The sequence below is a fragment of the Aestuariibaculum sediminum genome, assembly GCF_014596945.1.
GTDB lineage: Bacteria > Bacteroidota > Bacteroidia > Flavobacteriales > Flavobacteriaceae > Aestuariibaculum > Aestuariibaculum sediminum.
Genome location: NZ_JACVXB010000001.1, coordinates 720,670 through 777,356, shown reverse-complemented (window position 1 = coordinate 777,356; position 56,687 = coordinate 720,670). Strand labels below are relative to the sequence as shown.

The following is a 56,687-nucleotide window of genomic DNA, read 5'->3' as shown; positions in this document are numbered from 1 at the left end:
TTTTAATGGGACGTCCTCTGTGTATACTCATTACCTGTCAAATTCTTTAAAAAAGAATAATACAAATGTTTTTATTTTAGGTAAGAAAAAAGATGACTTTTTAGATGTTTTCAATCAAACTAACAAATATTTAGGTATAAATATAGGTGTTAAGTTACTGGATTATATACTTAATTGGTTATGGTTAATCTTAAATTTTAAAAAGTTTGATCGAATAATAATTCAGTGGTTACAATTATTAAAGTATACTCGTTTAGAAGTTTATCTAATAAATTTTCTACAAAATCGAATACCTTTAGTTTACATTGTGCATAACGTATATCCACACAATAATAATAGTTTAAAAATCAAAAAACGTTATAATTTTCTTTACAAAACGTGTATTAATATTGCTGTTCAAACTAAAGAAATAAAAACTAAAATATTAGAAATAAATCCTTACGCTAAAATATTTGAAATACAGCATGGTCTGTTTTTTAGAGAATTACGAGATGTTCATTTTAATTGTAACTCAAATAAATGTTTACTTGTGGGATATGTATCAAAATATAAGGGGGTTGAAGATGCTATTAAAATAGCAAAAATTTTAAGTGAGCGAGGGATTGGGTTTAGTTTGGAAATAATTGGTTTTGGGGACCCATCTTATCTCAATGAATTAAATAAGATGGTAAAAGACTTAAATTTGTCGGATAAAATTAAGTTTATTTCAAAGGAAGTAAATACTAAGTTTTTAATTGATAAAATTAAAGAGGCATCGATGCTTTGGTTGCCTTATAAGAATATTAGTCAAAGTGGTGTTGCTTATACCTCTATTGGTTTAGGAATTCCTTTTGTAGCTTATAATGTAGGTAATTTTAAGGATGCTTTTGGAGGTAAAGTGGCGGTTGAAATTGTTGAAAAGGGAAATATAAATGAATTTAGTATTGCTGTTGAAAAATTATTAGTTCATAGTTTAACATATAAAAAGAACATTCGTAGAGAGTTTGATAATGATTTGTGGGATAGAAATGAATATTTAATTGAAAATTTAATAAAAAATGTTGAATAATTTTTTTCAAAATAAAAATTCATATTTTACCCTTTTAGCAGGTTTAATCTTACCTTCGCTGTTGCTTCCTATAAAGTATTCTAGTATTGTTTTAATTTTATTGGTTCTTATAACCTTCTTTAATTTAAAGAAGAAGAATTATATTAGAGGAACCTTAAAAACCTTAATGATTCCATTTATTTTATATTATATATCCATTGTTATTTGCTTTATAGTTGATATAGATTATGGGATTCTAAATTTTGATTTCTTATTAAGAAACTTAGTGGTTTTAATAGTGCCATTTTATGTTTTTACATCCAACTTTTCTAGGCAAGAAATTAATACCATATTAAAAACTTCAACGTTTTTAATTTCAATATTTGGATTAATTTTAATTTTATTTTGGAGTTTCGGATATCTAAATTATTTCAATAAGCAAGAATTTACCAGAAACGAGTGGATTAAAAGTGATATTAAGCAATTAAGTGGGAATAATGATTCAATATTTAAGTTTCAAATTTCAGATAATATGTCTTTTCGAAGAATTGGTTCTTTACCCAGTTTAGAGGAAGAAGATTCAATTGTTAGAGAATTAACCGTAAGAGTTAGTGATTATAAACATGAGATATGGGTATATTTTCGAAATTTTAATAATAGTCAAAGTCAAGGAGCTTGGTTTAATTTAAAAACTGGAGAAATTGGTAAAGTACAAAAGGGAGTTACTGTTGAATCTTTTAAGTTAAAAAATGGGTTTTTTAAATTTGTTTTAAAAGATAAACCAGATAAAAACTTGACAAGAGAGTGGTTTCATTTTTCTATTGTTGATAATAATGGAGGTAACAAATGGAAATATAAAGAATTAGAAAATAGAGGTTACGTAGAATTACTCAATCCAAAATTTTACTCATCTTCGGGAGAAGATTTTCTTAAAAAGAAACCTATAACCAATTATAAAATAACCAAATTTAGCTTTATAGAGAATTATGCTCACGGCACTTATATTGGGCTCGTTTTTACATTTTCTTTATTGTTTCTTATTTTCAGGAAAATGTTTAATAAATGGGTGAGGTTGATTTTTATATTATTAAATGTCTTTGTTATTTTAGGATTGGCATCTAAAGCTGTCATGTTATGTTGGATTATTTTACTCCCTATTTTTTCATTCAGAGTTTTATTACGTTATAAATGGCTTTCTTTATCTATTGTTATTGTCATATCACTCTATTTGTTCAATACCAAAAATTACATGATTGCCAGGTTTACGGATATGTATCAAACGCTATTGATAAATGATCAACAGAATTTAGGAGATCTAGAAAACTTAAGTACAAGTCAAAGGTTAGACATTTATAAAGAATACTTAATTTTGGTTAAACAAAAGTGGTTAAATGGTTACGGAAATATTAATGGCAAGGCCGAGGTTAAAACATTATTTAATCACGATTTTAATGCTCACAACCAATTTATTCAAAGTTTCTTTAATTCTGGGGTTTTGGGCTTTACCCTATTTATTTTCTTTTGTTTATCACCTGTTTTATTAATAAAAGAAAATTCAAAATGTAAAGATGAATTGAGTTTATTTTTAATAATGATTCTTTTTAATTTCCTATTTGAATCCTTATTATATAGACAGTGGGGCTTGATTTTGGTAAGTTTTAGTTATGCACTTTATTTTCAAATTTATAAATCTAAATTCAGATGGTATCTATAATTACTCCTGTATTCAATTGTGAAAAGTATTTACCTGAATGCATTAATTCTGTTATTAATCAAACTTTTGTAGATTGGGAATTAATTTTAATAGATGATTGTTCTACTGATAGTTCGAGGGATATTATTGAAGAATATGCCTTAAAGGATTCTAGGATTAAAACATATTTTTTTAATGAAAATGTCGGGGCGGGCATTGCTAGAAATAAAGGAATTGACATTGCAAAAAGAAGATTTATTGCATTTTTAGATAGTGACGATTATTGGCATGATCAAAAACTGGAATTACAGTTAAATTTTATGTTGAAAAATGAATATCCTTTTTCTTATACAAGATATTATCAATTGGATAAAGTAAATAACCCTACAAAAATTATTAACAGTCCAGGATCAGTAAACCATTTGCAATTAATGTTTAATAACTATATAAAGACTTTAACTGCGATTTATGATTCTAATATAGTGGGAAAAGTATTCATGCCTGATTATCGAAAAAGGCAAGATTGGGGTTTGTGGTTTAATATTTTAAATAAAACTAAAAAGGCTTATTGTCTAAAACACCCTTTAGCTTATTATAGAACCTCAAATGAAGAATCTTTAAGTAAAAATAAATTAGATTTATTAAAGCAAAATTATTTGTTTTATCGTAGGTTTCTCAATAAAAATGTTATCGTTAGTTTTGTTTTGATGGTGATGTTTTTAGCTGTTCATTTGAGTTTTAAAAAATTTGGATACAGAAATATATAATACTTTGGGTCTCTTAAAGGCAAGTTAAAAGAAAAGATTTAAATAAAGACATGGTTAAAACTGCAATTATTTTTGGTGGAGCGGGTTATATTGGAAAAAACTTGTTGAATTGTCTACTTAAAGAAAATTTATTTGATAAAATATATGTTTACGATATCCAGAAGTTGGTAGGTTTTGAGAATCAAGTTCAGGAGAATAGATTAGTACATGAGATATTAGATGTAAGAAGACCAATATTAAATGATATTGGGGATGTTGATGTAAATGCAAGTTGGATTTTTAACTTCGCTGCAATACATAGAGAGCCTGGTCATGAGTACCAGGAGTATTTTGATACTAATATTCCTGGAGCAGAAAATATTAATGAATTTGCTAGAAAAACCGGAATAAAAAACTTGTTTTTCACAAGCAGTATTGCGCCTTATGGAAAATCACTTCATGAAAGAACGGAGAACTCTACTTTATACCCTGAAACGGCGTATGGGATTTCAAAAGGTTTTGCAGAAAAAATTCATAAGCAGTGGTTAGCAGAAGATGCCTCTAGAAGATTGATTATTGTGCGTCCTAGTGTTATTTTTGGGCCTAATGATCCCGGAAATGTTTATAGAATGGTTAAAGCTTTAAAAAAAGGTACTTTTGTACTTCCAAATGGGGGGGGTATTATAAAGGGGTATGGCTATATATATGGATTAGTGGAAAGTATGATTTTCACAATAAACCAAAAGGATTCGTTGATTATATATAATTATGCTGAAAATCCTCTCTTACCGCTAAAGGACATAGTTAAGATTGCTAAAGAAGAATTAGGCTATTCAAAACCAACGATTAAACTTTCTGTTAAAATGTTGGCATTGATTGCTTTTTTTGTACAGAATGGATTTAAGTTAATAGGTAAGAAATCTGATATTCATCCCGTAAGAGTTCGAAAGGCTGGTTTTCCAACCAATATAAAGCCTCAGTACTTGATAGATAATGGTTTCGAATTCAAATATAATTTTAGAAATGCATTAAAACATTGGAAGAGTGTTTGTCCCGAAGATTTTAATTAAAAAAAAACTATGAAAATAAATAAAATTTGCTGCATCGGTGCCGGTTATGTTGGAGGACCAACAATGGCAGTAATTGCACAGAAATGTCCAGATATAAAAGTAACGGTTGTAGATGTTAATGCAACTAGAATTGCAGCCTGGAATGATACGGATTTAAATAAATTACCTGTATTTGAGCCCGGTTTAGATCAAGTGGTTGAAGAAGCTCGTGGGAGAAACTTGTTTTTCTCCACAGATGTAGAGAAAGCCATTGATGAAGCCGATATGATTTTCATATCAGTGAATACGCCAACTAAAACTTACGGAAAAGGTAAAGGTATGGCGGCCGATTTAAAATACATCGAGCTATGTGCTCGCCAGATTGCTGAAGTTTCAACAACAAATAAAATAGTAGTTGAAAAATCGACCTTACCCGTAAGGACGGCTTCAGCCATTAAAAATATATTAGATCATACAGGCAATGGTGTTGAATTTCAAATATTGTCTAATCCTGAGTTTTTGGCTGAGGGTACAGCAGTAGAAGATTTATTAGCGCCAGACCGCGTGTTGATAGGCGGCGATACATCGGAGAAAGGGCAACAAGCTATTCAGGCGTTGGTTGATGTCTATGCCAATTGGGTGCCTGAGGAGCGTATTTTAACCACTAATGTTTGGTCTTCAGAGCTTTCTAAGCTTACCGCTAACGCCTTTTTAGCGCAACGTGTATCGTCTATAAATTCTATGTCGGCGATTTGCGAGAAAACAGGAGCAGATGTGAATGAAGTAGCGAAAGCCATTGGAATGGATTCCAGAATAGGGGCTAAGTTCCTAAAATCTTCTGTAGGTTTTGGAGGCTCTTGTTTTCAAAAGGATATCTTAAACCTTGTTTATATTGCTAAAACCTATGGGCTAAATGAAGTAGCGGATTATTGGGAGCAAGTCATCGTTATGAATGATTACCAAAAAAACAGATTTTCAGACAACATTGTCAGTACACTTTACAACACGGTTTCTGGCAAGAAAATAGCATTTTTAGGCTGGGCATTTAAAAAGGATACCAACGATACACGTGAATCGGCAGCTATTCAGGTGGCTGATAATTTACTGAACGAACAGGCGCAAATAGAGGTGTATGATCCTAAGGTAACCGAAGAGCGTATCTATGCCGATTTAGATTATTTAAACACAAGATCTGAAGAAGAGAATAGAACTTTGTTAAAAGTGAAAAGCAACCCATACGACGCTTGTAAAGATGCGCATGCCATTGCGGTTTTAACCGAATGGGATGAATTTAAAACCTACGACTGGCAACGTATTTATGATAATATGCTCAAACCTGCTTTCGTTTTCGATGGTCGTGGCATTCTAGATACCAAAGCATTAAAGAAGATTGGTTTCGTGTGTTACAGCATAGGTAAAGGGTAAATATAAACATCCCCTTGAGTGAGGTTAGTAGGGTGTTTTTAATCGACATAAAGAAAATAAATTTGGAACGTGTATTAATAACAGGTGCAGCAGGTTTTTTAGGGTCACATTTATGTGATCGTTTTATAAATGAAGGGTTTTATGTTTTAGGCATGGATAACTTCATTACTGGAGATAAAAGGAATCTTGCGCATTTAGAATCCCATCCAAATTTTCAGTTTATTGAACATGATGTAACCGAATTTGTTTCCATTGAAGGCGATTTAGATTATATTCTTCATTTTGCTTCGCCGGCGAGTCCGATAGATTATCTTAAAATTCCAATTCAGACTTTAAAAGTAGGATCATTAGGAACTCATAATCTGTTAGGGTTAGCTAAAGTCAAAAAAGCACGAATTTTAATTGCTTCAACGTCAGAAGTCTATGGAGATCCTTTGGTGCATCCGCAATCGGAAGACTACTATGGCAACGTGAATACCATTGGCCCCAGAGGGGTTTACGATGAAGCCAAACGTTTTCAGGAATCGATAACCATGGCTTACCATAGGTTTCATGGATTAGAAACACGAATTGTTCGAATATTTAATACTTATGGCCCTAGAATGCGTTTAAATGACGGTCGGGTTATTCCGGCTTTTATGGGACAGGCTTTAAGAGGTGAAGATTTAACGGTGTTTGGTGATGGTTCGCAAACAAGGTCGTTTTGTTATGTGGATGATCAGGTTGAAGGTATTTTTCGTTTGTTATTTAGCGATTATGCCTACCCGGTAAATATTGGAAATCCGAATGAAATTTCTATTAGAGATTTTGCCGAAGAAATTATTAAATTAACGAAGACAAATCAGAAGGTGATATATAAGGAATTACCGGTGGATGATCCATTACAGCGTCAACCGGATATAACTTTAGCAAAAAAAATCTTAAATTGGGAGCCAAAGGTGAATAGAGCAGAAGGGATGAGGTTAACCTTTGAATATTTTAAAACCTTATCGCCTGAAGATTTGCAAAAACGAGAGCATAAAGATTTTAAAAAACATATAAAAAAATAATTTGAGTCCAACTAAAAAAGGCAGATTTTCCTGGTTATTAAAACCGTTTTCACACTTAATTGATTTAAGTATTATCTCTTTTTCAATATTTCTTTTTGAGATTAATTTAAATCATGTGTATCTTTTTGTAATTTATGCTGTTATATTTTGGGAAGCCATTTCATTTTTTAATGAATTTTACGAAGTACAACGACATACCAGGCTACTGCAAATCGTAACACTGTTGTTCAGGCAGTTTGTATTGTTGGCTTTCGCTTTATATGCCTACATTGGTTTTTTTAAACAACCGGATATTAGCAGACTGGCATTAGGTGAATATATCTTATCCGTTTTTGCACTAGTGTCATTTTTTAAAATTTTATTGTTTTTTCTTTTGAATCGGTATCGTGCGGTTTTAGGAGGAAATTTAAGGAATGTTGTTGTATTAGGAAATACTGAAAAAACAAGACAGCTTATTAAAATCTTTAATACGAAATTACATTTTGGATATAGTTTTAAGAAACAATTCGATGTTAATGATGCCGATTTTTCTCTGAAAAAATGTTTTGATTATATTATCGATAATAATATCAATGAAGTGTATTTTTCGGTGGCTTCGTTATCAAATAAACAGATTAATAAATTAATTGATTTTGCCGACAATAATTTAAGAGAATTAAAGTTTATACCCGATAATAAAGATATTTACTCCAAGCGTTTAAAATATGAGTACTACGACTATATTCCTGTGCTTTCACTTAGAAACATTCCAATTCAAACACCAATCAACAAGTTTTTAAAGCGCGCATTCGATATTGTATTTTCTTTCTTAGTCGTTGTGTTTATTTTGTCATGGTTAACACCTATTTTGGCTATCATAATTCGTTTAGAGTCTAAAGGGCCTATCTTTTTTAAACAGTCAAGAAACGGATTCAACTACAAAGAATTCGATTGTTATAAATTCAGGTCCATGACACCAAATGAAAATGCGCATATGGAACAAGCTACAAAAGGTGATATGCGCATTACAAAAGTGGGAGCTTTTATTCGAAAAACCAGTATCGATGAGTTGCCACAGTTTTTTAATGTGCTTTTCGGAGATATGTCGGTAGTTGGACCAAGGCCACACATGGTAAGTCATACCAATATGTACGCCAGAAAAGTGGATAAATTTATGGTGCGTCATTTTGTAAAACCTGGTATAACTGGGCTTGCACAAACCAGTGGCTTTAGAGGTGAAATAGAAACCAACAAGGATATTGTAAACCGTGTGAAATACGATATTTTTTATATTGAAAACTGGTCGTTGCTTCTGGATATTAAAATCGTGGTGCAAACGTTTTTAAATGCTGTGAAAGGCGAAGAAAAAGCGTATTGATGAATGGTTTGGTTTCAATAATAACGCCCGCCTATAATTCTGAAGATTATATTGTTGAAACTGTAAACTCTGTTATAAATCAAACCTATAATAACTGGGAGCTTATACTTGTAGACGATGCCTCGACAGATACTACTTTAAATCTATTAAACGACATTGTAAATTCAGATTCAAGAATACAGTTACATTGTTTAAATACCAATTCCGGGGCTGCTGTAGCAAGAAATTTTGGTATAGATAAAGCTAAAGGGGAGTATATAGCGTTTCTTGATTCCGATGATTTATGGAAGCCTAATAAACTTCAAACACAAATAGCATTCATGACATCCGAAGGTTGTGACATTTGTTTTTCTGATTATGAATTAATAAACCATAAAGGACTTCAACTGGGAAAACGGGTTATAGCGTTACCATCGGTCTCGTATAAAAAACTTTTAAGAAGTAATTATATTGGAAATTTAACTGGAATGTATAAGGCAGCTGCCATTGGAAAGGTCACAACACCAAATTTAAGAAAGCGGCAAGACTGGTTGTTTTGGTTGCTAACCTTAAAAAAGTCGGGTCAGGTTGCAAAGGGGATTAATGAGTCCTTAGCATTTTATAGGGTGCACAAAAAAGGCATTTCTTCAAATAAATCCGCGTTGTTAAAATATAATTATTTAGTGTACAAAAAGGGATTAGGATTTTCGATAGTAAAATCAATAATTTGTTTAGGGCGATTCTTATTTGAGCATTTTTTTATAAAGTCAAAACGTGTTGTTACTGTAAAGCAGACTTAAACTGCTTTAATTTGCCGCTTTTTTCACGTTGTATTGTGTTTTTTCTTTCAAACAAGACATCTAGTCCAGTTTCTAAATAATTGTCTATGCTGGTCTTAATTTTGCGCTTTATCTCCTTGGTAAGTTCGGTTTCGCTCACATAGCATATTTTAAACTGATGTAATGTTATTTGTTCTATTATGAATTCCTTCACTCGACCAGAATCTTCAATAATAGATTTTGTAACGTAATAAAACGTCAGCCCGGCAGCCTTTTTACCACTAGGCAGTCGTATCAGGTCGTTGGTACGTCCAGTAAGGTGTTTTAAAATAGGTGTTTTTAAGGTGCTATTTTCGCTTAATGCGCCTATATCGCCAATATCATATCTAATAAACGGATGGGCTTTATTATATAGCGATGTGATAACAATGCGGCCTGTTTCTCCCAGTGGAAGCGCATTATTATTGTCGTCTAATATTTCAATATATAAATCTTCATTATTTATAATCCATTGATTCGACCTGTTTTCAAAGGCAATTAAACCCAGTTCTGCTGCGCCATATTCATTAACTACGGGAATACCGAATTGTTCTTCTAAAAGTTTCCTGTCGTTTTCAAAAAGCATTTCTGAGGTTATAATACATAGTTTTAAACTCGGACAAATTTGTTTTAATATGATATTTTGTTTTCGCAAAAACTGAGCAAATTGAACAATACTGCTTGTGTATCCGTTAATGTATTCAAAAGCTTTGTTTTTAAATGTAACTATGTTTTTTTCTAATTCCGCATCACTTAAATTAAAAACAGAAAACCGATATCGATTTCCTAAGGCGTCTTTTAAACGTTCTTTGTTGTAGCCTATTTTATCTAAAGGAATTCCATAAAATCGAGCTTGTTTGGAGGTGTTTAAATTGATATTATGCCATTGGTAGCGATCCATAAAAATCGACCAGGTTAGGGCATGGCAAAACTTGTCTTTCGCAAAAATAAATGGATCTCCCGACGAACCGGAAGTTTTGTTTTTGTAAATATTTTGTTTTGAATATCCTTTAGATAGTCGTTGTGCCAAAGGTTGTTGTAAGTCCCGTTTGGTCATTACGGGAAGACGCTCCCAATTTGAAGCATTTGCAGATTTTGCAAAATTTTGATAAAAGGTATTGTGTTCTAAATGATACTTTACAATATCCTGTTTCTGGCGTTTAAGATATTCTGAGTAATCCACTTCATTCAGCTTTTGAATCGATTTCAAAAGTTTGTTGGTTTCCTTTACAGGAAAGCCTTTAAGAAGTAGTGATAGGTTAAAAAAACTCAATTGCAGACATAATTTCTGTAAAGTAAATAAAAAAAAGTCGTGAAATCGAGGCATTAATTTTATTTTTGCAGTCGAAAAAACTGGTTTAATGCCTGGCATTAAAAAATCAATAATCTGAAATTCCTTGTAAAAAGGAGATCAATAAAAACGAAACAGATGAATATATTAGTTCTTGGTTCAGGAGGAAGAGAACACGCCTTCGCTTGGAAAATAGCTCAAAGTCCGTTATGTAATGCATTGTATGTAGCACCTGGAAATTCAGGTACCGCAAACGTAGCTACTAATGTAAATATTGGGGTAACCGATTTTGAAGCCATCAAAGAACTGGTATTAGAAAAAGAAATTGAAATGGTAGTCGTAGGACCTGAAGATCCTTTGGTACAAGGGGTTCACGATTTCTTTTTGAATGACGATGCCATTAAGCATGTTTCGGTTATTGGGCCACAAAAAGTAGCCGCCGAACTGGAAGGAAGTAAGGAATTTGCTAAAGAATTTTTATACCGCCATAACATTCCAACGGCTGCATACGAGAGTTTTACTGCCGAAACGGTAGAAAATGGTTATGCTTTTTTAGAAACCCTTAAAGCACCTTACGTATTAAAAGCAGACGGTCTGGCTGCAGGTAAAGGAGTTGTGATTTTAAACGATTTAGATGAAGCTAAAGCTGAATTAAAAAGCATGTTGGTTGATGCTAAATTTGGTCAGGCGAGTACCAAAGTAGTTATTGAAGAGTTTTTAGATGGTATTGAATTAAGTTGTTTTGTTTTAACCGATGGCGAAAATTACAAGATTTTACCAACAGCAAAAGATTATAAACGTATTGGAGAAGGTGATACTGGCTTAAATACTGGTGGAATGGGAGCTGTGTCGCCCGTGCCTTTTGCAACCGATGAATTTTTAAATAAGATTGAAGAGCGTATCGTTAAACCTACTATTGAAGGATTTAAGAAAGACAAATTGCCTTACGTTGGTTTTGTGTTTATTGGCTTAATTAAAGTTGAAGGCGACGACCCTAAAGTAATTGAATACAACGTGCGTATGGGAGACCCTGAAACAGAAGTAGTTTTACCAAGACTTAAAAACGATTTTGTTACCGTGTTACAAGCTATGGCTAACGGAACGCTGAATGAGATTGAAATTGAGATTGATGAGCGCGCCGCAACAACGATTATGATGGTGTCTGGCGGGTATCCTGAAGCTTACGAAAAAGGTAAAGAAATTACAGGTTTAAATACCATAGAAGATTCCATTCCATTCCACGCCGGAGCCCAGTTAAAAGACGGGAAAGTTGTAACCTCTGGAGGGCGAGTAATGGCAATTACATCTTATGGAGAGACGTACCAGGAGGCCATAAAAAAATCTTACCAAAGTATAGATAAACTAAACTTTGATAAGATGTATTATCGTAAGGATATAGGATTCGATTTATAAAAACGAATGCGAAGAAACCGTTTTGTCTTCTTCGTTATTGTCGTTGTACTTTTTAAGTTGCATCATCCAGTATACGATAGCAACTAAACAGATAACAACAAAAATCCAAGAAACGATACTCGCTGCAAACCAGTTGGTAAGTTCTAATTCTCTTAAACCATCAAGTGGTGTAAAAAGAAAATTTACGAATAAATCCTGTATCGCATAAAAAAAGTCTTTCATGAGTGTGTTATATTTTTTTTAATGGCTCATGCCACGTTCAATATTTAATTTTCAAAACGAGAAATAAATATATCAGTTTCAGAGTTAGTATATTTACGTAGCAAAAATACAAAAACCGTTAATGATAGCAAGTCTTTTTAGTAAATCTAAGCCAATAAATTTCTTTGTGGTGCTTTTTATTACCCTTTTGGCTTTTGTAATGGCTAGAATATCTTTAGAAAATCAATCGGTGACTATTGCTTTTGTACTGAAACAGTTTGCGGTGTTTCTATTGTGTTGTATGACCATTTTGGTAGTTAATTTTATTATTTCTAAAAATAATCTCACCAAAAAAAATAATTATCACATCCTGCTTTACAGCGTATTTTTTCTAACATTTGTACAAACTACAAGCGATGTAAACATACTGTTTTCTAACTTTTTCTTTTTACTTGGTTTGCGTCGTATAATGAGCCTAAGAACCGAAAGAAATGTAAAAAAGAAGTTATTCGATGCGGCGTTTTGGATTGCTATTGCAACGTTATTTTATTTCTGGGCGATCATATTTTTTATATTAATTATTGTAAGTCTATTGTTGTATTCTGATAACGATTTGCGCCATTGGATTATACCTTATACAGGAGTTGCGACTGTGTTTATTCTTGCTGTATGCACTTCAATTATAGTAACAGGTAACTATTTCGATTTGTTTCAGTTAAAATTAGAGATAGGCCGAGATTTTACATCATATAATTCCGTGAAGTATTTAATAGGAATTACTATGTTGTTGTCCTTTGGGATTTGGTCTTCAATATTTTATTTAAAGAATTTAAAAAGCAAAAAGAAATCGTTTAGAGCCTCTTTTCAAATTGTAATTATTGCTTTTTTAGTCGCTGCTTTAGTAATTGCATTAGCGCCAATTAAAACAGGTAGTGAATTTTTATTTGGGTTTGCGCCCTTGTCTATTATTATTGCTAATTATTTAGAAACCATTGAAGAAGACTGGTTTAAAGAAGTGTTTTTGTCGGTACTAGTTGTGGTGCCTTTCGTTTTGTTACTGCTGTAGTTTTTCTCCAAAAGCCAAATCACCTGCATCACCAATACCAGGAACAATATAGCTTTTATCATTAAGCTTTTCATCAACCGTTCCAATCCACAAATGGGTGTCATAATGAAAGTGTTCTTCAACTAATTTTATGCCTTCAGGCGCACCAATAATACTCACTAAATGTACTTCTTCTGGATTGCCAAATGGTTTAAGTGCTTCGTAGGTAGCAATCATAGATTGTCCTGTCGCTAGCATTGGGTCGGCAAGAATTAGTGTTTTACCTTCTAAACTGGGGCAAGCTAAATACTCTACTATAATTTCAAAACTCTCAGGATTGTTTTTATGATGGCGGTATGCCGAGATAAAGGCGTTTTCTGCTTTGTCAAAATAATTAAGCAAGCTGTTATGCAAAGGAACCCCGGCTCTTAATATGGAGCATAAAACAATGTCGTTTGCAATTACATGCATATGGCAAGTGCCTAAAGGCGTGTTTATTTTCGAACGCGTATAGTTTAAGGATTTACTCAATTCATAACCTAGAATTTCACCAATACGTTCAATATTTCGTCTAAAACGCATGCTGTCCTTTTGGATATTTATATCTCTCATCTCGGCTATAAAGCTATTGAGTATGGAATTTTCAGTTGAGATATTGTGAATTTTCATGCGTTCTATTTTAAGAATTCAACAATAAAGTTAATTAATTAGACTTATATTTGTGCTCCTAAATATTAATTCATCATGTTTACAGATAAAGCCAATAAAATATTTCAAGAGGTTATTGAAAAATACCACATTATAGATTCAGTAGATCAACCATTCGAAAATGCCTATCCTGAAAGTGATTTAATCGAACATTTATTATATAGAAAGTGTTGGATTGATACAGTGCAATGGCATTATGAAGACATCATTCGTGATCCGCAAATTGATCCTGTAGCGGCTTTAAAACTGAAACGTCAAATTGATGCTTCAAATCAGGATAGAACCGATATGGTAGAGTATATTGATAGCTATTTTTTGGATAAATATAAAAATGTTGAGGCAAAGACCGATGCCACTATAAATACAGAAAGTCCAGCTTGGGGCGTTGATCGACTATCGATTTTAGCCTTAAAAATTTATCACATGAATGAAGAGGCAACGCGTACAGATGCTTCTGATGAGCACCGAGCGGCTTGCCAAAAGAAGTTAGATGTATTACTTGAGCAACGTGTTGATTTGAGTACGGCTATTGATACCTTGTTAAGTGATATTGAAAAAGGCGACAAGTATATGAAAGTATACAAGCAAATGAAAATGTACAACGACGACGAACTTAACCCTGTTTTAAGAAGTCAAAAATAATTGTAACCTCATTTTTTTTAGACTTTTAACGTACAAAGTTGATTAAAATACATGCCAGACGCCCAAAAACATATTCTTGTTATTCGCCTTTCGGCAATGGGAGATGTGGCAATGACAGTGCCTGTACTTAGGGCATTTACAAAACAATATCCTCTGGTAAAAATTACCGTTTTAACCAGAGGTTTTTTTATGCCTTTTTTTAATGATATTCCAAATGTAAATGTGTTTTCAGCCGATTTAAAAGGAAAACATAAAGGTGTTTTGGGGCTTTACAAATTATCAAAAGAATTAAAAGGGCTCAATATTGATGCTGTTGCCGATTTGCATAATGTACTTCGAACAAATATTCTAAAAGTCTTTTTTTTAGGCACAAAATTTCAGCAAATCGATAAAGGGCGCAGCGAGAAAAAGGCATTGATTTCCGGTGAGATATTTAAGCAGTTAAAAACCACGCATCAACGTTACGCTGAGGTATTTGGAGCGCTTGGTTTTTCAGTTGATTTATCAAAACTAGAATTTCCTAATCGAAGTAAGTTGCCCGAACAAGTTATACAGGTAATTGACCATAATACATTAAAATGGATTGGTATTGCTCCTTTTGCAGCACATGAAGGAAAAATGTACCCTTTAGATTTGATGAAAGAGGTTATTAAAGCACTTTCTAAGGAGCATCAAATTATTTTGTTTGGCGGTGGCGAGGAAGAGACTCGAGTTTTAAATGAGCTGGAACAATCGTACAATAATGTTATAAGTATAGCAGGAAAGCTTAGTTTTAAGGAAGAGTTGGATGTTATTTCGAATTTAGATGTGATGTTGTCTATGGATTCTGGTAATGGTCATTTAGCCGCCATGAAGGGTGTTAAAGTGGTAACCCTTTGGGGTGTAACCCATCCATATGCAGGTTTTGTTCCATTTAATCAACCAGAAGATTTTCAATTGGTAGCCAATCGTGAGGCATTTCCAAGGATCCCGACGTCTATTTACGGAAATAAATATCCGGAAGGTTACGAAAAGGCTTCGGCAAGTATTTCGCCTAAAACGATTATAGAAAAAATAAAGGCTATCATCTAAAGATAATAGCCCTTTTTATGTACTCGTAAATTCAAATTATACATCATCATAATCTACAACAATAGTTGCTGTAGTTGGGTGCGCCTGGCATGTTAGTATTAAACCTTCGGCAACTTCCTGTTCTGTTAAAATGCTATTTTGGCGCATGGTTGCAGCACCTTCCTTTACGCGAGCTAAACAACTGCTACAAATGCCGCCTTGGCAGGAGTAAGGTGCGTCTAAATCTTCGTCAATGGCAGCTTCTAAAATCGTTTGCTTTTGCGACATATCGATTACCGTTTCTTCATCGTCAACAATAATTGTTGCTTTTGTAGTTCCAGAGGCTACTGTGGTTTGAGTGTCGTTAATGTCTTCAGATTTTGCAGCTTTAAATAGTTCGTAATGTATACGATCTGCATCGGCATCATTTTCAGTTAAAACATCTTTAACGAGGTGTATCATCGCTTCTGGTCCACATAAATAATAAGCATCAACATCAATGTGTTTATGTTTATTTTTCATTACATAATTTACAGTACTTTTTTCGATACGACCAAAAATCGAATCATCCTCATCGGCTTGACTGAATACGAATTGTATCGAAAAACGATCTTTGTAAGTGTGTTGAAGTTCCAAAAGTTCATTTAAAAACATGGTGTCTTCAGTGGTTTTGTTGCCATAAACTAGAATAACATGACTATGAACTTCTTCTTCTAAAGCACATTTTATAATGCTTAAAACCGGAGTAATACCACTTCCTGCAGCAAAAAGTGCAATGTTTTTCGTGATTGAATCGTTAGGTACAAATGTGAATCGGCCTTTAGGCGGAGCCACCTCTAAAACATCGCCTTCCTTCAATTCTTTATTAGCATATGCCGAAAACGTACCGTCTTTAACTTTTTTGATAGCTACTTTTAATGCGCCACTTTTTGGCGAAGAACATAGCGAATAATCGCGACGAATTTCACTTCCGTTAAGGGTGGTTTTTAAAGTAATGTATTGCCCTGCTGTAAAAGCAAAGGTTGTTTTAAGATTTTCAGGAACATCAAAAGTAATACTTATAGATTTTGATGTTTCACGTGTAATAGTCTTAATAGTAAGTTTGTGAAATGATGACATGCTAAAATTTTTGACAAAAATAATGAAGTTGACTTTGAAAACTTAAAATTGTTGGAAACAATTGGATTAAAAAAATAAAAAGCTGTAAAATTGCGTAAGAATAAACTTAACAAATAAAAATTTAATAATCTAAACCATGAGAACATTTTATTTCAGTTGCTTTTTTGTTATGCTTTCAGTGTTGCAGTTAGAGGCGCAAAATCAGGCAGATTTTAAAAAAGAAACTATTGAATTTATTAAACTTACAGGATCTGGAGCAGCTTTCGAAAAAGCCATAGACCAGATTGGAGCAGGAGTTTCGGTTGATAAAAAAGGGGAATATTTAGCTGAAGCACAAGGAACTCTTGATGGGTTGTATGGTAAAATGGCCGATTTATACATGTCTGAATTTACCCGAGAAGAAATAAAAGCATTGACAGATTTTTATAAAACGGATTTAGGTAAAAAGCTGTCAGTTAAACAAGTTAGTTTAATGGAAAAGGCTATGGTGTTTGGGCAAAGTTGGGGTATGGATTTGTATAAAATTGCTCAGAAGTATCAGTAAACAGCAGTTATTTATAATCTTAAATGGAGTTTTAAAGCGCAATTTTTAGCTTAATCAAAAAAGATGTTTATTTTTACCTACTTGCATAATATAAGCGCAAGTTTGTAGTTATTAAAATAGACTAAAAATACCAAAGTTGAAAGCATATTTTAAGGTACCTTCTGTAATTGCATGTTCCATGCTTTTGGTGGTAAGTTGTTCTAGGAAAAAGGATAAATTTATCAGTCGAAATTTTCATGCCGTTACTGCAGAATTTAATACGCTTTTTAACGGGTATAATGCTTTAGAACAAGGCAGAACTAGTCTTAACGATAGTTATACCGATAATTATTGGGATATTTTACCTATTGAACGTATGGAAGTCTTCGATGAAGTGGTGCTTCCTGGACAATCGAAAAATGAATTATTCGGTACGGCTGAAGAAAAGGCTGTAAAAGCAATTCAAAAGCACAGTATGAATATTGAGGGTAAAGAGCGAAACCCTCAAATGGATGAAGCCTATTTACTGTTAGGCAAGGCGCGTTACTTCGATCAGCGTTTTGTTCCGGCTCTGGAAGCGTTCAATTATATCTTATATAAATATCCGGCCAGCGACAAAATCAATCAGGCAAAAATTTGGCGAGAAAAAACCAATATCCGATTAGATAATAATGAGCTTGCCATAAAAAACTTAAAACGATTATTAAGTCAGGAAGAATTAGAAAAACAAGATTTGGCCGACGCCACTTCTATGTTGGCACAAGCGTACTTAAACACCAAGTCTGTAGATAGTGCTATTACCCAACTTAATATAGCTTCTTACGCTACAAAAAGTAATGATGAGCGAGGTAGGTATCGTTTTATTCAAGGACAATTGTACAATCTTTTAGGCGACAAGGATAGTGCAAATATAGCTTTCGATAAGGTTATTGAACTTAATAGAAAGACCCCAAGAATTTACCTGATAAGTGCTCACATCGAAAAAATTAAAAATTTCAATTATGAAACCGGCGATAAAACGGTTTTATTAGAGTTGCTTACGGCGCTCGAAGACAATAGAGAAAACCGTCCTTATCTGGATAAAATATATTTTCAAAAAGGAGAGTATTTTAGAAATACGAACGCCGAAAGTTTAGCTGTAGAATATTATAATAAATCCTTACGGACCAACACAAACGATAAACTTTTAAAAGCAAGGAATTACGAAATATTAGGCGATATAAATTTCGATAATTCTATTTATAAAGAAGCTGGAAATTATTACGATAGTACCTTGTCTAATCTGCAATTAAATTCTAAACCTTACCGTGTAATTAAGCGTAAACGCGATAATTTAAAGGATGTGATTTACTATGAAAATATTGCGCGTACCAACGATAGTATTCTAGACTTGGTTGCTATGACGGACGATGCGCGTTTAGAGTATTTTCAAAGTTTTACAGATGAATTAAAATTAAAAGCTGAAGAAGAAGCTGAAAAGGCAAAAGCGATTGAACGCAATAAAGGATTGGCTACGGTAAATGCAGGAGCAGGACAAATGCCACCATTTCAAGGCGTTGGAGCTCCTGGCGAAGCTGAGTTTTATTTTTACAATCCTACAACGGTAGCTTATGGGAAAAATGAATTTAGGAAAATTTGGGGTAACAGACCGTTAGAAGATAATTGGCGTTGGTCCAGTTCAGGAATTTCAGCGAATACAGGCGAAGTAAATACCACTGATTTAATTGCCACAGCAAGTGAAGACGAACTATATGATCCGCAGTTTTATATTTCCAAAATTCCAACCGAGCAGAAGGTCATAGATAGTATTTCTAAAGACAGGAATTACGCTTATTATCAGCTTGGGTTAATTTATAAGGAGAAGTTTAAAGAATATCAACTTGCCAAGGATAAATTTCAGGACGTTTTAGACAGCCAGCCTGAAGAGCGATTAATACTTCCTTCAAAATATAATTTGTATAAAATTTACGAACTTTTAGGAGCGAGTGATGAAGCTGCTATAGCCAAAAATGAAATTATTGCTAATTATCCTAATACCCGTTACGCTACAATTTTAAGTCATCCGGAACAGGTTTCAGAAGAAGATGAAAACAGTCCTGAAAACCTATATGAAATGTTGTATGGTAAATACGAAAATCAAGAGTATGCCGAAGTTATTTCAAAAAGTGAAGATTACATAAATAGGTTTGAAGGTGAAGCCATTGTGCCAAAATTTGAATTGTTAAAGGCGACAGCAACCGGGCGTTTACATGGTTTCGATGCATACAGTAAAGCCATTAATTTTATTAGTGTAACCTATGCTAACAAACCAGAAGGTAAGGAGGCGCAAAACATTGAAACTAATGTTTTACCCTTGTTAGCAAATAACGAATTTGTAAAAGATAGTATTAGAGATCATTATAAAGTGGTTTATACGTTTAATGATGCTAATAAAGAGCAATTAGAAGGATTTAAAACAGAATTAGATACGGTGTTAAGTCATGTTAAGTATTACAGTTTAAAATCGTCGATAGATGTTTACAGTCCGGAAACAACATTTGTGGTTGTGCATGGATTAACCAATAAACAAGTGGCCAATACCTTTGAGCAGCTTTTAACAGAAGAAGATAAAAAGAAAATAAAAGAACCCCAATTTGTAATTTCGTCTACGAATTATCGAATAATTCAAATTCATAAGAACCTAAATGATTATTTGAACGTAGATACTAATTAAATTAATAGCAATTATGTTTTCCGAAAACAAAAAAGAAAAAAAGATGACAGAAGGAACTAACAGTCAAAATATTATTTCTCAAGGTACTAAATTAGTTGGAGATCTCATTAGCGAAGGCGATATGAGAATAGATGGTATTATTGAAGGAAATATTACTACCAAAGGTAAAGTAGTTGTTGGTAAGGGAGGTTTCGTAAAAGGAACTTTACAAGGTACCGATGCATATTTTGAAGGAAAGTTTTCTGGTAAATTAGCATTAACAGGAACGTTAACGCTAAAAAATTCAGCAGTTATTGAAGGCGAAGTATCAGTGGCTAAATTAGCCGTTGAGCCTGGAGCAGCATTTAATGTAACCTGTTTAATGAAAGGTTCTGTAAAAGAAATAAATAGTGGACAACAATCAAAATCAGCCGAAAAGACCGCTTAGTAAGTATGTCAGGTTTACCACCATGGCCATACAAATGGGCTTAACTATTTATTTAGGAAGTAAATTAGGGGAGTGGTTAGACCAAAAATTTGGCAATTCAGATCAGTTGTATTATAAAATAATAACATTGCTAGCTGTTTTTCTAGCAATGTTTTCTGTTATTAGGCAAGTCCTAAATATTTCAAACAATCAAAAGAATGATTAAAAGAATACTCATTTTCGTTTTTCTTTCGGCTTTATTATTTGCTTTGGGAATAACTATTCATGGTAATTTTATTGTTGAGTCTATGGCGTTCGAGTTATCGAGCGTTTATTTATTTCATGCGATTGCCGTTATTATTGTATATGCTGCTATAGAAGGTGTTGCTGGTATGATGCCAGATAAAGCGGGTTATGCCTATTTAACCTTAATGTTCATAAAGCTAGGATTGTTTGTACTTCTATTTAAGAATTCTATATTTGAAAGCGGTCCTTTGTCTCAGACAGAAAAGCTGGCTTTAGTTGTTCCTTTATTTTTGTTTTTAATCCTAGAAGCCGTTTGCATCGCAAAGTTGCTTAACAACAAATAGTTAAAGAATTTTTAGATAAAATTTGACAATTCTTTAATAGAAATAAAACTAACTAAAAAAATGGTTTGGGTTTTTAAATTATTGTGTACATTTGCACAAAATTTTAGAGAGCGTAATTTCATTAGTTAGAAAAATATGACGGTAGCAACAAAATCTATCAAGTTTATTGCAGTTTTAGTTTTAATGATGACTTCTGTTTTAGCCTTCGCTAACGACGGAGCCCAACACCAAGAAAATCATCACGAAGGAGGAAATAAAGTTGATACACCAGAAGAGATTAAAGAGTACATTGCGCATCACTTAAAAGATTCTCACGATTTTCATTTTTATACCAACAACGAAACAGGAACGCATGTTAGTTTTCCGTTACCTGTAATTGTATGGACAAGTGAAGGTTTAAGAGTTTTTATGTCTTCAGAATTTCACCATGATGATGCCGGTCATGTTATCGTTGAAAAGGATGGTGTACGTTTAACAAAAATTCACAGTCAAATTTACGAATTAGAAGCAGGTGCCGAAGAAGTTGTTTTCGACGATCATCACCATGCCGAAAACGCACATAAAGTTTTAGATTTTTCTATTACAAAAAGTGTCTTCGGAATGTTGTTAACTGGTCTTTTAATGTTGTTGGCTTTTGGGGCTTTAGCCAGAGGTTATAAAAAAGGCGCAATACCAACAGGTTTTGGCCGCGTATTAGAACCACTTGTAATCTACGTTCGCGACGAAATTGCTCGTCCAAATATTGGAGAGAAAAAATACAGAAAGTTTATGGGCTTCTTATTAACTGTATTTTTCTTTATCTGGATTTTAAATTTATTAGGTTTAACACCACTAGGATTTAACGTAACAGGTCAAATAGCGGTAACGGTATGTTTAGCTATTTTTACAGCCGTGATTTATTTATTTAGTGGTAGTAAAGATTTCTGGGCACACACTTTATGGATGCCAGGAGTACCATATATATTACGTCCGTTATTAGCAGTAATTGAGTTAATTGGTTTTGTAGTTATTAAACCATTCTCGCTGTTAGTACGTTTATTTGCAAACATGACAGCTGGTCACTTTGTACTTATGAGCTTAATTGCTTTAATGATTGTATTGAAAGATCTGTTTGGTCCTGTAGCATCTACAGGAATGTCATTAGTATTGGCATTATTTATCTCGGTTATCGAAATATTGGTAGCCTTTTTACAAGCGTTTATTTTTACGATGTTATCATCGTTATTTATAGGGATGGCTGTTGAAGAACACGACCACCATTAATAAGAATTTGTTTAATTAATATTTAAAATCAATTAGTATGTACAATTTAATTGGAGCAGGATTAATCGTAATCGGTGCTGGTATCGGTTTAGGTCAAATTGGTGGTAAAGCAATGGAAGGTATTGCTCGTCAGCCAGAAGCTGCTGGAAAAATCCAAACAGCAATGATCATCATCGGAGCTTTATTAGAAGGTTTAGCATTCGGTGCATTAATCTTAGGAAAATAATTCCTGGAAAAACAAAACTAGAAACAGTATTCTGCAACGGTTGGTTGCAGAACTGTTTTTAAAGAATTAAACAAATAGTAGTAAAACATATTATATAGTTACATATGGATCAGTTATTAAATGATTTTTCACCGGGGTTGTTTTTTATGCAAGCCATTATCTTATTAATCTTAATTGTATTAATGAGAAAATTTGCCTGGAAACCCATTTTAGAGTCGCTACAAACGCGCGAAGATGGTATTAAAAATGCATTAGATTCTGCTGAAAAAGCAAGATTAGAAATGCAAAACCTACAAGCTGATAATAAAAAATTATTAAACGAGGCCAGAGCAGAAAGAGATGCGATGCTTAAGGAAGCACGTGAGATGAAGGATAAAATGATTGAGGAAGCTAAATCTGAAGCAGAAACTCAAGCTAATGCGATTATTGAGCAAGCTCAAGCTGCCATTGAAGGCGAAAAGAAAGCTGCGATTGCTGAATTAAAAGGTCAGGTAGCTGGTTTATCTATAGAAATTGCTGAAAAAGTTTTAGGAAAAGAACTTTCAGATAATAGTAAACAAGAAAAGTTAGTAGATTCTTTAATAGGAGAAGCTACATTAAACTAATAGCACTATGGCAGGAGAAAGAGCAGCAGTACGTTACGCAAAAGCGGTTTTAAGTTTAGCTTCAGAAAAAAATGCAGCCGAGGCTGTAAACGCTGATATGGCTTTAATTGCTAATACCATTGCAGAAAGTAATGAATTAAACGATGTGCTTCAAAATCCTATCGTAAGATCATCTGTTAAAAAAGCGGTATTTCAAGAGGTGTTTAAAGACACAAACCCTTTAACTGCAAATTTAGTAGACACTTTAATTAGTAATAAAAGAATTGCTTTAATTGGTGAAGTTGCAAAACAATACACTATTTTGTACGACCAATTAAAAGGTTCTCAAATTGCTAAGGTAACCACAGCGGTACCGTTAACAGAAGCATTAAATGCTAAAGTATTAGCTAAGGTAAAAGAACTTACAGGAAAAGAAGTAGAAGTTCAAAACGTAATAGACGAAAGCATATTAGGTGGTTTTGTTTTACGCGTTGGCGATATGCAGTACGATGCAAGTGTCGCAAATAAATTAAACAAGTTAAAAAGAGAATTTACATTAAACTAAAATAATTCAGGATTCTGAATTCTGAATTCAAAATTGATAAAGATGGCAGAAGTTAAACCAGCTGAAATATCAGCAATCTTAAAACAACAACTTTCAGGTTTTGAAGCAGGCGCTTCACTAGACGAAGTAGGAACTGTATTAACCGTTGGTGATGGTATTGTACGTGCATACGGACTTTCAAATGCACAGTACGGTGAATTAGTAGAGTTTGAGGGCGGATTAGAAGGAATCGTATTAAACCTTGAAGAAGATAATGTAGGGATCGTATTGTTAGGCCCTTCAGTAGGAGTTAGTGAAGGTTCTACAGTAAAACGTACTGGACGTATTGCTTCTATCAACGTAGGTGAGGGTATTGTTGGTCGTGTTGTAGATACTTTAGGTAATCCAATCGACGGTAAAGGAGATATTGCTGGAGAAACATATCAAATGCCGTTAGAGCGTAAGGCGCCGGGTGTTGTATTCCGTGAGCCTGTAACTGAACCATTACAAACGGGTATCAAGTCTATCGATGCCATGATTCCTGTAGGTAGAGGACAACGTGAGTTGGTAATTGGAGACCGTCAAACAGGTAAAACAACGGTTTGTATCGATGCGATCTTAAATCAAAAAGAATTTTACGATGCTGGTAACCCAGTATACTGTATATATGTTGCTGTAGGACAAAAAGCGTCTACTGTAGCAAACATTGCAAAAACATTAGAAGAAAAAGGTGCTTTAGCTTATACAACAATCGTTGCTGCAAACGCTTCAGATCCAGCTCCAATGCAGGTATATGCTCCTATGGCTGGTGCTGCAATTGGGGAGTATTTTAGAGATACTGGTCGTCCTGCTTTAATTGTATTCGACGATTTATCTAAGCAAGCTGTTGCTTACCGTGAGGTTTCTTTATTATTACGTCGTCCTCCAGGACGTGAGGCGTACCCTGGAGACGTTTTCTACTTACACTCTCGTTTATTAGAGCGTTCTGCAAAAATCATTAACGATGATGATATTGCTAAAGGAATGAACGATTTACCAGATTCATTAAAGCCAATCGTAAAAGGTGGTGGTTCGTTAACAGCTTTACCTATTATCGAAACACAAGCAGGAGACGTATCGGCTTATATCCCAACTAACGTAATTTCGATTACCGACGGACAGATATTCTTAGATGGTGATTTATTTAACTCTGGTGTTCGCCCAGCAATTAACGTTGGTATTTCGGTATCTCGTGTTGGTGGTAATGCACAGATTAAATCAATGAAGAAAGTATCTGGTACATTAAAATTAGACCAAGCACAGTTCCGTGAGTTAGAAGCTTTCGCGAAGTTTGGTTCAGATTTAGATGCTGTTACTTTAAATGTGATTGAAAAAGGTAAGCGTAACGTAGAGATCTTAAAGCAAGCTCAAAACGATCCGTTTACTGTAGAAGATCAGGTAGCCATTATCTACGCTGGTTCTAAAAACTTATTAAAAGACGTACCAGTAGAAAAAGTGAAAGAATTCGAAAGAGATTATTTAGAGTTCTTAAAAGCGAAACACAGCGATGTTTTAGCCACTTTAAAAGCGGGTAAATTAACTGATGAAGTTACAGATACATTAGCTACTGTAGCAAAAGATTTATCAGGAAAATATAATAGCTAATTCTGAATTAGGAATTAAGAATTCAGAATGAGTTTTAAAGAAACAGGTAATATCATAGTAGACAAAAGTTTTTATTTTGCTTGTGATATTGTTCTTTATTCTGAAGAACTTAAAGAAAAACGCTTGTTTGAAATAGCTAATCAATTGGTTAAATCAGGAACTAGCATTGGTGCCAATGTGAGAGAATCTCAAAGAGGCGTAAGTACAAAAGATTTTAAAAATAAATTGGGAATTGCTCTCAAAGAGGCAGATGAAACATCTTTTTGGTTTGATGTTATAGAGGAAACAAGCATTCATGCTGTTCCTTCAAAACTTAGAGAGGATTGTGAAGTACTTATAAAACTTTTGGTTTCAATTATTAAGAATTCATAATTTATAATTCATAATTCATAATTTGAACTATGGCAAATTTAAAAGAAATACGTAGTAGAATTACATCGGTGTCTTCAACCATGCAGATTACCAGTGCCATGAAAATGGTATCGGCTGCAAAATTAAAGAAGGCTCAAGATGCAATTACAGCTATGCGTCCGTATGCAGATAAATTAACCGAGCTTTTACAAAGCTTAAGTGCTACTATGGATGAAAGTACAGGAAGTAAATTTTCTGCACAACGTGAGGTAAATAAAGTTTTAATCGTTGCTGTTACTTCAAATAGAGGGTTGTGTGGTGCATTTAATTCTAATATCATTAAAGCTGTAAATAAGTTAACTACTGAAACGTATGCAAATCAGGAAGTATCTTATTTAGTAATTGGTAAAAAGGCTAACGATGCCTTTAAAAAAACAGGGAGAGTAATTGCAAACGAAAGTGGTGTTTTTGATGACCTTACTTTCGATAACGTTTCTGAAATTGCTCAATTACTGATGGATAAATTTGTTGCAGGCGAATTCGATAAAATTGAAATCGTTTACAATAAATTTAAAAATGCAGCGACTCAAATCGTTATGACAGAACAATTTTTGCCAATTGTTCCAGTTCAATCAGATAGTTCAGTTAATTTAGATTATTTATTCGAGCCATCAAAGGTTGAAATTATTGAAGAATTAATTCCGAAATCTCTAAAAACGCAACTTTATAAAGGCATTAGAGACTCGTTTGCTTCAGAGCACGGGGCACGTATGACGGCTATGCATAAAGCAACAGATAATGCTAAAGAATTAAAAGATCAGCTTACACTTACTTATAATAAAGCACGCCAAGCGGCAATTACTAACGAAATCTTAGAAATTGTTGGTGGCGCTGAAGCTTTAAATAATTAGAATAAAGTTTTATTTGTAAGATATAAAATCAAAAATGCCTTTCATCGATATGGAAGGCATTTTTTTATTAGTTATATATAAGTATAAGTGATTAAATATTAACAAGGTGTTGGTAGTTTTGTGGTGAATCAACCTACTTATACTATGAAATATACTTTTACATTTTGTTTTACGCTTATATTTTTCAGCGTTTTATCTTTTGGTCAAAATCAGACCATGACCTTTTCATCAGGAGCTTCAGAACCCGGATTTACTTTTAGTGGTTGGACACCACTAAATAACGGAGTAATATTCATAAGTAATAATGAACAGTTTTCATCAGCCACATGTAGTTCAAGTAATTCTGAAATCTGGAACTTTATTTCATTTCATGTAGGACCCTATTTGCAAGACCGAAATTTTCAAGTAGAATCAGATAAAGGCGATCTTTATAATTTTACAGGGAATATCGAACAAGATCATACGTTAAATTGAGCTGGAGTTAAATCTGTTACTTTTACTATTTTGGATGGTAATTTAAACCATTATTCTTGTGACTTTGATAATTTTGTTTACAGTATGAATACTTTAAGTGTTAATGATCAAGAAGCAATAGTAAATTCCGTTAAGGTATTTCCAAATCCAACTACTTCAGGAGAAGTAGAATTAGTTGGGATTAAGGATATGAGTCAATTAGTTGTTGAAATTTATAATTTAAATGGACAACTTTTAAAAACTTTACAAACTACTAATTTCAATATTGAAGAATTAAGTTCTGGAATTTATATCGCCAGGATTAAAACTGAGTTTGGAACAATAAATAAGCGTATAATAAAGCAATAGTAATCTCATAAAAACCTTCTTAATTTAGGAAGGTTTTTTTAGCTTCAATATGAAATGCTAAATCTATATTAAAAAGTTTAGCCTACTTGTTGTTTTTTATACTTTCGGCTCACAAATGAAACCCAAAATAATGAAAAACAGTATTCTTTTTTTATTCTTAATAACCCTTATGGGGTGTAAATCCATTAATCAGGAAATTGTACCAACAGAGCGATTAATATATGATCATATCATATTCTATGATGGCTACGGAAAAACTGTAGATGAGCCTGTTCCGGCGGGTGTAATCCGCATCAATAACTCCAATTATATTAAGAAGCTAACTGAAGAAGATTTAAATGCGATTAGCGATAAATTAAACTTACAAGTTACACTTCATGCGCGATGTGATAATTACGATAGATTGGGACACGTTGCGATTGCTTTTGTAAAAAAAGATAAAGCATATGCTAAAGAGAACGTAGTTTTAACTCAGGAAATTGCTCGATACATAACGCCGTTTATGAATAAAAATAAATTACCTGATAGCGTCGATTATCTGTTCGAAATCAACAATGTTGCTAAACTGTTAAACAATAAAACTTTAAGAGCAAAATACGATTTTTGGTTACAGTTTAATTTGTTTGGCGTGCCATATGCGGCTCAAAAGGAAGTGCCAGGCTGTGAAGGTAGAGGTGATATCTATGGCGGAAGTATTAAACTAATTTCTTCAACTAAAAAATATCAGAATAACAATCAGAAATTCGTTAAGCTGTATTCTCAAGAAAAGTTAAATAATTATAAAGCCACTGATGTGGAAGGTGAAACCATAAAGATTAAGGATTTTACCTTAGATAAAAATATCAAACATGCGAAGTTATATGTAATCAGTTCCAATCATGGAGCCAATAGAGGAGGCGAGGAATATAAAAGAAGAGAACACATCTTGTATTTTGATACACAGGAATTGGTCAGATATACGCCTGGAGGTGAAAGCTGCGAACCTTATAGAGCCTTAAATACTCAAGGAAATGGAATTTATGGTAGAAAACCAAAAAGTGATGAAAGTTGGGCTAGTTGGAATAACTGGTGTCCTGGAAATAAAATACCTATTCGAATTTATGATTTAGGGGATTTAAAAGCTGGGTCACATCAATTTAAAATAGATGTACCAGAGGCAGAATTTAGAGATCAGAAAGGCTATATTCCTTTAACGGTTTATATTCAAGGAGAAGCATAAATTTTTAGCACATAAGGCCTCATTTATTATGAGGCTTTTTTTATGGCATTACTTTTGAAATAGTATCTTTAGGTTACCTAAATTCAATAACATGAATCTAATAAAATACATTGCAACTTATATTATGTTAATACCCGTGTCGGTTTTAACTCTATGTCAGTGCGCAACGGCAAAATCATCGGAAACAAATAAGAAGTCCATGGAAATTTCAGAAATTTATTATCAGGATTCTCAAAGTGATAATGGTGTGAATGTTTATGTGGTTATTAAGCATAAAAAAGATCATGTAATTTTAAATGACGTTTTTTTTCGCGGAAAACAAGCTGACTTGCGAGCAATAAATGATACGTTGTATGTTGGTTATTTAAAGTTAGATACTGTACATAAAGAGGATATTATAATGAGTAATAAACCGAATGCCGAATTTGGTAATACGGTACCTAAAATTCCTAAAACTTCCACCTACAATTTAAAAGAAAACGAATGTATAATTAGCTATAAAGCGCATGAAGAGGTGTTGTTTTTAAAATATGAAAATGTGATAAAACGTTAAGTTTTATTCACTAGTGATTCTTTGGTTAACATTATGTAAAACCGTATTTTTAGCGATAAATTATATTGGCGTTTGGGCGGACTTAAAACATTATTTAAACAAACCTTTATATACGGATTGGCTACAGTACTTCCCCGAATGCTTAGCTTTCTACTCGTGCCTTTGTATACCACAGAAGGGGTGCTCTCGTCTGTAGCAGAATATGGAGAGGTAAATGTTATATTCTCTTGGTTTGTTATTTTCAACGTGATTCTTGCTTATGGTATGGAAACGGCATTTTTTAGGTTTTTCCACAAAGAAGATGATAAGGATCAAGTTATTGGTACTGCAGTAATTTCATTAATAATATCTTCGGTAAGTTTTTTTGTATTAGCAATAGTTTTTCAAAATCAAATTGCTTCATTAACAGATATTGATGTTAAATATATCAATCTGGTAATTTGGATTTTACTATTGGACGCTTTGGTTATAATTCCTTTTGCCTGGTTGAGAGCAACACAACGACCAATGCGTTATGCGGTTATAAAAATTTTAAATGTAGCTATTAATTTAGGGCTCAATTTATTTTTCTTATTGGCATTAAAGCCATTGTCACTCAAACTGTCAATTTTTGAAACCATTTATAAACCTAACTTTGAAATTAGTTACATTTTTATTGCTAATCTCGTTGCTAGTGCTGTTACACTTGGGCTAATGCTTCCTTTTTACACAAAGATTTCGTTTAACTTTAATTCTAAGTTGTGGAAGCAAATGATTACCTATGGACTTCCCGTATTAGTAGCGGGTATTGCTTTTTCTATAAATGAAACTTTTGATAGAATATTACTGAAAGAATTGTTACCCGAAAATATTGCCGACACGCAAATTGGTATGTATTCTGCATGTTACAAATTGGCCTTATTTATGACGCTTTTTGCTACCGCTTATAGATTAGGAATTGAACCTTTCTTTTTCAGTCAGGCAAAAGCACATAATGCCAAAGACAATTATGCCAGAATTTTAGAGTTTTTTGTCGCTTTCGGATCAATAATTTTATTAGGTGTTGTAGTCTTTGCAGATGTATTAAAAGTAATTATTGTTCGCAGTGAAGCTTATTGGGAAGCTATGTGGATAGTGCCTATTGTTTTAATGGCAAATTTCTTTTTAGGTATTTATCATAATTTATCAGTTTGGTATAAAATTACAGACAGAACCAAATTCGGGGCATATATTTCTATAGCTGGCGCATTGGTTACCTTAGGTATAAATATTATTTTTATCAAAGAAATGGGGTATAAAGCTTCTGCAATAGCAACATTAAGTGCCTATTTTGTTATGATGGTTTTGTCTTATAGCTATGGAAGAAAATATTATCCGATACCTTATAATCTAAAAAAGATAGGCTTATACTTAATTGTTTCCATAAGCTTCTCTTTATTATCTTTTTACGAATTTAGAGGCGTATATGGTATAGGAATTTTAATGTTAGTTGTATTTTTGACCATCATTTACTTTTCAGAAAAAAAACAAATCAAACAGCTTTTAAAAAAATAATATGCAAATAAAGATTATTAATAAATCGAGTCACGACTTACCGCATTACGAAACCATGGCTTCTGCAGGTATGGATTTACGTGCTAATTTATCCGAGTCTAGAGTTTTAAAACCTTTAGAGCGTAGTATTGTAGGAACAGGATTATTTATCGAATTACCTATTGGCTACGAAGCCCAGGTGCGTCCCAGAAGTGGTCTGGCAGCAAAAAAGGGAATAACAGTATTAAATGCTCCTGGAACAGTAGATGCTGATTACCGTGGTGAAATTGGTGTTATTCTAGTCAATTTATCAAACGAAGAATTCGTTATTAATAATGGCGAACGTATTGCTCAGCTGGTTATTGCTAAACACGAACGTGCCGAATGGGTTCCAGTAGAGGAACTTTCGGAAACCGACAGAGGAGAAGGTGGTTTTGGTAGTACTGGTGTAAAATAAATTCCTGCGTAAGCAGGAACCTCATGATAAAATTAGAGATTAACGTTTAAAAGTTACCCATTTTTGTGGGCATAAAATATGAAAATTATAGTACCAATGGCGGGTCGAGGCTCTCGATTACGTCCACATAGTTTAACGGTTCCTAAACCATTAATTCCAGTGGCTGGTCAGCCTATTGTACATCGATTAGTAAAAGATATAGCAAAAGTTTTAAAACAACCTATAGAAGAAATCGCTTTTGTTTTAGGTGATCCCGCTTGGTTTGGTGACGATGTTGTACAAAGCCTGAAAGAGCTTGCCGAGGGTTTAGGAGCAAAAGCGTCTATTTACCGTCAAGATCAACCTTTAGGCACCGGACATGCTATTATGTGTGCCAAACCATCACTTTCAGGGCCTGCGGTTATTGCTTATGCCGATACTTTAATTCGTGCCGAATTTGATTTAGATCCAAACGCCGATAGTGTGATTTGGACCAAAACGGTCGATAATCCCGAAGCCTATGGTGTAGTGAAAATAAATGAAAATGAAGAGATTGTAGAATTGGTTGAAAAACCACAAACTTTTGTTAGTAATCAGGCTGTAATAGGAATTTATTATTTTAAAGATGTAGCTGTATTAAAAGAGAAATTACAACAAGTTTTAGATGAAAACGTTACCAATGGAGGTGAATATCAGATAAATGATGGTATTAAGCGCATGATGGCTGAAGGTAAAGTATTTAAAACAGGAACAGTTGATGAATGGATGGATTGTGGTAATAAAGCCATTACCGTAGAAACCAATGGCAAAATGCTTCAGTTTTTACAAGATGATAATAAAGAACAAATGATTGCTTCTTCGGTGACTTTGGACAATGCCGAAATTATTCAGCCTTGCTATATTGGAGAAAATGTGGTTTTAACCGATACTATTATTGGTCCTAATGTTTCTATAGGAAATGATTGTGTTATTGATAATTCAATCATTAAAAATAGTTTAATTCAAAACCATACAAGCATAAAAAATGCTAATTTAGACGATGCAATGATTGGCAACCATGTGAAATATAATGGAAACTTTACAAGTATAAGTATAGGCGACTATTCGGTGTTGGAATAGCTGTGTCCAGACAATAGAGCGGAATAAGATTTATTAAAACAACCCTTAATGTTTAACACTTTTAAATACATAAAACGTATAATAATTGTTTTAGGAGTTTTTTTACTTCCCGAGATGTATTATGGGCAGGTTGATTTTAATAAAAGACCGGACGACGATTTGGGTAATGTTGAAGATAAATTTCAAGAATTCTTTTATGAGGCTTTAAAGCAGAAAAGCATCGAAAATTATGATCGTTCGATTGAGGCCTTACTTAAGTGTGTCGATATCGACAATTCAGTGCCTGTACTGTATTTCGAGCTAGGTAAAAATTATATGAAGCTTAAAAATTTTGGCGCTGCCGAAGACGCTTTAAAAAAAGCCGTAAGTAAAGACCCCGATAATGAGTGGTTTTTAGATGAATTATACGGGTATTATATAGTTCAGAATGATTACGATAAGGCCATTAAAACCGTTAAGCAGCTTGTAAAATATCATACCGATTATAAAGAAGATCTTGCGTCCTTATATGTTCGAAATAAAGATTACAAAGAAGCGCTTAAAATTTTAGATGAATTAGATGCCGAATTAGGTATTTCGCCAAGACGTGATGTCATGCGCAATCAAATTTACAGTGCCACAGGAAAGAAAAAGGATCAGATTAAAAATTTGGAAGAGCGCGTAGAAAACGACCCTGATCGCGAAGCAAATTATCTGGCTTTAATATTCCGCTATAGCGAGAATAACGAAAAAGAAAAAGCTTTTGAAACAGCCAAAGAACTGTTAAAGGTTAACCCCAATTCGCAATTGGTACATTTAGCTTTGTACAAATTTTACCTCGACGATGATAATGCTGAAAAGGCTATTGAGTCAATGAAAATTGTAATTAAAAGTAGCGAAATAAAACCCGAAGCTAAACTTAAAGTGTTAACCGATTTTGTTCATTTTGTAGGCGAAAATCCAGAATATGAAAATGATTTAGTTGAGGCGACAGCCTTGGTTGGCGATACAAACAATAGTAAAACTCTCGAAGAATTAGGGCAATATTATTTGTCTAAAAAAAATAAACCCAAAGCTTTAGAATATTTTGAGGCATCGTTAAAAATAAACTCAGAAAATTTTAATGTAATTCGTAATGTGTTATTACTTTATATAGATTTGCAACAGTATACTAAAGCCGAACAAAAAAGTAGTGAAGTGCTTCAAAAATACCCTTCACAACCCTTATTTTATTTAGTTAATGGGGTTGCCTTAAACGAATTAAATAGTCCAAAAAAGGCTTTAACCAGCTTAGAAATGGGGTTGGATTATATTATCGATGATACGAATATGGAGCGCGATTTTTACAATCAGTTAAGTAAGGCACACACCTTGTTAAACAATACGGCAAAAGCAAAAGCGTTTAGTGATAAAGCCAAACAATTAGAAAACTCAAATTAAATGAACAACCTTAAATATATCATCCTAACCGTAGTGTTAGGTTTGATGTTTAATTGTAAGTCTTCAAAACGTGTAAACGGATCCGATGCCAATTTAAGGCTTTCTACGCGCCAGCTCATTAAAGAAAATACCAAGCAGGCTGCTCAATTTAAAACGCTTCAGGCTAAGCTTAGAATAAATTATCAGGAGGGGGATAAATCGCAAACACATTCCGTAAGTTTTCGTGCTGAAAAGGATAAAACCATTTGGATGAGTGCTGCTTTTTCTGTGGTTAAAGTTTTAATAACACCCGAAAAAGTAAGTTTTTACAATAAATTAGATAACACCTTTTTTGAAGGCGACTTTACCTATTTAAGTGCGCTTTTAGGTACCGAATTAAATTTTGAAAGAGTTCAGAATTTACTATACGGTGAAACAATTTATAATTTAATAGAAGGAGAATATACTTCTGAAGTTAGTGATAATATTTATGTGGTTCAGCCTAAGAAACAACTTGAACTATTTGAAATTTTCTTTCTTTTAAATCCTGTAAACTTTAAAGTGAAATCGCAGCAAATAGCGCAGCCAGAAGAAAACAGGCTTTTACAAGTTGATTATTTGTCATATCAAAAAGTAAGTCAGCAGTTACTACCAGAAAACATTAAAGTATTTGCGGTAGAGGCAAACGAAGAATTAATTATAAATCTGGAGTTTAAAAATGTAACCCTTAATGAAGATTTAAGATTTCCGTTTAGAATACCTTCAGGGTTTAAAGAAATTGAACTTTAATGAATTATAAAACGTCAGCATATAAACTTTTTTTAGTTCTTGCTATTTTAGTAAGTAGCACTACTGTTTTGGCGCAAAGTAATAAGCAAAAGGAATTAGAAACGCGCAGGCAGGAATTGCGACGAGAAATTCAAAAAATTAATCAGCTTCGCGCCGAGAATAAATCTAAGGAGAAATCGCAGTTATCTTTAATTGAAGGCTACAACTACAAAATTAATGTATTGGATAACTTAATAAAAGTGACCAATCAACAGGCCAATTATTTAACACGTCAAATAAATTCTAATCAGAAAAAAATCACGGATTTAAGAGACGAATTGAAGGTTTTAAAAGAAGATTACGCAGCTATGATTGTAAAGTCATATAAGAGCAAAAATCAGCAAAGTCGTATTATGTTTTTACTGTCTTCAACTAATTTTAAACAAGCCTATAAGCGTTTGCAATACATGAAACAGTATGCCGACCACCAAAAGCAACAAGGAGAAACCATTAAGTTAAAAACTGTCGAGTTACAGGAAACCAATACTAAGTTGTTGAAACAGCAGCAGGATAAGAAAAAATTAATTGCCGAAAATAAAGAAATGCAACGCTCGCTGGAGGTGGAACGTTTGCAACATCGTGAACTAATGAAAACCATAAAGAGTAATTTAAGTCTTTATGCTTCACAAATTAAACGCAAACAACAAGAGGCCGATAGAATTGATGCCGAGATAGATCGCATAATTAAGGAGGCTATTGCAAAATCTAATAAAAAGGCTGGTAAATCTACTTCTTCTTCAAATTTTGCCCTTACGGCCGAAGAAAAGGTGCTTGCAGCGAGTTTTGTGTCTAATAAAGGGAAATTACCATGGCCCGTAGAAAAAGGTTACGTAACGCTTCGTTTTGGGAAACAGCCTTCGCCTATTGATAAATCTATTATTGTAGATAGAAACGGGGTTAAGATAGCAACCGAAAAAGGCGCAAAAGTGCGTGCTGTTTTTAATGGTGTGGTTACCAGAATCGCGGTTATAAAAAACTCTAACCCTATGGTTATGATTAAACATGGTAATTACACGACTTTATATAAAAACCTTTCTAAGGTTTATGTGAAAGAAGGCGATGTAGTAAGTACCAAACAATCTATTGGTGAGATTTTTACAAATCCTTTAAGCGGTGAGTCTGTTTTAGACTTTGTGATTTATAAAGATTTAAAAAAGGAAAATCCGGCATCATGGATTTACAAAATGTAAAAATCCCGACGAAAGTCAGGATTTTATATTTGGATTTATTATCTAAAGTATTATTCTTCTGTAAAAAAGGCTTTAAGTTCGGTAGCGTCGCTTGGTTTAATTTTGCCAGATAGCAGTAAACTTAGTTGTTTACGTCGTAAGGCAGCATCGTAACGTTGTTTTTCTAATTCGGTTTCAGGAATAAGTTCAGGAATTTTAACAGGACGACCAGTTTCGTCTACAGCGACAAAGGTGTATATCCCCTCATTGGCTTTAGTTCGATCGCCAGATTGACGATCTTCAATCCAGGCATCTATAAAAACCTCCATTGAGGTGTTAAATGCGCGAGATACTTTTGCTTCAACAGTAACCACACTATCTAAAGGAACCGCCTTATTAAACGCCACATGGTTTACAGATGCGGTTACCACAATACGAGCACTATGACGACGAGCGGCAATAGCTGCGGCACGATCCATTCTGGCTAGTAGTTCTCCTCCAAATAAATTATTAAGAGGGTTGGTTTCACCAGGTAAAACCATGTCTGTTAATGTGGTTTTTGATTCTTCTGCAGTTTTTCCTTTCATGGCATTCATTTTAATTTTGCCGCAAAGGTAAAAGGTTTTTTATATTTCAGTAGAAATAAATACGTTAAAGAAAGATTAATCTAAAGCTTGAACCAAAAGCCAAGCCTCTTTATTTTGTTCTTTTTTAATGGTTCTTAACGCTTTTAATGCGTCAAGTCTATCTTCGTAACTTGCATATACCACCTGATGTAGACCGTATTTATTAACGCCAATTTTTCTGGCGCTGTAACCTAAAGCTTTAAGTTCGGCTACTTTTGTGTCGCAATTTTCTTCAACTCTAAAAGCGCCGGCAACAATATGGTAATTTCCTGTTTGCTTAGTCACGGTAAGTTTTGCTGCAGGTAATGGATTTAAGCTAAATGTGGCTTGTTGGATTTTGTTATCTAACTGTTTCGTAGCTTCTTGTTGTGCCATTTGGTTGTGTTGTTCAATTTCATTTGCATAAAAATTTGAACCTATAAAGCCACTTATAGTTAATGCTACAACAGCAACAGCAGCATACTTAAGATAAGATCTATTTTTGCGTTTTTCTTTTGTAATTGTGAGTGGAACAACTTTTTCAATAGCTTCAACTTGTTCAACATAAGTTTCTCTGGTGATAGCAGGTGAAACAAATTGAGATAACCCAAAAGCATCGGTTAGATAATTAATTTGATATGAAGGTTCAAACATAATTTTTCCTTCCGTATTAAAAACCAGCTCACCAATATTTTTAAATGTTATCGTTTCTCCAAGAGCCAGATTTGATTTTAAAACGGCTACACGTTTAGCAATTTTTTGGTTGGCATTTTCAAATGAAATCTGTTCTACATCAGAAATATAATGAGCTAACAAACCATCATTTTTTTGAATTTGCTCATTAAATGACAACATTTTTTTTGGAGGATAGAACGCATTCGAACTATCATCAATAGTTGCAGAAACGCTTTGTGTTAAAAATGACCCAAACTCAGGAATGGTAACACATTCGTATCTGTAAAGTAAATCGCTTATGTAGGTTTCTAATTGCATATTAACAAAGTTAAAAAATTATACTTCTGATAAAAATATAGTTTCAATTTTTTTTAATGTAAGAAAATTCATTTATTGCAATTGTATTCTTAAAGTATCAATGTGCAGGAAACGAATTTATTATATGCCTTAGCATTACAACATGTGCCTAACATTGGCGATATTACCGCTAAAAGATTAATTGCACATTGTGGTTCTCCCGAAGCTGTTTTAAACGAGAGAAAGCAGAATTTGTTAAAAATAGACGGTGTTGGTCATGTAATGATTAAGCATTTATTTAATACAAATCATTTAAAAGCTGCTGAGGAAGAGTTAAGGTTTATATATGATAATAGGATAAAATTGAGTTACTTTCAGGATGCCGAATATCCAGAAAAATTAAAGCAGTGTATCGATGCGCCTATAGTGTTGTTTGAAACAGGTAGTATACAATTAAAAAACAGAAAAATTATAAGTATTGTTGGTACACGCAAAATTACCTCGAGCGGCACGGCGTTTTGCGAACAATTGGTTGAAGCTCTTGCAATATATAACCCTGTAGTAGTATCTGGTTTTGCTTACGGAACCGATATCACCGCCCATAAAGCAGCCATTAAGCATAACTTGCAAACCATAGGCTGTCTGGCGCATGGATTAAACCAAATTTATCCTAAAGTACACAAGAAATTTATGATTCCTGTAGAAGAAAATGGTGGTTTTTTAACCGATTTCTGGAGCTCTGATACCTTCGATAGAAATAATTTTTTGAAACGAAACCGAATTATAGCAGGACTAAGTGAAGCAACTATAGTAATTGAGTCAGCAGAAAAAGGAGGAAGTCTGGTAACTGCCGATATTGCAAATTCTTATAACCGAGATGTCTTTGCTGTTCCTGGTCGCCCCACCGACGTGCAAAGTTCAGGCTGTAATAATTTAATAAAACAACATAAGGCACATATGTTAACCACGCCTTTTGATATCCCTTATATTTTAAATTGGCAAATTAAGGATCCGGTTAAGCCAACAATTCAGAAACAATTATTTGTTGAACTAAACACCGATGAAAAAACGATTTATAATTTTTTACATTCCAGTGGAAAGCAGCAACTGGATATCATCGCATTAAGATGCAATATACCTATTTATAAAGTAGCAAGCATATTGCTTAATATGGAACTTAAAGGTGTTGTAAGGCCTTTACCTGGAAAACTTTTTGAGGTCGTTTAGTTGTTAATTTTTACAATCCAAAGCGCATTAAAATAAGTCCGTTGTTCTAAAGTCCCTTTTTCAAATAACATCGATCGAATATTTGTGTCATGTATCACATACACATAAAACCAATTATTATTGGGGTTTATAAAATGCTCTGGGTGAAAACCACGCTTTTTTAAAAAAGTCATCCATTTTTCAGCATTTTCTTTTTCGGAAAACACATTGGTTACTAGGTAATAACCTTGCTTAAGTGAAGGAATTTTTATGGTCGTAAATCTAGCCTTATTTTCAAATAAGGTATTGTATTTATCTTTTTTAGACGCTTTCTTAAGTGGCTTAATAGGTGTTTTTGAGTAGGATTGATTCCTGGTTTTAAACTGTTGAGAATCTTTGGTCGTGGATGGGCTTTTTTTAATAAACTGAACTTTTGGGACATGATTCATATCCGATAACCCGCAAATATATGTTTTTGTAGGCATGTCCAAATCGAAAGTATTAGAACCTTTCTTGTTTACCTTTTGTATCTCGTTATATTTTTGGTTTGCTATCTGGTTTAAACCTATTGATGAAGGCTGCTTTATAATGCTTTTATTGTTAAGTTGCGATGGTTCAGGTATTTTGTGCGATGTATGCGAATTAGTAAATGTTTTATCTAAAGGGTTTTTCGAAGCAAGCGAATTTAACGGTGTTTCATTTGGGGTAGGTAAATAGGCTATTCGCTGATTTTTAAGCGTCATAAATTCACTACTAATTTCCGTTTCGAATGCCATAAAGAATAAATAAAACCGATCTACTTTAGTAACGAGTTGGAGTGTTGTTTCAGTACTATTTGGTTTTATTATAGCATTGTTCTTATTAGGAATATCGAGTTTTAATAAATCGAAACCTAAGGTGTTCGAACTATTTGGCGTGCGATAACTTTTAAATGAATTATCGATAGTTATACTACTGTTAAAAAAGTTATTTTCAGCTCTTTCGGCATGCTTTAAAGGAATGTAAAGTTTTGTTTCTGGATTTAAAATATTGCAGTAGTCGGTTTTTATTCGACGGTCGCCTTCAAGTGTACCCATGGCTATACTAGTTTTTATTTCGCCATTTTCCGGAGTTTTAAAACCATTAAATGTTATGTTTTCGGGTTTGTTCTCTACACCAATAAACCCGTTATAAGTGGTAAAGTATTTAGGTGTTTCATTTTCCGACTCATAAATGACATATAATAGCCAACCTCCAGAGGAGCCTCCAGAGATATAGCCTTGAGAGGCCTTTATGTTTGCAACAGTATAAGTTCCGTTTAATTTTGTTGAAGTTTTTAGAATGTCGGTTACATCGGCATAACACACATAAGGAGAATTTGCTTTAAACAGGTCTTGGGTATGACTATCGAAAATAACATCTCCAGTGATGGGTATGTATGATACATTTGAAGGTGTTTTAAATAAGATATCGTTTATGTCGTTTTTGCGAATGCCATTTCCTTTGTAGATAATTTCGCGACTTGTTGTTTTCTTTTTGCTATACTCAAAAGTGTAAGTAGCGCTCCAATATAGTGCAGCGTATACTATATTTTGATTTTCTTCAGATAGTTGTAAATCGGCAGCACTGGAACTAAAAGTCGATTTGTCGTCGTCAATATCCACTTACGACAATTTTAAATTATCATTAATAGCTGTAGGATCGTTAAAAGGAGCATCGTTGTCAACACTAATAATGTTGTTTCCTATGAGTATTGAATTACCTTTAAGGTAAAATGATTTGTTATGCTCGAAAGCTAATCCGTTTTGAGCTTGTATACTATAACATGTTGTGTAGGTTAATAAAAGTAGGTAAAAATATTTCATGATTAGGGGTGGGGTAGTGGTGCGGCAGGCTAGTATCCTGCTTTTTGCCGCACCCTGTTTAATACCGAATCGGCTACTTTTTTAGCTTTTTCGGCACCTAGAGCAAGGGCTTTGTCTAACACTTCAAGGTTGTTCATATAATAATTATAGCGTTCACGCTCTATTTTAAATTTTTCAACGATAAGTTCAAACAAGGCTTGTTTAGCATGACCATAACCATAATTGCCATTTTCGTAGTTAGCTTTCATAGTTTCTATTTGCTCGTGGTTAGCCAATAAGCTATAGATAGCAAAACAGTTACAGGTAGCCCAGTCTTTAGGGTCTTCTAACGGAGTGCTATCCGTTTTAATGCCCATAATTTGTTTGCGTAATTTTTTATCGGTTTCAAAAATGTTTATAAAATTATTACGCGATTTACTCATTTTTTCACCATCTGTTCCAGGAATAAGCATGGTGTTTTCTTGAATTTTACCTTCTGGTAAAACAAAGACCTCTCCCATTTTGGCATGAAAACGTGATGCCACATCTCTGGTCATTTCAATATGTTGAAGTTGGTCTTTACCAACAGGGATAATTTCGGCATCATAAAGTAAAATATCAGCCGCCATTAGCATAGGGTAGGTAAATAATCCCGAATTAACATCTTCCAAACGGTCGGCTTTATCTTTAAAACTATGGGCTAATGTTAAGCGCTGATACGGAAAAAAGCAGCTTAAATACCACGATAATTCGGTTACCTGAGGAATGTCACTTTGTCTGTAAAAAACAGTTTTTTCTATGTCTAAACCAAAGGCAAGCCAAGTAGCGGCAACAGAGTAGGTGTTGTATCGTAATTCTTCGGCATCTTTAATTTGTGTTAAAGTATGCAAATTAGCGATGAATAAAAAGGAGTCGTTTTCTGGCTGTTCAGCCATTTTAATGGCCGGGATAATTGCGCCTAAAATGTTTCCTAAATGTGGTGTTCCTGTACTTTGTATACCTGTTAATACTCTTGCCATATATGTTATTCTGTTTTAACCCAGAATCTTTTTAATTAAACTTTAGGGCAAATGTAACTATACTTAGCAATAAAAAAAAGCGATTCGTAAGAACCGCTTTTAATTACTTTGGAGCTTTATTTCTTGAATAATCCTGCAATAAATAAAATAATAATGGCACCAAGAGCTCCAGTAATAACATCTCCTATAAACCCGCTGTAAATAGAAATGCCTAAAGCTCCAAATGTCCAATTACCAACAATGCCCCCGACAATACCAATAACGATATTTAAAAGTAAGCCGAAGCCACCGCCTTTCATTAATTTTCCGGCTAGCCAGCCAGCAATAGCACCAATAAGTAATGCATAAAGTAAACTCATTTTTAATTAGTTTAATGTTAGTATTGTTTAAATATAATCATTTTAAAGTCTATTTTTGTTGGCATGGGCGTATTTAAATATCTGTTCTGGATTCTATATCGAATCTGGTTTTATATACTGGTAACATTGCCAATAGTGGTGTTGTTTCCGTTATTATTCGTTTCTATTTTAAAGGAAAAATGGTACCCTTTCTTTTTTAAGTTGGCACGTATTTGGGCAAAATTCATACTTATAGGTATGGGCTTTCATTATAAAATTGAACGCGAACAGACCCCAGAATATGGTAAGAGCTATATGTTTGTAGCAAACCATACCTCTATGACGGATATTATGCTTATGTTGGTTGTTGTTAAGAATCCCTTTGTTTTTGTTGGCAAAATGGAATTGGCAAAAATTCCTCTATTTGGGTTTTTCTATAAGCGTACCTGTATTTTGGTCGATAGAACATCGGCTAAAAGCAGGCAGGGTGTATTTTTACGAGCTCAGAGAAGGTTGAAATCAGGCTTAAGTATATGTATTTTTCCAGAAGGAGGCGTTCCTGATGAACACATAATACTCGATGAATTTAAAGATGGAGCATTTAGATTGGCTGTAAACCATCAAATTCCGGTCGTGCCTATCGTTTTTTACGACAATAAAAAACGATTTTCTTATACTTTTTTCAGTGGTGGGCCAGGTGTCATGCGGGCCAAAATATTCAAGTTTTTAAATACAGAAGGCTATGCAACCAAGGATACTAAACTTTTAAAAGATAAAACGCGATCTATAATTTACAACGAGTTAAATAATTAATGCGTTTAATTGGTAACACAATTAGCGACAACGTGTTACTTATTTATGCTTCCCCTTTTCCCAGCCGTGTTTTCCCAGATATTGTTCGCCACTTTCAACAGCTCCGTTTTCTATGGTTGTTGCCATGCTATCATTCCAACGGTTTAAATAGCCAAAAAGAGAAATAACCCCTAACATTTCTACTATTTCACCTTCATTCCAATAGGCATACAATCGTGTTTTTATATTTTCATCAACGGCATTTGGAATTTGAGATGCCGCCAAACTAAAATCTAAAGCGGCACGTTCGGCTTCGCTAAATGCTGGATGTATACGGTAATCCCAAATGTTATCGAGCTGTTCTTTTTCGGCACCGTAACGTTCGGCCGCGCGTATAGCATGGGCTTGGCAATAACGGCATCCCGTAGCATTACTACTAACCCAGGCAATCATGCGTTTTAAAGCAGAAGTAACGCGACCTTCATTAGCCATCACGGCTTTATTTAAGTTTATGAATGCCTGACTAATTGCTGGTCGATGTTGCATAGTTAAAACCGAATTTGGGCAAAAGCCCAAGGTTTCATTAAAGAACTCGGCCAGCTGTTTGGTTTCAGCATCATGATTCTCAGATAAAGGCGTTACTAAAGGCATAAATTTATTTTTTAATAGTATTTTTGGTCTCCACAAGTAACAAAAAATATTTCATACACAATGGGAAATCACATAACAACCACATGGTTAGGTAACATGAAGTTCGAGAGTACAAATCCGTCGGGACATAATCTTTTTATTGATGCAGGGCCTGAAAACGATGGCAATGGCGATGGTTATAGACCCAAAGCTTTAATGTTATCTGGTTTGGCTGGGTGTTCAGGATTAGATGTGGCTGCCTTAATAAAAAAAATGAAGTTGGATGTTGAAGATTTTAAAATTGAAATAGATGCCAATTTAACCGAGGAACATCCAAAGTATTATGACAAAGTAACCATGAATTTCCATTTTTTTGGAGAGAATTTAGATGAAAAAAAGTTACAAAGAGCTGTCGATTTATCGGTTGAAAAATATTGTGGCGTAATGGAGATGTTTCGTCAATTTGCCGATGTTCAGATAAATACATTTTTTAATAGCTAAAATTTATACCATTGAAAAAGATAAAATATTTGTTTTTCTGTTTAATTGCAATTGGTTTAACAACAAATGCTCAGGAAAAAATTCATGTTGTTTCGCACCAGGGAGAAACTATAGTAACCGATCCTTCGCAGGGGAGTAATAGTTACAAACGAATGGCTAAGTTTCCAGAGGCGTCAAAACCTATCCGAAGCATAATATTGAATCTTAAATTTGAATGCCCAGATAAAATGCGATGCGCCGATTGGGATTATGTAGACCATATAAAAGCACGACAAGTAAATGATACAACGGTTTATGAAATTGCCAGAATGTTAACTCCTTATGGTGGTTTTTTTCAAAAAGACTGGGGATTCGAGTGGCGTGTTGATGTTACTGATTTTAGTTTAATTTTAAGAGATGAGGTGGAAATCGATTATATCCATACGGGATATGAAGATAATAAATCGCGTGGCTGGAAGGTTACTGTAGATTTTGAAATAATTTATGGTAAACCAGTTGCTAACCCATTGGCTGTTCATAAGCTATATGATGGTAATTTTAAATATGGTTTTAAAGACGATCCTATCGAAAATCATCTGGTGCCTATAACGTATAAGGCTAAGTCGAACAATGGTTTTTCTAAAATAAAAATTCATCAAACTGGGCATGGAATGGATGCTAATGGTTGTGGCGAATTTTGTAGTAAGTATCGAGATATTCTCTTTAATGGCGCAGTGATAGACCGACAGGATTTGTGGATGGAATGTGGTGATAATCCCTTATTTCCGCAGGCAGGGACTTGGATTTTTGATCGCGCTAACTGGTGTCCTGGCTATTTGGTGCAACCCGACGAGGTTCTGCTTAATACCGAAGCAGGTAAATCTTTCACGGTGGATATTAATATGGAACCATACGAAACAGAAAACCCAAGTGCCAATGAACTTTTGTCTGCTTTTGTTATAGAATATGAATCTCCAAATGCTAAAAATGATGTTACTCTAACCGACATCATTCAGCCATCTACAAAAGTAACACACAAAAGGAAAAATCCGTTTGGCGGGTTACCTGTTATTCAGGTGAAAAACAATGGAAGCAATCCATTAAAGAAGATGAATATTGAATATTATATTGAAGGTGAAAAACCTCAAAAATATAAATGGACAGGAGATATCCAGTTTGGAGAATCGGCTGCTATTACTTTACCTACAGAGGTATTTAGTAAAAAAGAGCAAGCAAAATTTCATGTTAGTCTTTCTAAACCTAATGGAAAAACCGACGCCTTTAAAGCCGATAATGAAATGGTCTCTAACTACGAGCGTCCTGACATTTTACCCGACACAATTGTAGTGTATTATAAAAGCAATAATAAACCATGGCAAAACAACTACAGTATTGTAAATAGCTTTGGGGAAGTAGCTTTTGCTAAAGATAGTATACATATTAAGCCGAGTACCGTGTATCAAGATACTATTCATTTAAAGCCTGGAAATTATAATTTCAAATTTAATGATACCGAAGGCGATGGATTAGAGTTTTGGTTCAAGGCTAAAGATGGAAGAGGAGAGGTAAAACTTTTAGATGCTAATGGTAAGGCTATAAAGCAATTCGGCTCCGATTTTGGTAGCCATATAAATTATAATTTTTCGGTGCAACCCGATATGCTTTATGAATTAGATAATGAGCCGTCGGTTGGCGTTTTTCCAGCCAGAACTCAGGGACCAATTACCCTCGATTATTTTTGTAACACCCCAGCAAATGTAAAAGTACTTATTGTAGATCAGGAGGATGAAACTAAAGTTTTCGAGGCTCATAATTACATGAATTTTTCAAAAGGTACCTTAACCTACGATTTATCGTATTTGCCTAAAAACAGATATTATATTCTTGTATATATGAACGACAAAGGTGTTTATAAAAACAGAATACGACTTAAAGAATAACCTACTTATATGCGCTGGACGATAAAACCCAAGCCAGAAAGCGAAAAAATAGAAGCCTTAAAAGAAGCCCTGCAGGTAGATGATATAACTGCTACACTGCTATTGCAGCGAGGTATTCAAACCTTCGATGAAGCAAAGGCCTTTTTCCGGCCTAGCTTAAACGATTTGCATAATCCGTATTTAATGAAAGATATGGATAAAGCTGTTGCAAGAATGGAACAAGCGTTGGCTAACGATGAAAAAATTTTGGTTTACGGCGATTACGATGTTGATGGAACCACTTCGGTGGCTTTAATGAGCTCTTACTTAAAAACCAGAAGTTCTTGGGTGGCCACTTATATTCCAGATCGATATGATGAAGGTTACGGTGTGTCTTTTAAAGGTATTGATTTTGCCAGCGACAACGAATTTACACTCATTATCGCGTTAGATTGTGGTATAAAGGCTATCGATAAGGTAAATTATGCCAAAGAAAAAGGTATTGATTTTATTATTTGTGATCACCACAGGCCAGGCGATACTATTCCAGATGCCATTGCCGTTTTAGATCCTAAACGTAACGATTGTCAATATCCTTATAAAGAATTGTGTGGTTGCGGTGTAGGTTTTAAACTTGTTCAGGCTTTAGCTGAAGAAATGGGACATTCCATTTTGGATTTAACAGGATATCTGGATTTAGTAGCTACAGCAATAGGTGCCGATATTGTACCTATTACTGGGGAGAATCGCATTTTGGCATACTATGGTTTAAAAGTTATAAATAGTACACCCAGACCTGGAATTCAGGCGTTAATAAATCAGGTAAGCAAAAAAAATGAACTTACCATTACCGATGTTGTATTTATGGTGGCTCCGCGTATTAATGCGGCAGGACGGATGAAGCATGGTAATTATGCGGTAACCCTTTTAGCCGAAGACGATATGGATTTGGCAAACACCTATGCCGAAGATATTAACGCGTACAATGAAGATAGGCGAGAAACTGATAGGCAAATTACAGAAGAAGCCTTAATGCAAATTGAAGAAAATAAAGAACAAGATCGAAATACTACGGTAGTATATCACGAGCATTGGCATAAAGGGGTTATTGGTATTGTAGCTTCACGTTTAACAGAGACCTATTACCGACCTACATTAGTATTTACCAAAAGTGGTGATAAACTAGCAGCCTCGGCACGCTCGGTTGTTGGATTTGATGTTTATAATGCATTAGAGGCATGTAGTAAATATATCGAACAATTTGGAGGACATAAATATGCAGCAGGATTAACTTTGAAAGAAGAAAATTACGAAGCTTTTAAACAGGCGTTCGAAGATGAGGTAACCAAAACTATAGACCGAAGTTTGCTGACACCCGAAATTAAAATTGATGCTCAGATTAACTTAAACGATATTACTCCAAAATTCTACCGAATTTTAAAGCAATTTGCACCATTCGGGCCAAGTAACATGACTCCTGTGTTTATAACAACTAACGTAGCAGACACGGGTTGGGGCAAATGCGTAGGTGCCGATGAATCACATTTAAGAGTGACGCTAAAGCAATCCGATTCGCAAGCTTTTGTAGGTATAGGTTTTGGATTGGGTAATAAAATAGATGTTATTTCTGGTCAGGTGCCATTCGACGTGGTTTATTCAATCGATGAAAATGAATGGCAGGGTAAAGTATCCTTGCAACTTAAACTCAGGGATCTTAAATAAATTGGTTTTAAAGGTCAATTGAAATTAAAAAAACCATAGTTTAACAGCCATTAAAATAAGTATTACCAGTAAAAAAGGTTTAATAAATCTGTCGCCTTTCATGACTGCAAAACGACTTCCAAACCAAGCGCCTATAGCATTCCCTGCCGCTAGAATAAGCCCTATTTTCCAATTGACTTTGTCGTTAACAATAAATACAATTAGGGCTGAAATTGTATAAATAAAGACTACCACTACTTTAGTGGCATTAACCCTGACTAAGTTCATACGATGAACAAAATGTAGAAAAAGAATCATTATAAAACCAATTCCTGCGTTTAAAAAACCCCCATAAATACCAAAAAAGAAAAACGAAATAATACCAATCCAAAGGTGTTTTCCTGTTAACCGTTCTTCTAGTTGTTCTGCTTTAATTTTGGGTTTAAAAATTATTAGCAGACCAGCTACTATTAAAACAACAGAAAGCATTTTGGTAAAGGTTTCTCCTTTTACATCTACAGCTATGTGAGCTCCAATAAGGGCTCCGAATACCGCAGAAATGCCCAGATATACATTAAAAGGAAAAGTTGATACACCTTTACTCTTAAACCCTGCAGAGGCAAAGGCTGTTTGGAAGACGATACCTATTCGGTTGGTGCCATTGGCAACGTTCGGAGGTAAACCACAAAATATAAGGATAGGTAAAGTTAGTAATGAGCCGCCGCCGGCTATGGTATTTATTATACCAACTATAAAACCAGTAATAAGAATAATGATATATAGTGGTAAGCTGTCCAAAGCTGAGGTATTAGAATTCTTTTAGTTGCATGGATTTGCCATCAAAAACACCGTAAGTGTAATAGGAAATCCAGTCACCCAGATTAATATATTTCGACTTCCCGTTTAAATCGATTTCTAGAGGTAAATGCCTGTGACCGAAAATAAAATAATCGCGGTGTTCGCTTTCTAATTTACGTTTGCAATATTGAACCAGCCATTCGTTGTCCTCGCCCAAAAATTTAGCGTCTTCATCTCCAGAAATAAGCTTGTTTTTTACAGACATGTATTGCGCTAATTTAACGCCAATATCTGGGTGCAACCAACGGAAAAGCCATTTCGAAAAGCGATTAGTAAACACTTTTTTCATGCGCTTATAACCTTTATCTCCCGGGCCTAAACCATCGCCATGACCAATAAAAAACTTGGTGTTATTAAACTTAAACTCTTGAGGTTTATGGTAAACGGTTATATTCAGTTCTTCTTCAAAATAACCATTCATCCATAAATCGTGGTTACCAACAAAAAAATAAATAGGTATGCCTGAATCGGAGATTTCTGCAAGTTTACCTAATGTTCTGGTAAAACCTTTTGGTACAACTGTTTTATATTCAAACCAGAAGTCAAACAAATCACCGAGTAAAAATATGGCAGCAGCATCTTTTTTTATCGTATCTAACCAAGCGATAAATTTTTTTTCTCGCGGTATTGAATCGTCTTTGGTTGGAGCTCCTAAATGATTGTCGGAGGCGAAATAAATCTTTTTTCCGTGCGGGATATTCATGCGGTAAATATACATAAATAACTTGTTCAGCGTAAGCAAATAAATTTTAGTAGTTAATTATTACTATATGTTTAAGTTATAAGAAAATATGTTTTGAAAACAGTCGTTAAAACGTTTAATTTACTACACTTGAAAATATTGCCCCTTATGGAAAGTAAAATTCATGAACTAGAACAAGAAAATATACAGTTAAAGCATCGATTACAGGAAATCGAAAAATTAGCCAAAAAGAAAAGTAAACGTCGTACGGGTATATTAAAGCTTATTGGATTTACAATCGCAGGAAAAAATTAAAAAAAAGTATTTACAGTGCCCTTGAAGAGTATGATAATCAGAAGAATATTACGCGCGAAACTTTATCAGATTTATTGGCAAGTATTCTGCACCGTGTAACGAGAATCGGGTTTGTAACTATTATGTTTGCAGTGCTACCTTCGGTCTTGTTATTTTGGCAAAACGGCCTGTTAAAACAACAAAATAAGAAAATTCAGGATCAAACACATTTAGCAGAAGCTTCAAGAAGATCAGCACAAATGTTTATAATGGGAGAAGTCCTATCGGATATAAACAGAGAATTAAATCAAAAAAACATCTTGTCCAGTGGGTTAGTAGGACGGATTGTGAGTTTAAGTCACGCCATGAAACCTTACCGTTATTTAATGGATAACGAACTTATTGATTTTCCGGTTAGCCCGGAGCGTGGTCAATTATTAATAGCGTTAGCAAAAAGCAATATCCAGTCGTCGTTTTTTGTTGATCATATTTTACAACAAGGTAATTTTATGCAGGCAGAACTGGCAAACAGCAGTTTACCAAATACCATTTTAAAAGATATTAATCTAGAAGGGGCTGTTCTTACCAATTCTAATTTTGTTAATGTCGATTTATCGTATGCCATTTTAAAGAACGCGAGTCTTCAAAATATTGAATTCACCGATGCACAACTAAAACGAGTAGATTTTACACATGCCGATTTAAGTTATTCTGATTTACGATTTGCTAAAGTAGAGGGCGCTAATTTTAGCCAAGCCAATTTAGACCATGTTCGAGTAGATCGAATGGATTGGTTGCAGTTTGTAAAAACAAAAGCACATGTTAAAGGCGCCGATTATTTACTGGAAAATTATAAAGTAGACAGTCTCGATTATGAAGGGTACAATAAAAAAGTGCCTACTTTGGTTAGGAAATCGATGTTTTAACCCCTATAAATTATCGTTGGCATACCACTCGGCAAATGAGCTATCCGTTTCTTGTAATTTTAACGAATGCAATGTAATGTGCTCAGGAAGGCGTTTCTTGATTTTTTTGGCAAAATCAATAACCATCATTTCGCTGGTAGGCTGATAATCTACCAAAAGTACATTATGCCCGCGGTCTTCTAGCTCTTTAGCCAATTCAATATGAGGTGTATTTTTGTTGAACACTGTGGCGTGGTCGAATACATTCACAATTTCTTCCTTCACTATTTTTTTAAGATCGCCAAAATCGATAACCATACCATATTTTACATGGTTTTTATCTGAAATTGGCTTGCCAAATACCGTTACTGAAAGTTTGTAGCTGTGTCCATGAACATTTTTACATTTACCGTCGTATCCGTAAAGGGCATGACCAGTTTCGAAAGAAAATTGTTTCGTTATGCGGATGTATGTCATCAAAATGTAGAAAATTTATATACAAAGATATTGATTTTGTAAAAGCAATCGAATTTTAGTTTACATTTGCGCGCTTTTATCCACTCAGGATTGATAGTTTTTTTGCTTAGTTATTTATGAATCAACTTTTTGAAGCTATTGATTTTGTTGAAAATCCGGTATACGAACAAATTATTTCGGATATATCAACCCAACAGTTTAGTATTATTGAAAACTTCTTTACACATGAAGAGGTAGAAAAATTAAGACAGTCGCTTATTGAAAAGCATGAAGAAGATGCTTTTAAAAAAGCAGCCATTGGAAATCGCGTAAACGAAACGATTGAAAAATCGATAAGAGGGGACATGATTTTATGGATGGATGAGCGTATTGCCAATAACACCGAACGCCTGTTTTTTAATAAAATAAATGACTTAATAGGCTACTTAAATAAAACATGTTTTATGGGAATTTTGCATAAAGAGTTTCATTATGCAGTATATCCTAAAAACACGTATTATAAACGTCATATTGATACGTTTCAAAATGATGACCGTCGAAAATTATCGGTGGTGTGTTATTTAAATGAAGATGGTTGGTTGCCAGAGTATGGTGGAGAATTAGTTTTATACTTAAACCAAAACGGACAGGAAACCGAAAAAGTTATTTATCCGTTTCCTGGTCGCGTGGTAATTTTTGAAAGCCAGGTTATTGAACACGAAGTTAAAATCGTAAATACTGAACGTTTAAGTATTACAGGCTGGTTAAAAACCCGATAATTAACGTCGTTTTCTGCGGTTATAAATGTAGATGATTACCAATACAATGGCTAGTATTAAAAATAGTTTATTCCCCATAATATCATGTTTTAATAAAAGTCTAAAGGTAAACTTTTTAATCAAAAAGGTGTATGCTATTGATTCCTTATTTTATTATAGCGGTAAACCAAATAGGCTAGAATTACTAGCAAGATAAAGGGTAACATGGTTCCAATAAAGACGCCAATTTCATAGGCTTTATCAGGAGCGTGTTTTATTTTGTTTTCAATATCGGGTTGAATTAAAAAAGATACTAATACAGACATCATTTAATTGTTATTGTTGCTGGAGAATGTTTTTCTGAAAAATACAATAAGTGGTAAACCTCGGGCAATAATCCAAAAGGTCATGGCAATAAAAATAGCATTTAATTTGTAACCTAAACTATCCAAAAGAAAGAGAATAGGTATAAACACTACAAAAGTGGAAAATAACAAAACATTTCTTAAATATTTCATCATACCTAGTCCTTTAAACATACCATCAAAGATAAATGCGATGGCACACAAGGGTTGCATAAATAGTATAATATAAAATGTGCTGTAAAATAAGTTTAAGACTTCAGGGTCTTTGGAAAATAATCTTCCTAAGGGGTAGTAACCTATCGCACCAATAAGGGCAAGTAATATACCTACAATTACCCCATACTTTATAAGTGTATTACTTAAATGCATGAGGGATTTATAGTCTTTTGCTCCAAAAAATTTTCCTGATAAAATATTACCAGCACTGGCATACCCATCAATAAAAAAGGCAGCAAAAAACCAAAGATTTATTCCAATAGTATAGGCAGCTATATATGCCGTGCCATAGCCAGTTGCAAACCGTGTTGCAAAATATAATGTGGCATTTAGAGCCAAGGTTCTAACAAATAAATTAAGAATCATAATTATGAAACGCTTAATTTCTTTATTAAATGGAAAATGTAAACGTAACGGAATATCTGTTTTCTTCAATAAAAAATAGGCTGATAATAAAGCCATGGTAAATTGAGAAATAAGACTTGCCCATGCGGCTCCTTTAATATTCATTGCAGGAATATAACCTTCGATGCCAAATACTAATAACACGTCTAAAACAATATTTAAAATGGCGCCAACTATGGCTATAATCATCGGGTAATAGGTATTTTGCAAGCCTCTAAAAGTTCCAAAAACAGCAATAGAAAAAAGGGTAAAGGGAAAACCAAAAACACGTATTTTATAATATTCGGAAGTGTAGTCGAGTATAATTCCTGAGGCATTGTAAAGTTTAAAAATGCTATTGGAAAAAGGGTAGGTGGTTAGTATAATAAGAATGCTAAGCGATGTAATAATAAAAATAGCTTGAGCCGGCAGATTTTTAATGTGTTCAACTTTATTCGCTCCTAAGTATTGTGAAACAATTGATGAAATAGCGCTTCGTGTTTGCCCTAAAACCCAAATAAGCATAGAAATAAAGGTACCCACAATACCTACAGCAGCAAGCGATTCGGTAGCGTTTACATCGATATTCCCAACAATCGCAGTATCAGTAATGGATAGAATGGGTTCTGAGATACCTGCAATTAACGCAGGAACGGCTAATTTGTTTATATGACTAAAGCTTAAAGAGTTATTCATAAAAATGTTTTACAACGAAGGGCAAAGGTCGTAAATTTTAGTGTTTATTTGTTTTGGCAGCTAATATTTGGCATGTAAAGGCTGAAAGAAATACATATAACTTATTGCAAAATAGATTACATTTGGACTCGTTTTTCAATAATTATATTAAATTTAGAAATCTAAAATTATCGAAATGAAAAATATATTAGTTCCCGTAGGTTCATCTGCTAATGCTTTAAGTAATTTACAATATGCTATAGATTTTGCACAAGCATTTGGAGCCAGATTATATGTAGTGCAAGTATATAATGTATATACCAAAGCAGGAACTATGATAAAAGTAGATGATATTATTGAACGGGAAAGTATTGCGTATTTAAATGATTTAGTATCGAAAGTTGATAAAAAAGACGTCGAGATAATTATTAAATCATTTAAAGGAAAGTTAATTGATACGCTTGAATTGGCGTGTAAAGTTGGTGATATAGATTTGATTTTAGTGGAGCCCAGAACCAATTCCATTCGCGAAGAAGTATATTTGGGTAAAACATCAGGCAAAATTATTAAACAAACTCAAATTCCTGCATTAATCATTCCTGAAGGCTATACATTCAAGCCAATAAAAAATATTTTATTCGCTATTAAGTCGGCCATTATTAAAAAGGCAGACGTACTGGGACCTTTAAGGGCTGTTAAAGAGAATTTTTCATCAAATGTAAACTTGTTGTTAGTAAAAACACCGTTTTATGGAGAAGGTGATTTTGAAGTAAACGACGAGATGAAAGCCCTTGTTGATACTACTACAAAAACTGAAAATGCAACTACTTTTCAAGGGGTTTTAGAACATTTTCAAGCACAGCAACCAGATCTTTTATGTGTCGTTAGACGAAAACGCGGATTTTTTGCAAAAAATTGGGAAAAAAATGTAATTTTGAAAAAAGATTTTTACAGCCCAGTACCCGTATTAGTGCTTAGTGGCTTAAAATAATATGGGGGATTAGCTCAGTTGGCTAGAGCGTTTGGCTGGCAGCCAAAAGGCCACCGGTTCGAATCCGGTATTCTCCACAAACTCCAAGGTAAAAAACCTTGGAGTTTTTTTGTGTTTCATTGTAATGTAAATGTCTTTTATATCAGGCTTATTAAATTTTTTACTTTATAAGTGTTAATTTAACAATTAAAAAGTTTAACTTTAACTTCATAATTTTATTAACTACTAAATTAGGACTTAAATGAATAGTAAATTTATAAAAGGTATTTATGCAATGGCCTTAATAGGTACCACTTTATTATGCGTTCAATGTAAAACCGATAAAAAGAAATCTGCTGAAAATGAACTGGTAACCGAACCAGAACCAGTGGTTACAATTTCTAAAAAGCCTTTTGGTATAACTTCCGATAGTGTTGCTGTAGATCAATACACTTTGAAAAATGAAAAGGGTATGGAAGTGCGTATAATAACCTTTGGTGGTATCATTACACACTGGACTGCACCCGATAAAAACAATGCTTATAAAGATATTGTGTTAGGGTATGAAACACTGAAACCATATGAAGCAAATCCCACATTTTTTGGTGCTTTAATAGGGCGTTATGGTAACCGAATTGCTAAAGGCAAGTTTACAATTAATGAGCAAGAATATACCTTGGCAACGAATGATGGTTCTAATCATTTACATGGAGGTGATAAAGGTTTTGATAAGGTAGTTTGGACGGCTTCTGAAATTCAAACGGATAGTACTGCCGCTCTAGAATTAACATATTTAAGTAAAGATATGGAAGAAGGCTATCCAGGAAATTTGAATACTAAAGTCGTTTATACACTTAATAATAACAATGAATTAGAAGTTGCTTACGAAGCTACCACCGATAAACCCACCATTGTAAATTTAACACAGCATACCTACTTTAATTTAACAGGAGATACCTCTAAAACGATATTAGATCATGAATTAATGATAGATGCCGATCAATTGGTGCCAGTTGATGAAACATTAATTCCAACAGGAGAACTTACCGATGTTACAGGAACGCCTTTCGATTTTAGAACGGCTAAAGCAATTGGTCAGGATATAAATAATGATAATGTGCAATTAAAAAGAGGTTTAGGCTACGATCATTGCTGGGTGTTAAATAACCAAGATGAAGGGATACGTTTAGCGGCATCGGCCTACGAAAAAGAAAGCGGAAGAGTGCTTGAAGTATACACTGATGAACCAGGAATTCAGTTGTATACTGGAAATTTTTTGGATGGGACCTTACCAGCTAAGCAGGGCGGTACCTATGAATATAGAACAGGATTTTGTTTGGAAACCGAGCATTATCCAGATTCACCTAATCAACCCGAATTTCCTTCGGTTCTTTTAAACCCAGACGAAACTTACCAAACAACAACAATATTTAAATTTACAACGAAGTAAACTTTAAAATAATTTAACTTGAATAGTGGTTAAAAATTTTCGTTAGTTTGAGTGAATTTCACGATGGAAGTGAGTGGCGTTTGTATATAAAAACATAAAAATATACGTCGTGATACAAAATTCTAAAAGAAGTTTACTCGAAGCGACGTTTGCTGCTTTAACTATTATTCAAGTTAATTTTTTTATTTGAAAATACTGAAGTTAAATCCTTTTTCTTCTAATTTCTTATATTTTTTATAATCGAATTTATAAAGATAAGCGCCTTTTTTAGAACCAGTTTTATCTTTTTTGTTAAGCGGAATAAGGAGCTTTAACGATAATACTTTTTTACGGAAGTTTCTCGGGTCCAATTGCTTTTGATGAATGACTTCGTAAAGTTTTTGAAGTTGAGGTATTGTAAACTGTTTAGGAAGTAATTCTATACCTATGGGGTAAAATCGCGATTTGGTACGTAGGCGTTCTAGGGCATCTTCTACCATTTGATCGTGGTCGTATACAAGTTTTGGTAATTTTCCAATTTCGTACCATTGCGCACCATGTTTTTCAACCAGTTGTTTGTCGTATTCACCTATGCGAATTAAAGCATATTGTGCGATCGATAAACATCGAGCACCCTCGTCTCTGTCTATATTGGAGTAGCATTTTAATTCTTCCATAAAGATGTTCTCCAAGCCTGTAATTTCTTTTAATACCCGTTGAGCTGCTTCGGTAACATTTTCGTTGGGGCTTACAAAACTACCAATTAAGGAAAGTTCTCCTTGTTTCGGTTTTACTCGTCTTTCAAATACTAATAGCTTTAAAATACCGTCGTCAAATCCAAAAATGATACAATCTGTAGCAACGTACATTTTCTCACCATTTTCGTAAGTTGGAGTGTCTATAGTTTCGTTATTTTTGTTGTTCATTTAAAAAGTTTAGGGTTTTGATTATTACGGTATTTAAATGATCTGGCATTTGGTCTTTTTTCCAAGGATGTTGTGCACCAAAAACATGATTTGCCCCATCAATAACCTCAAAATTGCTATTGGAATGCCATTTATGTATGGTTTGAGATTCTAAAATTGAAACACTGGTATCCTGATTTCCATGAATTATTAAGTGCGGAATTTGAAGGTTTTCTGCAGCCCTTTGTATATATAAACGGGTTTTATTTTTATGAAAATCTTCGAAAAACTGAAAGTAATGAGGCATTTGCTGTTTAGTCCTTCCATTTTTAATATAGGTTACCCCTTCTTTTTTCCATTTTGTAGGTTCGCAAAGCGCTTCCATTCTGGATTCAAAATCTGATACACTGGCTAAACTTACTAATGAAGTTATTCGAGGGTCTTCTTCTGCTTTTATTATGGAAATTCCACCACCACGACTATGCCCAATTAATGTTATGGATTTAATATTAACTTTTTCTTTAAGATCTTCTGCGCGGTATATCCAATCGATAACTGTTTGTAAATCGTCCAGCTCTTTAGTATAATTATTATTACCGAAAGCTTCTAAATCTGGAAAATCAATAGGTTGTTCAATCGTGCCGCCATTATGTGAAAAATTAAATTTAATAAAATAATATCCTGCGTTTGCAAAGGCCTTTGCCATTAAGTGCCATGCCCCCCAATCTTTAAAACCTTTGTATCCATGACAAAAGATTATAATTGGCTGCTTCGTGTTTGTTGAGGTAAAAGTAGAGTCTATTAAAATGGGTTTTTGGTGTTTACCATCAATTACGTACTGCTCATTCTTTAGCATTTACACTTCTTTTTCTGTGAAAGGAA

At 33.9% G+C, this 56,687-nt stretch carries 63 protein-coding genes and 1 tRNA gene (2 of these 64 only partly in view); 45 read left to right on the top strand and 19 right to left on the bottom strand.

The genetic code is table 11. The features are described 5' to 3' along the window. From ICJ83_RS03585 to ICJ83_RS03550, 8 genes are all read left to right on the top strand, one after another. On the top strand, positions 1-1,048 hold the 3' portion of the coding sequence (locus tag ICJ83_RS03585) for a glycosyltransferase (RefSeq protein WP_188228973.1). 29 nt of this gene lie to the left of the window's left edge; only the last 1,048 of its 1,077 coding nucleotides appear in the window; the start codon falls outside the window, past its left edge; its stop codon occupies positions 1,046-1,048. After that, positions 1,038-2,741 (top strand): O-antigen ligase family protein, encoded by a 1,704-nt coding sequence (locus ICJ83_RS03580; RefSeq protein WP_188228972.1) that lies wholly within the window; start codon positions 1,038-1,040, stop codon positions 2,739-2,741. Before ICJ83_RS03585 ends, ICJ83_RS03580 begins: the two co-directional genes overlap by 11 nt. After that, positions 2,729-3,487, top strand: a complete 759-nt coding sequence (locus ICJ83_RS03575) for a glycosyltransferase family 2 protein (protein ID WP_188228971.1) — start codon at positions 2,729-2,731, stop codon at positions 3,485-3,487. The genes ICJ83_RS03580 and ICJ83_RS03575 overlap by 13 nt, the downstream gene beginning before the upstream one ends. A 50-nt stretch (positions 3,488-3,537) precedes the next feature. After that, a complete protein-coding gene (locus ICJ83_RS03570) occupies positions 3,538-4,536 on the top strand; it encodes an NAD-dependent epimerase/dehydratase family protein (RefSeq protein WP_188228970.1) in 999 nt (332 codons plus the stop codon). 9 nt (positions 4,537-4,545) lie between these two features. Continuing rightward, a complete protein-coding gene (locus ICJ83_RS03565) occupies positions 4,546-5,940 on the top strand; it encodes a UDP-glucose 6-dehydrogenase (RefSeq protein WP_188228969.1) in 1,395 nt (464 codons plus the stop codon). Positions 5,941-6,002: 62 nt separating this feature from the next. Next, entirely contained in the window at positions 6,003-6,989 is a 987-nt protein-coding gene (locus tag ICJ83_RS03560; RefSeq protein WP_188228968.1) for a UDP-glucuronic acid decarboxylase family protein, read from the top strand. Position 6,990: 1 nt separating this feature from the next. Next, positions 6,991-8,346, top strand: a complete 1,356-nt coding sequence (locus ICJ83_RS03555; protein ID WP_188228967.1) for an undecaprenyl-phosphate glucose phosphotransferase — start codon at positions 6,991-6,993, stop codon at positions 8,344-8,346. Continuing rightward, entirely contained in the window at positions 8,346-9,125 is a 780-nt protein-coding gene (locus tag ICJ83_RS03550; protein ID WP_188228966.1) for a glycosyltransferase family 2 protein, read from the top strand. Before ICJ83_RS03555 ends, ICJ83_RS03550 begins: the two co-directional genes overlap by 1 nt. On the opposite strand, the gene ICJ83_RS03545 is transcribed toward ICJ83_RS03550, so the two are convergent. Continuing rightward, entirely contained in the window at positions 9,106-10,470 is a 1,365-nt protein-coding gene (locus ICJ83_RS03545) for a phenylacetate--CoA ligase family protein (RefSeq protein WP_223154581.1), read from the bottom strand. The genes ICJ83_RS03550 and ICJ83_RS03545 overlap by 20 nt on opposite strands. A 102-nt stretch (positions 10,471-10,572) precedes the next feature. Between ICJ83_RS03545 and purD the strand changes: the two genes are divergently transcribed. Further along, positions 10,573-11,847 carry a phosphoribosylamine--glycine ligase gene (gene purD, locus ICJ83_RS03540; RefSeq protein WP_188228965.1) on the top strand — a complete coding sequence of 425 codons (1,275 nt, stop codon included), beginning with the start codon at positions 10,573-10,575 and terminating at the stop codon, positions 11,845-11,847. Here purD and ICJ83_RS03535 read toward each other — a convergent pair. Further along, entirely contained in the window at positions 11,842-12,069 is a 228-nt protein-coding gene (locus ICJ83_RS03535) for a DUF6341 family protein (RefSeq protein WP_188228964.1), read from the bottom strand. The genes purD and ICJ83_RS03535 overlap by 6 nt on opposite strands. Before the next feature lie 121 nt (positions 12,070-12,190). Here ICJ83_RS03535 and ICJ83_RS03530 point away from each other — a divergent pair, with 121 nt between their 5' ends. After that, on the top strand, positions 12,191-13,114 hold the full coding sequence (locus ICJ83_RS03530) for a DUF6427 family protein (RefSeq protein WP_223154580.1): 924 nt from the start codon (positions 12,191-12,193) through the stop codon (positions 13,112-13,114). Here ICJ83_RS03530 and upp read toward each other — a convergent pair. Next, complete coding sequence (upp, locus tag ICJ83_RS03525) at positions 13,103-13,762, bottom strand: uracil phosphoribosyltransferase (RefSeq protein ID WP_188228962.1); 660 nt, start codon at positions 13,760-13,762, stop codon at positions 13,103-13,105. The two genes, ICJ83_RS03530 and upp, sit on opposite strands and share 12 nt — an antisense overlap. 75 nt (positions 13,763-13,837) lie before the next feature. On the opposite strand from upp, the gene ICJ83_RS03520 reads away from it, so the two are divergent. Together ICJ83_RS03520 and ICJ83_RS03515 are read left to right on the top strand one after the other, a co-directional pair. Continuing rightward, positions 13,838-14,443, top strand: coding sequence for a DUF4254 domain-containing protein (locus ICJ83_RS03520; protein WP_188228961.1), 606 nt, complete (start codon positions 13,838-13,840; stop codon positions 14,441-14,443). Positions 14,444-14,494: 51 nt separating this feature from the next. Then, a complete protein-coding gene (locus ICJ83_RS03515) occupies positions 14,495-15,514 on the top strand; it encodes a glycosyltransferase family 9 protein (RefSeq protein WP_223154579.1) in 1,020 nt (339 codons plus the stop codon). 36 nt (positions 15,515-15,550) lie between these two features. Here ICJ83_RS03515 and ICJ83_RS03510 read toward each other — a convergent pair whose 3' ends face one another. Beyond that, positions 15,551-16,612 carry a ferredoxin--NADP reductase gene (locus ICJ83_RS03510; RefSeq protein ID WP_188228960.1) on the bottom strand — a complete coding sequence of 354 codons (1,062 nt, stop codon included), beginning with the start codon at positions 16,610-16,612 and terminating at the stop codon, positions 15,551-15,553. 136 nt (positions 16,613-16,748) lie between these two features. Here ICJ83_RS03510 and ICJ83_RS03505 point away from each other — a divergent pair, with 136 nt between their 5' ends. From ICJ83_RS03505 to ICJ83_RS03400, 22 genes are all read left to right on the top strand, one after another. After that, a complete protein-coding gene (locus tag ICJ83_RS03505; protein WP_188228959.1) occupies positions 16,749-17,156 on the top strand; it encodes a DUF2059 domain-containing protein in 408 nt (135 codons plus the stop codon). Positions 17,157-17,292: 136 nt separating this feature from the next. After that, entirely contained in the window at positions 17,293-19,848 is a 2,556-nt protein-coding gene (porW, locus tag ICJ83_RS03500; RefSeq protein ID WP_394354294.1) for a type IX secretion system periplasmic lipoprotein PorW/SprE, read from the top strand. 13 nt (positions 19,849-19,861) lie between these two features. Further along, positions 19,862-20,275: a bactofilin family protein gene (locus tag ICJ83_RS03495; RefSeq protein ID WP_188228958.1), complete on the top strand. Its 414-nt coding sequence runs from the start codon at positions 19,862-19,864 to the stop codon at positions 20,273-20,275. Next, positions 20,238-20,480, top strand: a complete 243-nt coding sequence (locus ICJ83_RS03490) for an AtpZ/AtpI family protein (RefSeq protein ID WP_317173252.1) — start codon at positions 20,238-20,240, stop codon at positions 20,478-20,480. Before ICJ83_RS03495 ends, ICJ83_RS03490 begins: the two co-directional genes overlap by 38 nt. Then, positions 20,473-20,844, top strand: a complete 372-nt coding sequence (locus ICJ83_RS03485; protein WP_188228956.1) for a DUF6168 family protein — start codon at positions 20,473-20,475, stop codon at positions 20,842-20,844. Before ICJ83_RS03490 ends, ICJ83_RS03485 begins: the two co-directional genes overlap by 8 nt. A gap of 135 nt (positions 20,845-20,979) precedes the next feature. Further along, complete coding sequence (atpB, locus tag ICJ83_RS03480; RefSeq protein ID WP_188228955.1) at positions 20,980-22,107, top strand: F0F1 ATP synthase subunit A; 1,128 nt, start codon at positions 20,980-20,982, stop codon at positions 22,105-22,107. A gap of 37 nt (positions 22,108-22,144) precedes the next feature. After that, the gene (gene atpE, locus ICJ83_RS03475) at positions 22,145-22,333 is read left to right on the top strand and encodes an ATP synthase F0 subunit C (RefSeq protein ID WP_188228954.1); all 189 of its coding nucleotides are present in this window, start codon (positions 22,145-22,147) and stop codon (positions 22,331-22,333) included. Between the two features lie 104 nt (positions 22,334-22,437). Then, entirely contained in the window at positions 22,438-22,938 is a 501-nt protein-coding gene (locus ICJ83_RS03470; protein WP_188228953.1) for a F0F1 ATP synthase subunit B, read from the top strand. Between the two features lie 7 nt (positions 22,939-22,945). Further along, positions 22,946-23,482, top strand: a complete 537-nt coding sequence (gene atpH / locus ICJ83_RS03465; protein ID WP_188228952.1) for an ATP synthase F1 subunit delta — start codon at positions 22,946-22,948, stop codon at positions 23,480-23,482. 42 nt (positions 23,483-23,524) lie between these two features. Further along, positions 23,525-25,105, top strand: a complete 1,581-nt coding sequence (gene atpA / locus ICJ83_RS03460) for a F0F1 ATP synthase subunit alpha (protein ID WP_188228951.1) — start codon at positions 23,525-23,527, stop codon at positions 25,103-25,105. A gap of 27 nt (positions 25,106-25,132) precedes the next feature. Continuing rightward, positions 25,133-25,477, top strand: a complete 345-nt coding sequence (locus tag ICJ83_RS03455) for a four helix bundle protein (protein WP_188228950.1) — start codon at positions 25,133-25,135, stop codon at positions 25,475-25,477. Positions 25,478-25,506: 29 nt separating this feature from the next. Continuing rightward, the gene (atpG, locus tag ICJ83_RS03450) at positions 25,507-26,367 is read left to right on the top strand and encodes an ATP synthase F1 subunit gamma (RefSeq protein WP_188228949.1); all 861 of its coding nucleotides are present in this window, start codon (positions 25,507-25,509) and stop codon (positions 26,365-26,367) included. 144 nt (positions 26,368-26,511) lie between these two features. Then, positions 26,512-26,841, top strand: coding sequence for a hypothetical protein (locus ICJ83_RS03445; protein WP_223154578.1), 330 nt, complete (start codon positions 26,512-26,514; stop codon positions 26,839-26,841). 84 nt (positions 26,842-26,925) lie between these two features. Further along, the gene (locus ICJ83_RS03440; protein ID WP_188228947.1) at positions 26,926-27,189 is read left to right on the top strand and encodes a T9SS type A sorting domain-containing protein; all 264 of its coding nucleotides are present in this window, start codon (positions 26,926-26,928) and stop codon (positions 27,187-27,189) included. Positions 27,190-27,319: 130 nt separating this feature from the next. Further along, the gene (locus ICJ83_RS03435; RefSeq protein WP_188228946.1) at positions 27,320-28,408 is read left to right on the top strand and encodes a peptide-N-glycosidase F-related protein; all 1,089 of its coding nucleotides are present in this window, start codon (positions 27,320-27,322) and stop codon (positions 28,406-28,408) included. A gap of 91 nt (positions 28,409-28,499) precedes the next feature. After that, positions 28,500-28,961, top strand: coding sequence for a hypothetical protein (locus ICJ83_RS03430; protein ID WP_188228945.1), 462 nt, complete (start codon positions 28,500-28,502; stop codon positions 28,959-28,961). 72 nt (positions 28,962-29,033) lie between these two features. Continuing rightward, a complete protein-coding gene (locus ICJ83_RS03425) occupies positions 29,034-30,494 on the top strand; it encodes an oligosaccharide flippase family protein (RefSeq protein WP_188228944.1) in 1,461 nt (486 codons plus the stop codon). 1 nt (position 30,495) lies between these two features. Further along, positions 30,496-30,930 carry a dUTP diphosphatase gene (gene dut, locus ICJ83_RS03420; RefSeq protein WP_188228943.1) on the top strand — a complete coding sequence of 145 codons (435 nt, stop codon included), beginning with the start codon at positions 30,496-30,498 and terminating at the stop codon, positions 30,928-30,930. A 78-nt stretch (positions 30,931-31,008) separates the two neighbouring features. After that, positions 31,009-32,028, top strand: a complete 1,020-nt coding sequence (locus tag ICJ83_RS03415; protein ID WP_188228942.1) for a sugar nucleotidyltransferase — start codon at positions 31,009-31,011, stop codon at positions 32,026-32,028. Between the two features lie 48 nt (positions 32,029-32,076). Then, complete coding sequence (locus ICJ83_RS03410) at positions 32,077-33,447, top strand: tetratricopeptide repeat protein (protein WP_188228941.1); 1,371 nt, start codon at positions 32,077-32,079, stop codon at positions 33,445-33,447. Beyond that, positions 33,448-34,215: a DUF4292 domain-containing protein gene (locus ICJ83_RS03405; protein WP_188228940.1), complete on the top strand. Its 768-nt coding sequence runs from the start codon at positions 33,448-33,450 to the stop codon at positions 34,213-34,215. Next, complete coding sequence (locus tag ICJ83_RS03400) at positions 34,215-35,444, top strand: murein hydrolase activator EnvC family protein (protein ID WP_188228939.1); 1,230 nt, start codon at positions 34,215-34,217, stop codon at positions 35,442-35,444. The genes ICJ83_RS03405 and ICJ83_RS03400 overlap by 1 nt, the downstream gene beginning before the upstream one ends. A gap of 50 nt (positions 35,445-35,494) precedes the next feature. On the opposite strand, the gene ICJ83_RS03395 is transcribed toward ICJ83_RS03400, so the two are convergent. Beyond that, positions 35,495-36,010 carry an acyl-CoA thioesterase gene (locus tag ICJ83_RS03395; RefSeq protein WP_188228938.1) on the bottom strand — a complete coding sequence of 172 codons (516 nt, stop codon included), beginning with the start codon at positions 36,008-36,010 and terminating at the stop codon, positions 35,495-35,497. 75 nt (positions 36,011-36,085) lie between these two features. Beyond that, positions 36,086-37,021: an HU domain-containing protein gene (locus ICJ83_RS03390; RefSeq protein ID WP_188228937.1), complete on the bottom strand. Its 936-nt coding sequence runs from the start codon at positions 37,019-37,021 to the stop codon at positions 36,086-36,088. 102 nt (positions 37,022-37,123) lie between these two features. Here ICJ83_RS03390 and dprA point away from each other — a divergent pair, with 102 nt between their 5' ends. Next, the gene (dprA, locus tag ICJ83_RS03385) at positions 37,124-38,227 is read left to right on the top strand and encodes a DNA-processing protein DprA (protein ID WP_188228936.1); all 1,104 of its coding nucleotides are present in this window, start codon (positions 37,124-37,126) and stop codon (positions 38,225-38,227) included. Here dprA and ICJ83_RS03380 read toward each other — a convergent pair. The 4 genes from ICJ83_RS03380 to ICJ83_RS03365 all read right to left on the bottom strand — a co-directional run bounded on the left by ICJ83_RS03380 (position 38,224) and on the right by ICJ83_RS03365 (position 41,407). Further along, positions 38,224-39,849 (bottom strand): hypothetical protein, encoded by a 1,626-nt coding sequence (locus ICJ83_RS03380; protein ID WP_188228935.1) that lies wholly within the window; start codon positions 39,847-39,849, stop codon positions 38,224-38,226. The two genes, dprA and ICJ83_RS03380, sit on opposite strands and share 4 nt — an antisense overlap. Next, complete coding sequence (locus tag ICJ83_RS03375; protein ID WP_188228934.1) at positions 39,850-40,050, bottom strand: hypothetical protein; 201 nt, start codon at positions 40,048-40,050, stop codon at positions 39,850-39,852. It abuts the gene before it with no gap. A gap of 29 nt (positions 40,051-40,079) precedes the next feature. Further along, positions 40,080-41,048 carry a tryptophan--tRNA ligase gene (gene trpS / locus ICJ83_RS03370; protein ID WP_188228933.1) on the bottom strand — a complete coding sequence of 323 codons (969 nt, stop codon included), beginning with the start codon at positions 41,046-41,048 and terminating at the stop codon, positions 40,080-40,082. Between the two features lie 116 nt (positions 41,049-41,164). Then, positions 41,165-41,407, bottom strand: coding sequence for a GlsB/YeaQ/YmgE family stress response membrane protein (locus tag ICJ83_RS03365; RefSeq protein WP_188228932.1), 243 nt, complete (start codon positions 41,405-41,407; stop codon positions 41,165-41,167). Positions 41,408-41,470: 63 nt separating this feature from the next. Between ICJ83_RS03365 and ICJ83_RS03360 the strand changes: the two genes are divergently transcribed. Then, complete coding sequence (locus ICJ83_RS03360; protein ID WP_188228931.1) at positions 41,471-42,199, top strand: lysophospholipid acyltransferase family protein; 729 nt, start codon at positions 41,471-41,473, stop codon at positions 42,197-42,199. Positions 42,200-42,238: 39 nt separating this feature from the next. On the opposite strand, the gene ICJ83_RS03355 is transcribed toward ICJ83_RS03360, so the two are convergent. Beyond that, positions 42,239-42,829, bottom strand: coding sequence for a carboxymuconolactone decarboxylase family protein (locus ICJ83_RS03355; RefSeq protein WP_188228930.1), 591 nt, complete (start codon positions 42,827-42,829; stop codon positions 42,239-42,241). 60 nt (positions 42,830-42,889) lie between these two features. On the opposite strand from ICJ83_RS03355, the gene ICJ83_RS03350 reads away from it, so the two are divergent. Genes ICJ83_RS03350 through recJ form a run of 3 tightly spaced genes read left to right on the top strand, consistent with a single transcriptional unit; the run spans position 42,890 to position 46,929 of the window. Beyond that, positions 42,890-43,309, top strand: a complete 420-nt coding sequence (locus ICJ83_RS03350) for an OsmC family protein (protein ID WP_188228929.1) — start codon at positions 42,890-42,892, stop codon at positions 43,307-43,309. An 11-nt stretch (positions 43,310-43,320) separates the two neighbouring features. Continuing rightward, positions 43,321-45,228 carry a peptide-N-glycosidase F-related protein gene (locus tag ICJ83_RS03345; RefSeq protein ID WP_188228928.1) on the top strand — a complete coding sequence of 636 codons (1,908 nt, stop codon included), beginning with the start codon at positions 43,321-43,323 and terminating at the stop codon, positions 45,226-45,228. A 9-nt stretch (positions 45,229-45,237) separates the two neighbouring features. After that, positions 45,238-46,929, top strand: a complete 1,692-nt coding sequence (recJ, locus tag ICJ83_RS03340; RefSeq protein ID WP_188228927.1) for a single-stranded-DNA-specific exonuclease RecJ — start codon at positions 45,238-45,240, stop codon at positions 46,927-46,929. A 24-nt stretch (positions 46,930-46,953) separates the two neighbouring features. Here recJ and ICJ83_RS03335 read toward each other — a convergent pair whose 3' ends face one another. Beyond that, a complete protein-coding gene (locus tag ICJ83_RS03335; RefSeq protein ID WP_188228926.1) occupies positions 46,954-47,706 on the bottom strand; it encodes a sulfite exporter TauE/SafE family protein in 753 nt (250 codons plus the stop codon). A 10-nt stretch (positions 47,707-47,716) separates the two neighbouring features. Then, positions 47,717-48,469 (bottom strand): UDP-2,3-diacylglucosamine diphosphatase, encoded by a 753-nt coding sequence (locus tag ICJ83_RS03330; RefSeq protein ID WP_188228925.1) that lies wholly within the window; start codon positions 48,467-48,469, stop codon positions 47,717-47,719. Positions 48,470-48,598: 129 nt separating this feature from the next. On the opposite strand from ICJ83_RS03330, the gene ICJ83_RS03325 reads away from it, so the two are divergent. Beyond that, positions 48,599-48,763 (top strand): hypothetical protein, encoded by a 165-nt coding sequence (locus ICJ83_RS03325; protein WP_223154577.1) that lies wholly within the window; start codon positions 48,599-48,601, stop codon positions 48,761-48,763. 122 nt (positions 48,764-48,885) lie between these two features. After that, on the top strand, positions 48,886-49,668 hold the full coding sequence (locus ICJ83_RS03320) for a pentapeptide repeat-containing protein (RefSeq protein WP_188228923.1): 783 nt from the start codon (positions 48,886-48,888) through the stop codon (positions 49,666-49,668). Between the two features lie 3 nt (positions 49,669-49,671). Here ICJ83_RS03320 and ICJ83_RS03315 read toward each other — a convergent pair whose 3' ends face one another. After that, positions 49,672-50,124: a 6-pyruvoyl trahydropterin synthase family protein gene (locus ICJ83_RS03315; RefSeq protein WP_188229283.1), complete on the bottom strand. Its 453-nt coding sequence runs from the start codon at positions 50,122-50,124 to the stop codon at positions 49,672-49,674. Between the two features lie 116 nt (positions 50,125-50,240). Between ICJ83_RS03315 and ICJ83_RS03310 the strand changes: the two genes are divergently transcribed. After that, positions 50,241-50,882: a 2OG-Fe(II) oxygenase gene (locus ICJ83_RS03310; RefSeq protein WP_188228922.1), complete on the top strand. Its 642-nt coding sequence runs from the start codon at positions 50,241-50,243 to the stop codon at positions 50,880-50,882. A 134-nt stretch (positions 50,883-51,016) separates the two neighbouring features. On the opposite strand, the gene ICJ83_RS03305 is transcribed toward ICJ83_RS03310, so the two are convergent. Both ICJ83_RS03305 and ICJ83_RS03300 read right to left on the bottom strand, forming a co-directional pair. Continuing rightward, the gene (locus ICJ83_RS03305) at positions 51,017-51,190 is read right to left on the bottom strand and encodes a hypothetical protein (RefSeq protein ID WP_188229294.1); all 174 of its coding nucleotides are present in this window, start codon (positions 51,188-51,190) and stop codon (positions 51,017-51,019) included. Beyond that, positions 51,191-52,522 (bottom strand): MATE family efflux transporter, encoded by a 1,332-nt coding sequence (locus ICJ83_RS03300; protein WP_188228921.1) that lies wholly within the window; start codon positions 52,520-52,522, stop codon positions 51,191-51,193. A gap of 175 nt (positions 52,523-52,697) precedes the next feature. Between ICJ83_RS03300 and ICJ83_RS03295 the strand changes: the two genes are divergently transcribed. The 3 genes from ICJ83_RS03295 to ICJ83_RS03285 all read left to right on the top strand — a co-directional run bounded on the left by ICJ83_RS03295 (position 52,698) and on the right by ICJ83_RS03285 (position 54,921). Further along, on the top strand, positions 52,698-53,492 hold the full coding sequence (locus tag ICJ83_RS03295; RefSeq protein WP_188228920.1) for a universal stress protein: 795 nt from the start codon (positions 52,698-52,700) through the stop codon (positions 53,490-53,492). Between the two features lie 3 nt (positions 53,493-53,495). Then, positions 53,496-53,569: transfer RNA gene (locus ICJ83_RS03290), tRNA-Ala, on the top strand. A gap of 164 nt (positions 53,570-53,733) precedes the next feature. Continuing rightward, entirely contained in the window at positions 53,734-54,921 is a 1,188-nt protein-coding gene (locus tag ICJ83_RS03285) for an aldose epimerase family protein (RefSeq protein ID WP_188228919.1), read from the top strand. 182 nt (positions 54,922-55,103) lie between these two features. Here ICJ83_RS03285 and ICJ83_RS03280 read toward each other — a convergent pair whose 3' ends face one another. The 3 genes in view from ICJ83_RS03280 to ICJ83_RS03270 are tightly spaced (each overlapping or abutting the next) and all read right to left on the bottom strand, a layout consistent with a single transcriptional unit that may run on beyond the window. Continuing rightward, on the bottom strand, positions 55,104-55,826 hold the full coding sequence (locus ICJ83_RS03280; protein WP_188228918.1) for an NUDIX hydrolase: 723 nt from the start codon (positions 55,824-55,826) through the stop codon (positions 55,104-55,106). Then, the gene (locus ICJ83_RS03275) at positions 55,810-56,661 is read right to left on the bottom strand and encodes an alpha/beta hydrolase family protein (RefSeq protein ID WP_188228917.1); all 852 of its coding nucleotides are present in this window, start codon (positions 56,659-56,661) and stop codon (positions 55,810-55,812) included. The genes ICJ83_RS03280 and ICJ83_RS03275 overlap by 17 nt, the downstream gene beginning before the upstream one ends. After that, on the bottom strand, positions 56,662-56,687 hold the final stretch of the coding sequence (locus ICJ83_RS03270) for a PD-(D/E)XK nuclease family protein (protein ID WP_188228916.1). The gene runs 2,740 nt beyond the window's last position; only the last 26 of its 2,766 coding nucleotides appear in the window; its start codon lies off the right edge, out of view — the gene reads right to left on this strand; its stop codon occupies positions 56,662-56,664. It abuts the gene before it with no gap.

What these genes read in the sequence shown, in the direction of transcription:
- ICJ83_RS03580 (WP_188228972.1), top strand. Translation starts at nt 1,038, where the DNA reads ATGTTGAATAATTTTTTTCAAAATAAAAATTCATATTTTACCCTTTTA.
- ICJ83_RS03575 (WP_188228971.1), top strand. Translation starts at nt 2,729, where the DNA reads ATGGTATCTATAATTACTCCTGTATTCAATTGTGAAAAGTATTTACCT.
- ICJ83_RS03570 (WP_188228970.1), top strand. Translation starts at nt 3,538, where the DNA reads ATGGTTAAAACTGCAATTATTTTTGGTGGAGCGGGTTATATTGGAAAA.
- ICJ83_RS03565 (WP_188228969.1), top strand. Translation starts at nt 4,546, where the DNA reads ATGAAAATAAATAAAATTTGCTGCATCGGTGCCGGTTATGTTGGAGGA.
- ICJ83_RS03550 (WP_188228966.1), top strand. Translation starts at nt 8,346, where the DNA reads ATGAATGGTTTGGTTTCAATAATAACGCCCGCCTATAATTCTGAAGAT.
- ICJ83_RS03545 (WP_223154581.1), bottom strand. Translation starts at nt 10,470, where the DNA reads ATGCCTCGATTTCACGACTTTTTTTTATTTACTTTACAGAAATTATGT.
- purD (WP_188228965.1), top strand. Translation starts at nt 10,573, where the DNA reads ATGAATATATTAGTTCTTGGTTCAGGAGGAAGAGAACACGCCTTCGCT.
- ICJ83_RS03535 (WP_188228964.1), bottom strand. Translation starts at nt 12,069, where the DNA reads ATGAAAGACTTTTTTTATGCGATACAGGATTTATTCGTAAATTTTCTT.
- ICJ83_RS03530 (WP_223154580.1), top strand. Translation starts at nt 12,191, where the DNA reads ATGATAGCAAGTCTTTTTAGTAAATCTAAGCCAATAAATTTCTTTGTG.
- upp (WP_188228962.1), bottom strand. Translation starts at nt 13,762, where the DNA reads ATGAAAATTCACAATATCTCAACTGAAAATTCCATACTCAATAGCTTT.
- ICJ83_RS03520 (WP_188228961.1), top strand. Translation starts at nt 13,838, where the DNA reads ATGTTTACAGATAAAGCCAATAAAATATTTCAAGAGGTTATTGAAAAA.
- ICJ83_RS03515 (WP_223154579.1), top strand. Translation starts at nt 14,495, where the DNA reads ATGCCAGACGCCCAAAAACATATTCTTGTTATTCGCCTTTCGGCAATG.
- ICJ83_RS03510 (WP_188228960.1), bottom strand. Translation starts at nt 16,612, where the DNA reads ATGTCATCATTTCACAAACTTACTATTAAGACTATTACACGTGAAACA.
- ICJ83_RS03505 (WP_188228959.1), top strand. Translation starts at nt 16,749, where the DNA reads ATGAGAACATTTTATTTCAGTTGCTTTTTTGTTATGCTTTCAGTGTTG.
- ICJ83_RS03495 (WP_188228958.1), top strand. Translation starts at nt 19,862, where the DNA reads ATGTTTTCCGAAAACAAAAAAGAAAAAAAGATGACAGAAGGAACTAAC.
- ICJ83_RS03485 (WP_188228956.1), top strand. Translation starts at nt 20,473, where the DNA reads ATGATTAAAAGAATACTCATTTTCGTTTTTCTTTCGGCTTTATTATTT.
- atpB (WP_188228955.1), top strand. Translation starts at nt 20,980, where the DNA reads ATGACGGTAGCAACAAAATCTATCAAGTTTATTGCAGTTTTAGTTTTA.
- atpE (WP_188228954.1), top strand. Translation starts at nt 22,145, where the DNA reads ATGTACAATTTAATTGGAGCAGGATTAATCGTAATCGGTGCTGGTATC.
- ICJ83_RS03470 (WP_188228953.1), top strand. Translation starts at nt 22,438, where the DNA reads ATGGATCAGTTATTAAATGATTTTTCACCGGGGTTGTTTTTTATGCAA.
- atpH (WP_188228952.1), top strand. Translation starts at nt 22,946, where the DNA reads ATGGCAGGAGAAAGAGCAGCAGTACGTTACGCAAAAGCGGTTTTAAGT.
- atpA (WP_188228951.1), top strand. Translation starts at nt 23,525, where the DNA reads ATGGCAGAAGTTAAACCAGCTGAAATATCAGCAATCTTAAAACAACAA.
- ICJ83_RS03455 (WP_188228950.1), top strand. Translation starts at nt 25,133, where the DNA reads ATGAGTTTTAAAGAAACAGGTAATATCATAGTAGACAAAAGTTTTTAT.
- atpG (WP_188228949.1), top strand. Translation starts at nt 25,507, where the DNA reads ATGGCAAATTTAAAAGAAATACGTAGTAGAATTACATCGGTGTCTTCA.
- ICJ83_RS03445 (WP_223154578.1), top strand. Translation starts at nt 26,512, where the DNA reads ATGAAATATACTTTTACATTTTGTTTTACGCTTATATTTTTCAGCGTT.
- ICJ83_RS03440 (WP_188228947.1), top strand. Translation starts at nt 26,926, where the DNA reads ATGAATACTTTAAGTGTTAATGATCAAGAAGCAATAGTAAATTCCGTT.
- ICJ83_RS03435 (WP_188228946.1), top strand. Translation starts at nt 27,320, where the DNA reads ATGAAAAACAGTATTCTTTTTTTATTCTTAATAACCCTTATGGGGTGT.
- ICJ83_RS03430 (WP_188228945.1), top strand. Translation starts at nt 28,500, where the DNA reads ATGAATCTAATAAAATACATTGCAACTTATATTATGTTAATACCCGTG.
- dut (WP_188228943.1), top strand. Translation starts at nt 30,496, where the DNA reads ATGCAAATAAAGATTATTAATAAATCGAGTCACGACTTACCGCATTAC.
- ICJ83_RS03415 (WP_188228942.1), top strand. Translation starts at nt 31,009, where the DNA reads ATGAAAATTATAGTACCAATGGCGGGTCGAGGCTCTCGATTACGTCCA.
- ICJ83_RS03410 (WP_188228941.1), top strand. Translation starts at nt 32,077, where the DNA reads ATGTTTAACACTTTTAAATACATAAAACGTATAATAATTGTTTTAGGA.
- ICJ83_RS03405 (WP_188228940.1), top strand. Translation starts at nt 33,448, where the DNA reads ATGAACAACCTTAAATATATCATCCTAACCGTAGTGTTAGGTTTGATG.
- ICJ83_RS03400 (WP_188228939.1), top strand. Translation starts at nt 34,215, where the DNA reads ATGAATTATAAAACGTCAGCATATAAACTTTTTTTAGTTCTTGCTATT.
- ICJ83_RS03395 (WP_188228938.1), bottom strand. Translation starts at nt 36,010, where the DNA reads ATGAAAGGAAAAACTGCAGAAGAATCAAAAACCACATTAACAGACATG.
- ICJ83_RS03390 (WP_188228937.1), bottom strand. Translation starts at nt 37,021, where the DNA reads ATGCAATTAGAAACCTACATAAGCGATTTACTTTACAGATACGAATGT.
- ICJ83_RS03375 (WP_188228934.1), bottom strand. Translation starts at nt 40,050, where the DNA reads ATGAAATATTTTTACCTACTTTTATTAACCTACACAACATGTTATAGT.
- trpS (WP_188228933.1), bottom strand. Translation starts at nt 41,048, where the DNA reads ATGGCAAGAGTATTAACAGGTATACAAAGTACAGGAACACCACATTTA.
- ICJ83_RS03365 (WP_188228932.1), bottom strand. Translation starts at nt 41,407, where the DNA reads ATGAGTTTACTTTATGCATTACTTATTGGTGCTATTGCTGGCTGGCTA.
- ICJ83_RS03360 (WP_188228931.1), top strand. Translation starts at nt 41,471, where the DNA reads ATGGGCGTATTTAAATATCTGTTCTGGATTCTATATCGAATCTGGTTT.
- ICJ83_RS03355 (WP_188228930.1), bottom strand. Translation starts at nt 42,829, where the DNA reads ATGCCTTTAGTAACGCCTTTATCTGAGAATCATGATGCTGAAACCAAA.
- ICJ83_RS03350 (WP_188228929.1), top strand. Translation starts at nt 42,890, where the DNA reads ATGGGAAATCACATAACAACCACATGGTTAGGTAACATGAAGTTCGAG.
- recJ (WP_188228927.1), top strand. Translation starts at nt 45,238, where the DNA reads ATGCGCTGGACGATAAAACCCAAGCCAGAAAGCGAAAAAATAGAAGCC.
- ICJ83_RS03330 (WP_188228925.1), bottom strand. Translation starts at nt 48,469, where the DNA reads ATGAATATCCCGCACGGAAAAAAGATTTATTTCGCCTCCGACAATCAT.
- ICJ83_RS03320 (WP_188228923.1), top strand. Translation starts at nt 48,886, where the DNA reads ATGTTTGCAGTGCTACCTTCGGTCTTGTTATTTTGGCAAAACGGCCTG.
- ICJ83_RS03315 (WP_188229283.1), bottom strand. Translation starts at nt 50,124, where the DNA reads ATGACATACATCCGCATAACGAAACAATTTTCTTTCGAAACTGGTCAT.
- ICJ83_RS03310 (WP_188228922.1), top strand. Translation starts at nt 50,241, where the DNA reads ATGAATCAACTTTTTGAAGCTATTGATTTTGTTGAAAATCCGGTATAC.
- ICJ83_RS03305 (WP_188229294.1), bottom strand. Translation starts at nt 51,190, where the DNA reads ATGATGTCTGTATTAGTATCTTTTTTAATTCAACCCGATATTGAAAAC.
- ICJ83_RS03300 (WP_188228921.1), bottom strand. Translation starts at nt 52,522, where the DNA reads ATGAATAACTCTTTAAGCTTTAGTCATATAAACAAATTAGCCGTTCCT.
- ICJ83_RS03295 (WP_188228920.1), top strand. Translation starts at nt 52,698, where the DNA reads ATGAAAAATATATTAGTTCCCGTAGGTTCATCTGCTAATGCTTTAAGT.
- ICJ83_RS03285 (WP_188228919.1), top strand. Translation starts at nt 53,734, where the DNA reads ATGAATAGTAAATTTATAAAAGGTATTTATGCAATGGCCTTAATAGGT.
- ICJ83_RS03280 (WP_188228918.1), bottom strand. Translation starts at nt 55,826, where the DNA reads ATGAACAACAAAAATAACGAAACTATAGACACTCCAACTTACGAAAAT.
- ICJ83_RS03275 (WP_188228917.1), bottom strand. Translation starts at nt 56,661, where the DNA reads ATGCTAAAGAATGAGCAGTACGTAATTGATGGTAAACACCAAAAACCC.